Source organism: Pseudomonas izuensis (assembly GCF_009861505.1).
Lineage (GTDB): Bacteria > Pseudomonadota > Gammaproteobacteria > Pseudomonadales > Pseudomonadaceae > Aquipseudomonas > Aquipseudomonas izuensis.
On the sequence record NZ_WTFT01000004.1, the window covers coordinates 1 to 57,671 of the forward strand.

General features: G+C 59.5%; 50 protein-coding genes and 2 tRNA genes (1 of these 52 running past the window's edge). 20 read left to right on the forward strand and 32 right to left on the reverse strand.

Annotated elements, in window-relative coordinates:
- The 3 genes from GPL81_RS03090 to GPL81_RS03100 form a co-directional block, all read right to left on the reverse strand.
- The coding region (locus GPL81_RS03090; protein WP_160105159.1) for an esterase/lipase family protein at positions 1 to 827 on the reverse strand (827 nt) is incomplete at its 3' end.
- A 108-nt stretch (positions 828 to 935) separates the two neighbouring features.
- On the reverse strand, positions 936 to 1,241 hold the full coding sequence (locus GPL81_RS03095) for a DMT family transporter (RefSeq protein ID WP_160105160.1): 306 nt from the start codon (positions 1,239 to 1,241) through the stop codon (positions 936 to 938).
- Entirely contained in the window at positions 1,242 to 1,880 is a 639-nt protein-coding gene (locus tag GPL81_RS03100) for an FMN-dependent NADH-azoreductase (protein ID WP_160105161.1), read from the reverse strand.
- 109 nt (positions 1,881 to 1,989) lie between these two features.
- Here GPL81_RS03100 and GPL81_RS03105 point away from each other — a divergent pair, with 109 nt between their 5' ends.
- The 3 genes from GPL81_RS03105 to GPL81_RS03115 all read left to right on the forward strand — a co-directional run bounded on the left by GPL81_RS03105 (position 1,990) and on the right by GPL81_RS03115 (position 4,637).
- Complete coding sequence (locus GPL81_RS03105) at positions 1,990 to 2,913, forward strand: LysR substrate-binding domain-containing protein (RefSeq protein WP_178122561.1); 924 nt, start codon at positions 1,990 to 1,992, stop codon at positions 2,911 to 2,913.
- 168 nt (positions 2,914 to 3,081) lie between these two features.
- A complete protein-coding gene (locus GPL81_RS03110; protein WP_160105163.1) occupies positions 3,082 to 3,849 on the forward strand; it encodes a hypothetical protein in 768 nt (255 codons plus the stop codon).
- 77 nt (positions 3,850 to 3,926) lie between these two features.
- Positions 3,927 to 4,637 carry a hypothetical protein gene (locus GPL81_RS03115; protein ID WP_160105164.1) on the forward strand — a complete coding sequence of 237 codons (711 nt, stop codon included), beginning with the start codon at positions 3,927 to 3,929 and terminating at the stop codon, positions 4,635 to 4,637.
- A 74-nt stretch (positions 4,638 to 4,711) separates the two neighbouring features.
- On the opposite strand, the gene GPL81_RS03120 is transcribed toward GPL81_RS03115, so the two are convergent.
- Entirely contained in the window at positions 4,712 to 6,781 is a 2,070-nt protein-coding gene (locus GPL81_RS03120) for an AsmA family protein (RefSeq protein ID WP_160105165.1), read from the reverse strand.
- A 376-nt stretch (positions 6,782 to 7,157) separates the two neighbouring features.
- On the opposite strand from GPL81_RS03120, the gene GPL81_RS03125 reads away from it, so the two are divergent.
- The 7 genes from GPL81_RS03125 to GPL81_RS03155 all read left to right on the forward strand — a co-directional run bounded on the left by GPL81_RS03125 (position 7,158) and on the right by GPL81_RS03155 (position 12,302).
- A complete protein-coding gene (locus tag GPL81_RS03125; RefSeq protein ID WP_160105166.1) occupies positions 7,158 to 7,586 on the forward strand; it encodes a hypothetical protein in 429 nt (142 codons plus the stop codon).
- Positions 7,587 to 7,758: 172 nt separating this feature from the next.
- Entirely contained in the window at positions 7,759 to 8,391 is a 633-nt protein-coding gene (locus tag GPL81_RS03130; RefSeq protein ID WP_096513666.1) for a TetR family transcriptional regulator, read from the forward strand.
- A 179-nt stretch (positions 8,392 to 8,570) separates the two neighbouring features.
- On the forward strand, positions 8,571 to 9,071 hold the full coding sequence (gene ureE, locus GPL81_RS03135; RefSeq protein ID WP_160105167.1) for an urease accessory protein UreE: 501 nt from the start codon (positions 8,571 to 8,573) through the stop codon (positions 9,069 to 9,071).
- Positions 9,068 to 9,742: an urease accessory protein UreF gene (locus GPL81_RS03140; RefSeq protein ID WP_160105168.1), complete on the forward strand. Its 675-nt coding sequence runs from the start codon at positions 9,068 to 9,070 to the stop codon at positions 9,740 to 9,742. The genes ureE and GPL81_RS03140 overlap by 4 nt, the downstream gene beginning before the upstream one ends.
- A 17-nt stretch (positions 9,743 to 9,759) precedes the next feature.
- The gene (gene ureG / locus GPL81_RS03145; protein WP_160105169.1) at positions 9,760 to 10,374 is read left to right on the forward strand and encodes an urease accessory protein UreG; all 615 of its coding nucleotides are present in this window, start codon (positions 9,760 to 9,762) and stop codon (positions 10,372 to 10,374) included.
- Between the two features lie 29 nt (positions 10,375 to 10,403).
- Positions 10,404 to 10,976: a HupE/UreJ family protein gene (locus GPL81_RS03150; RefSeq protein WP_160105170.1), complete on the forward strand. Its 573-nt coding sequence runs from the start codon at positions 10,404 to 10,406 to the stop codon at positions 10,974 to 10,976.
- A gap of 192 nt (positions 10,977 to 11,168) precedes the next feature.
- Entirely contained in the window at positions 11,169 to 12,302 is a 1,134-nt protein-coding gene (locus GPL81_RS03155; protein WP_160105171.1) for an AGE family epimerase/isomerase, read from the forward strand.
- 113 nt (positions 12,303 to 12,415) lie between these two features.
- Here GPL81_RS03155 and GPL81_RS03160 read toward each other — a convergent pair whose 3' ends face one another.
- The 9 genes from GPL81_RS03160 to amaB all read right to left on the reverse strand — a co-directional run bounded on the left by GPL81_RS03160 (position 12,416) and on the right by amaB (position 23,453).
- On the reverse strand, positions 12,416 to 13,321 hold the full coding sequence (locus GPL81_RS03160; RefSeq protein ID WP_160105172.1) for a cation diffusion facilitator family transporter: 906 nt from the start codon (positions 13,319 to 13,321) through the stop codon (positions 12,416 to 12,418).
- A gap of 172 nt (positions 13,322 to 13,493) precedes the next feature.
- A complete protein-coding gene (locus GPL81_RS03165; RefSeq protein WP_096513672.1) occupies positions 13,494 to 14,264 on the reverse strand; it encodes an SDR family oxidoreductase in 771 nt (256 codons plus the stop codon).
- Between the two features lie 841 nt (positions 14,265 to 15,105).
- Positions 15,106 to 15,822 (reverse strand): ABC transporter ATP-binding protein, encoded by a 717-nt coding sequence (locus GPL81_RS03170; protein ID WP_096513673.1) that lies wholly within the window; start codon positions 15,820 to 15,822, stop codon positions 15,106 to 15,108.
- Positions 15,819 to 16,691, reverse strand: a complete 873-nt coding sequence (locus GPL81_RS03175; RefSeq protein WP_160105173.1) for an ABC transporter ATP-binding protein — start codon at positions 16,689 to 16,691, stop codon at positions 15,819 to 15,821. Before GPL81_RS03175 ends, GPL81_RS03170 begins: the two co-directional genes overlap by 4 nt.
- Positions 16,688 to 17,971 (reverse strand): high-affinity branched-chain amino acid ABC transporter permease LivM, encoded by a 1,284-nt coding sequence (livM, locus tag GPL81_RS03180; protein WP_160105174.1) that lies wholly within the window; start codon positions 17,969 to 17,971, stop codon positions 16,688 to 16,690. Before livM ends, GPL81_RS03175 begins: the two co-directional genes overlap by 4 nt.
- Before the next feature lie 3 nt (positions 17,972 to 17,974).
- A complete protein-coding gene (locus tag GPL81_RS03185; RefSeq protein WP_160105175.1) occupies positions 17,975 to 18,889 on the reverse strand; it encodes an ABC transporter permease subunit in 915 nt (304 codons plus the stop codon).
- A gap of 171 nt (positions 18,890 to 19,060) precedes the next feature.
- The gene (locus GPL81_RS03190; RefSeq protein WP_160105176.1) at positions 19,061 to 20,194 is read right to left on the reverse strand and encodes a branched-chain amino acid ABC transporter substrate-binding protein; all 1,134 of its coding nucleotides are present in this window, start codon (positions 20,192 to 20,194) and stop codon (positions 19,061 to 19,063) included.
- 364 nt (positions 20,195 to 20,558) lie between these two features.
- The gene (gene amaA / locus GPL81_RS03195; RefSeq protein ID WP_160105177.1) at positions 20,559 to 21,842 is read right to left on the reverse strand and encodes an L-pipecolate oxidase; all 1,284 of its coding nucleotides are present in this window, start codon (positions 21,840 to 21,842) and stop codon (positions 20,559 to 20,561) included.
- A gap of 120 nt (positions 21,843 to 21,962) precedes the next feature.
- Positions 21,963 to 23,453, reverse strand: a complete 1,491-nt coding sequence (amaB, locus tag GPL81_RS03200; protein WP_160105178.1) for an L-piperidine-6-carboxylate dehydrogenase — start codon at positions 23,451 to 23,453, stop codon at positions 21,963 to 21,965.
- A 175-nt stretch (positions 23,454 to 23,628) separates the two neighbouring features.
- Between amaB and GPL81_RS03205 the strand changes: the two genes are divergently transcribed.
- From GPL81_RS03205 to nadE, 3 genes are all read left to right on the forward strand, one after another.
- Positions 23,629 to 24,534: a LysR family transcriptional regulator gene (locus GPL81_RS03205; protein WP_160105179.1), complete on the forward strand. Its 906-nt coding sequence runs from the start codon at positions 23,629 to 23,631 to the stop codon at positions 24,532 to 24,534.
- A 204-nt stretch (positions 24,535 to 24,738) separates the two neighbouring features.
- Entirely contained in the window at positions 24,739 to 25,962 is a 1,224-nt protein-coding gene (gene pncB / locus GPL81_RS03210; RefSeq protein ID WP_160105180.1) for a nicotinate phosphoribosyltransferase, read from the forward strand.
- Between the two features lie 4 nt (positions 25,963 to 25,966).
- Positions 25,967 to 26,794, forward strand: a complete 828-nt coding sequence (gene nadE / locus GPL81_RS03215; RefSeq protein ID WP_160105181.1) for an ammonia-dependent NAD(+) synthetase — start codon at positions 25,967 to 25,969, stop codon at positions 26,792 to 26,794.
- A 173-nt stretch (positions 26,795 to 26,967) separates the two neighbouring features.
- On the opposite strand, the gene azu is transcribed toward nadE, so the two are convergent.
- Positions 26,968 to 27,414 (reverse strand): azurin, encoded by a 447-nt coding sequence (gene azu / locus GPL81_RS03220; protein WP_160105182.1) that lies wholly within the window; start codon positions 27,412 to 27,414, stop codon positions 26,968 to 26,970.
- A gap of 344 nt (positions 27,415 to 27,758) precedes the next feature.
- On the opposite strand from azu, the gene GPL81_RS03225 reads away from it, so the two are divergent.
- Together GPL81_RS03225 and GPL81_RS03230 are read left to right on the forward strand one after the other, a co-directional pair.
- Positions 27,759 to 28,346, forward strand: a complete 588-nt coding sequence (locus GPL81_RS03225; protein WP_160105183.1) for a cytokinin riboside 5'-monophosphate phosphoribohydrolase — start codon at positions 27,759 to 27,761, stop codon at positions 28,344 to 28,346.
- A gap of 68 nt (positions 28,347 to 28,414) precedes the next feature.
- Positions 28,415 to 28,594 carry a hypothetical protein gene (locus tag GPL81_RS03230; protein WP_095192115.1) on the forward strand — a complete coding sequence of 60 codons (180 nt, stop codon included), beginning with the start codon at positions 28,415 to 28,417 and terminating at the stop codon, positions 28,592 to 28,594.
- Between the two features lie 235 nt (positions 28,595 to 28,829).
- Here the strand turns inward: GPL81_RS03230 and GPL81_RS03235 are convergent, their stop codons facing one another.
- The 11 genes from GPL81_RS03235 to rnr form a co-directional block, all read right to left on the reverse strand.
- Entirely contained in the window at positions 28,830 to 29,720 is an 891-nt protein-coding gene (locus GPL81_RS03235) for a transglutaminase family protein (RefSeq protein ID WP_160105184.1), read from the reverse strand.
- Positions 29,720 to 32,206, reverse strand: a complete 2,487-nt coding sequence (locus GPL81_RS03240) for a circularly permuted type 2 ATP-grasp protein (RefSeq protein WP_160105185.1) — start codon at positions 32,204 to 32,206, stop codon at positions 29,720 to 29,722. The genes GPL81_RS03235 and GPL81_RS03240 overlap by 1 nt, the downstream gene beginning before the upstream one ends.
- An 88-nt stretch (positions 32,207 to 32,294) precedes the next feature.
- A complete protein-coding gene (locus GPL81_RS03245) occupies positions 32,295 to 35,570 on the reverse strand; it encodes a transglutaminase family protein (RefSeq protein WP_160105186.1) in 3,276 nt (1,091 codons plus the stop codon).
- A gap of 322 nt (positions 35,571 to 35,892) precedes the next feature.
- A complete protein-coding gene (locus GPL81_RS03250; protein ID WP_160105187.1) occupies positions 35,893 to 38,196 on the reverse strand; it encodes a YgiQ family radical SAM protein in 2,304 nt (767 codons plus the stop codon).
- Between the two features lie 213 nt (positions 38,197 to 38,409).
- The gene (gene dnaB / locus GPL81_RS03255; protein WP_007982038.1) at positions 38,410 to 39,807 is read right to left on the reverse strand and encodes a replicative DNA helicase; all 1,398 of its coding nucleotides are present in this window, start codon (positions 39,805 to 39,807) and stop codon (positions 38,410 to 38,412) included.
- Positions 39,808 to 39,941: 134 nt separating this feature from the next.
- Positions 39,942 to 40,388, reverse strand: a complete 447-nt coding sequence (gene rplI / locus GPL81_RS03260) for a 50S ribosomal protein L9 (RefSeq protein ID WP_008058981.1) — start codon at positions 40,386 to 40,388, stop codon at positions 39,942 to 39,944.
- A gap of 19 nt (positions 40,389 to 40,407) precedes the next feature.
- Positions 40,408 to 41,301 (reverse strand): YybS family protein, encoded by an 894-nt coding sequence (locus GPL81_RS03265; protein WP_160105188.1) that lies wholly within the window; start codon positions 41,299 to 41,301, stop codon positions 40,408 to 40,410.
- A gap of 36 nt (positions 41,302 to 41,337) precedes the next feature.
- Complete coding sequence (gene rpsR, locus GPL81_RS03270) at positions 41,338 to 41,568, reverse strand: 30S ribosomal protein S18 (RefSeq protein ID WP_002551829.1); 231 nt, start codon at positions 41,566 to 41,568, stop codon at positions 41,338 to 41,340.
- 28 nt (positions 41,569 to 41,596) lie between these two features.
- Positions 41,597 to 42,019 (reverse strand): 30S ribosomal protein S6, encoded by a 423-nt coding sequence (gene rpsF / locus GPL81_RS03275; RefSeq protein WP_007939579.1) that lies wholly within the window; start codon positions 42,017 to 42,019, stop codon positions 41,597 to 41,599.
- 270 nt (positions 42,020 to 42,289) lie between these two features.
- A complete protein-coding gene (gene rlmB, locus GPL81_RS03280; protein WP_160105189.1) occupies positions 42,290 to 43,051 on the reverse strand; it encodes a 23S rRNA (guanosine(2251)-2'-O)-methyltransferase RlmB in 762 nt (253 codons plus the stop codon).
- Positions 43,048 to 45,675: a ribonuclease R gene (gene rnr, locus GPL81_RS03285; protein WP_160105190.1), complete on the reverse strand. Its 2,628-nt coding sequence runs from the start codon at positions 45,673 to 45,675 to the stop codon at positions 43,048 to 43,050. The genes rlmB and rnr overlap by 4 nt, the downstream gene beginning before the upstream one ends.
- A 225-nt stretch (positions 45,676 to 45,900) precedes the next feature.
- Between rnr and GPL81_RS03290 the strand changes: the two genes are divergently transcribed.
- From GPL81_RS03290 to GPL81_RS03305, 4 genes are all read left to right on the forward strand, one after another.
- Positions 45,901 to 45,987 (forward strand) — tRNA-Leu (locus tag GPL81_RS03290).
- A gap of 167 nt (positions 45,988 to 46,154) precedes the next feature.
- A tRNA-Leu gene (locus GPL81_RS03295) sits at positions 46,155 to 46,241 on the forward strand.
- Between the two features lie 281 nt (positions 46,242 to 46,522).
- Positions 46,523 to 47,533, forward strand: coding sequence for an extracellular solute-binding protein (locus GPL81_RS03300; protein WP_160105191.1), 1,011 nt, complete (start codon positions 46,523 to 46,525; stop codon positions 47,531 to 47,533).
- Complete coding sequence (locus GPL81_RS03305) at positions 47,533 to 49,095, forward strand: ABC transporter permease (protein WP_160105192.1); 1,563 nt, start codon at positions 47,533 to 47,535, stop codon at positions 49,093 to 49,095. The genes GPL81_RS03300 and GPL81_RS03305 overlap by 1 nt, the downstream gene beginning before the upstream one ends.
- A gap of 118 nt (positions 49,096 to 49,213) precedes the next feature.
- On the opposite strand, the gene GPL81_RS03310 is transcribed toward GPL81_RS03305, so the two are convergent.
- The 3 genes from GPL81_RS03310 to GPL81_RS03320 form a co-directional block, all read right to left on the reverse strand.
- The gene (locus tag GPL81_RS03310; protein ID WP_160105193.1) at positions 49,214 to 51,148 is read right to left on the reverse strand and encodes a methyl-accepting chemotaxis protein; all 1,935 of its coding nucleotides are present in this window, start codon (positions 51,146 to 51,148) and stop codon (positions 49,214 to 49,216) included.
- A 150-nt stretch (positions 51,149 to 51,298) separates the two neighbouring features.
- Positions 51,299 to 52,591, reverse strand: coding sequence for an adenylosuccinate synthase (locus GPL81_RS03315; RefSeq protein ID WP_160105194.1), 1,293 nt, complete (start codon positions 52,589 to 52,591; stop codon positions 51,299 to 51,301).
- Between the two features lie 54 nt (positions 52,592 to 52,645).
- Positions 52,646 to 53,833 carry an ATP phosphoribosyltransferase regulatory subunit gene (locus tag GPL81_RS03320; protein ID WP_160105195.1) on the reverse strand — a complete coding sequence of 396 codons (1,188 nt, stop codon included), beginning with the start codon at positions 53,831 to 53,833 and terminating at the stop codon, positions 52,646 to 52,648.
- 49 nt (positions 53,834 to 53,882) lie between these two features.
- Between GPL81_RS03320 and GPL81_RS03325 the strand changes: the two genes are divergently transcribed.
- The gene (locus tag GPL81_RS03325; RefSeq protein ID WP_147432576.1) at positions 53,883 to 54,128 is read left to right on the forward strand and encodes a hypothetical protein; all 246 of its coding nucleotides are present in this window, start codon (positions 53,883 to 53,885) and stop codon (positions 54,126 to 54,128) included.
- 17 nt (positions 54,129 to 54,145) lie between these two features.
- Here the strand turns inward: GPL81_RS03325 and hflC are convergent, their stop codons facing one another.
- The 4 genes from hflC to hfq all read right to left on the reverse strand — a co-directional run.
- Positions 54,146 to 55,015, reverse strand: coding sequence for a protease modulator HflC (gene hflC, locus GPL81_RS03330; RefSeq protein WP_096513695.1), 870 nt, complete (start codon positions 55,013 to 55,015; stop codon positions 54,146 to 54,148).
- Entirely contained in the window at positions 55,015 to 56,190 is a 1,176-nt protein-coding gene (hflK, locus tag GPL81_RS03335; protein WP_096513696.1) for an FtsH protease activity modulator HflK, read from the reverse strand. Before hflK ends, hflC begins: the two co-directional genes overlap by 1 nt.
- A 96-nt stretch (positions 56,191 to 56,286) precedes the next feature.
- The gene (gene hflX / locus GPL81_RS03340; protein ID WP_096513697.1) at positions 56,287 to 57,588 is read right to left on the reverse strand and encodes a ribosome rescue GTPase HflX; all 1,302 of its coding nucleotides are present in this window, start codon (positions 57,586 to 57,588) and stop codon (positions 56,287 to 56,289) included.
- Positions 57,589 to 57,600: 12 nt separating this feature from the next.
- On the reverse strand, positions 57,601 to 57,671 hold the 3' portion of the coding sequence (gene hfq, locus GPL81_RS03345; protein WP_007902656.1) for an RNA chaperone Hfq. Its footprint extends 190 nt past the window's final position; 71 of the gene's 261 nt are visible here — the last part of the coding sequence; its start codon lies off the right edge, out of view; the stop codon is at positions 57,601 to 57,603.

The following is a 57,671-nucleotide window of genomic DNA, read 5'->3' on the forward strand; positions in this document are numbered from 1 at the left end:
TTGCCCACCCACCCCAGCGACTGATTGACGATGTCGAAGTGGTCCAGTGGATATTCATCGCCAATCACCGTCCCCAGGTGTGAGCTGTAGCGCCCGACCATCCCGTCGCAATGGTCGGCCTCGCGCACGAAGCTTCTGGCAAACAATCGACAAGTGCGGTTGGTGCCATCGAGCAGGTTGCGTCCGCGATCGGTCTTGCCTGGTTGCAAGGTGCCGGACCAGGAGTAATAACGCACGCCGTTCACCTCTTCCGCGCCCTGTCCGCCCCAGGTTTCGGGCACCCCCTGTGGATAACGCTGATTGAACAGCGCCACGCCTTCAGTGGTGAGCGAGTGATGGGATCCATGGATATCCACCGGAAGCTTCGGCCCGCGATAACCGGTTTCCAACAGGCTCATCAACGCCCCGACCAGGTGCAGCAAAAAGCTCAGCAGCCGGCCGCGAACACTGTCATGGGGATAGTGTCGATGCAGATAATCCGCCAGCTCCGAGCCATGATTCGGCCCCGCCACCGACGTCACCGACGCCACCCGATCCGGTCGCTTGGCGGCAGCGTACCGAGCGGTCAGCGCGCCCTGGCTATGGCCGATCAGGTTGACCTTTTCAGCACCGGTTTCGCGAAGAATCTCTTCGATCCGCGCGAGCAATTGTTCGCCCCGCACTTCGTTGGAGTTGATCGGTGACACTTGCACCGCAAACACCACGGCACCGCCCTGGTGCAACGCCGAAACGATCCCGTACCAGTACGGATAGAGCAGCAACCGCACGAACCCGAGCATTCCCGGGACCAGCACCAGGGGGTAGCGCGGGGCAAAACCTTGCGACATGGGCAGACGTCCTGGTGATCGGGGGGGTAATGCAAGACGGGAGGCAATTCACCCGCCAAGCATCGCCAGCGAATATGACAACTCGACGACCAGTCTATGACATCCGCCCTACTTCAACCCCACTACACCCGCCACGATCAGCCCGACCGACAGCAACTTCACCGCAGTCAGGCTTTCACCCAGCAATGCAAAACCGAGAAACACCGTGCCCAGCGAACCGATGGCGGTCCAGATCGGGTAGGCGATACTCACCGGCAACTCACGCATCGCCAGGGTCAGGAAATACACCCCGCCCACTGCCGCCAATACGGTGATCAGCGACGGCCACAACCGGGTGAAGCCCTCGGCGTACTTCATGCCCATGGCGAAGGTGACTTCGAACCCGGCGGCGATCAGCAAAAACCACCAGGCCATCTAGAACTCCCTGGCCAGCGCGAGCAAGCGCTGCTCGGCCTCGGCCGCGGAGACTTCGAAGGTACGGGCCTCAGACTCTTCACCTTCGGCGGCAACCACTGTGACATCGGTGATGCCGATAAAACCCAATACCGTACGCAGCAAGGGATCGGCATGGTTCATGGCTTCCAGCTCGCCGCCCGGACCAAAACCGAATCCGCCGCGACTGGTGACAATCAGCGCCTTTTTGCCTGGCACCAACGGCTCGTATTGAGCCACGCCGTTGTCCAGCGTGTGATTGAAGGTCAGCCCGAGCCGCACGATCTGATCGATCCAGGCTTTCAAGCCGCTGGGTACGCTGAAGTTGTGCATCGGCGTGGAAATCACCAGCAAGTCATGACCCAGCAACTCGCCAACCAGTTCATCGCTGAACGCCAGGTCGGCCTGCATCGTCAGCGGTCGGGCGTCGGGTTCGGGGTAAAACGCCGCGGCCACGAAAGCCTCGTTGACCGGCGCAATCAACGCCCGGCCGACTTCGCGTCGGGTCAGTTGCGCATGGGGGTTGCGCGCCTGCCAGGCTGACAAGAACACTTCGGCCAAACGCCGGGAATGCGAACGCTCACCACGCGGACTGGCATGTATCGCAAGAATTGTGCTCATCTGAATCTCCTTGGGGCTAAACTCGAACAACCTGTGGCATGCAGCTTCAAGCTTGCAGCTGCCCCTGTTCAACTGAGCAAAAATCAGTCTGGATGAATCTGTTTCATCCATGGAGCACTCAATGTTCGCTTCCTTGCCGCTGACCGCCCTGCGCGCCTTCGAATCCGCTTCGCGCCTGCTCAGTTTCAAGGCCGCCGCCGAAGAACTTTCTGTGACCCCGACGGCGGTGTCCCATCAGATCCGTTCGCTGGAAACCTGGCTCGGCGTGCCGCTGTTCGAGCGCCTGCCGCGCCAGGTGCGCCTGACCGACTGCGGCGAACGGCTGTTCCACAGCTTGCACGGCGCTTTTCTGGAAGTGGCGCAAAGCGTCGATACCCTGCGCCCGCAACGCAGCGGCACGAGCCTGACGATCTCCACCACCGCCGCCTTCGCCGCCCTATGGCTGGTGCCGCGCCTGGGTCGCTTCTACGCCCGCCATCCGAATATCAGCCTGCGCCTCGACACCCATTGCGAGGTCATCGATCTGCATCAGGACGCCAGTGTCGACCTGGTGCTGCGCTACAGCCTCGGTGACTATCCGAACCTGCATGGCTTGTGCCTGTTCGACGAAACCTTCGGTGTCTATGGCTCACCGGAACAAGTCGCCCTGGCGACGGCTCGTACACCGACGCTGATCAGCGTGCGCTGGCACAACTCCAAACTCTATGCACACGGCTGGGAGGCCTGGTGCGCCCGGTCCGGCGAGTCCTGGCTGACGGGCCACCCCGCCGTGCGCGAATACGATGAAGAGCATTACGCCCTGCAAGCGGCGATTGCCGGGCAAGGGATGGTGCTGGCGAGCAATATTCTGGTGTCCGAAAGCGTGGCCAGCGGCTTGCTGTTGCCTTACCGGGGCGAGGTGCAGGTCGAGGGCGCCGGGTATAGCGCTTTGTGCGTGCCGGGAAGGGAGCGACATCCGCCGGTACGAGCGTTTTTTGCGTGGCTGCGTGAAGAAGCGTTAATGTCCGGAAAGTTGCTGCAAACAGGCAACTAATTTTCACCGCTAATCACCACCTTAAAATCCAAACACACATTAACCACCACCCAACTGTAAACAGAACTTGAAGTTACAAACACCGCATAGACTTTTTTCAGGATGAAATTATTCTAACAACCACAACCAAACGGTTGTTCCCACAGAATAAAGTAAAGGAATACAGCCATGCATCTTGAGCAACGACTCGAATTTATCGACTCCCTGCCATCGTTACCACCCATCATAATGCCGCGGGCATTCGCTGACCCATCTGAAGCCCAACCACCTCACGACATTAACAAGCCAACTGCGAGTGTAATGCCAGACACAATAAACGCATTTCTCCCAGGCGTATCAGAGCAAATCATTGACGACGTGAACCTGTGCAAACTGATCATGCAGAATGCCGCAACTAAAAAATACCCCGATGAGAAACAACTATTTGAATGGTATAAAGAATATGTCACGGGCTTGTCAAACATTGGCTGGGCATTCCAGGCAAAGAATTTGCAAGAGACCACCATCAAAAGGGTTGGCCTGACGATGGACCAGGTCGCCCTTGAAGTTGTCGCCGGCCTGCTTTCCCCAAGTGCCGCTACCACACTGTCAAAGGTCTCGAAGCTCGCAGTAGATGCCGTACAAAAAAACCCCAAGGCAATCGGGATTTTCAATCGCGAGTCTAAACTCGGCACCCAGGCCAAGTTTGATATTGCACCGGTCTGGACCGACAACCACGGTCAAGCGAACATGGTCCTTAACTGCATCTCCCTTGATGCGCGGGAAAGTACCCGTGGCATCCTGTTCTGGAAATCCACGAAACAATCCACCACCATTAAAACCGGCGCAGTGCACATGTATCTTAGCAGTAGAACTTTCTCTGGAATACGCGACAAACTGATAAGCAAATACGCCGACGCCGCAAATAAATACATTGATAACCTTCCTGACTTTTAAAATCAGCGAATATTTAAATCGACAAACAACATGCCATTTTAAACAAATTTCACTCACAGGCCTCGAGCAACTAAATTATGGACCCCTCAACTTATGACATTTATCTAGCCAACGGTAATATCACCGTTTTTTTGGGCGACCAGGGAAAGGAATTCAAAAAAGACATTTTGAACTCCAGCCTGCTGGGTGAGCTCGTATCAACTTCGAAAACCCCCAACAGCCGGGAGCAACTATTCTCCGACTATGTAACTACTGTGAGCAAATTGGGCTGGGTTGAAAAAAGCCGAGCGTTCAGGCACTCCGACTTCTCCAACATAAGCCTTTTGGAAACCGTCGAAGCAGGCATAGGAACGTCCCTGACTAAAGAAGCAAAACAAGCTCTACTCAACGCCTTTTTGCAGTTAAAAAAAACACCCACACAGTCACCGGTACTCCAACACATTTTAGATAAACTTCAGGTCAATGCGTTTACCCCAAGCATCGACACCGGTGACGTTCCTTCGACGAAAAAGCCGGTTGCCACTTCAATCCGGCTTACCATTGTCTGCAAAAATGCGAGCATCATCACCCTGCAGGTTGCCTTCAAGACCAAGGCCGGGATTAGTATCGACATCCTCGATCAACCCGTCCTCAACTCCATCAAGGATGGAAAATCCAACATGTGGTTGTTGGTCAGTACACTGGATGCACGCGAGTACGACAAGGTCAGAGCGACTGTCCTGAAAAAAATAGGCAATCGCATCCACACCGACTTGTTGCATGTTCCAGTACCAACCCGTCTGGGTTAATGCCCGCCAGACATCATGTTTGATCGCTCCTGGACGTTTGATCCGGCAGCGATCAAACATTGCTTTAACACACCTCAGTTTTTCACCGTTTTGGGTGCCTTGCCCGCCTTCATCTGCTCCAGCAACGGCGCGCACTGATTCGTTTCGCCGCCGCTCGGCGCCACCAATGCCAGCAACCCCGCCGCCGGTGCGGCAATCACGCCCAGTGCCACCATCCCCGCCCCGCGCAACATCAGGGGTACTGCTTTCACCCCGGCTTCGGGCTTGATGAACTTACCCCGCACGTACAGAGGCGAACGCAATGAAATCAAGCGCCAGCCCTTGGATTCCGGGGTAATGGTCAGGTCCAGTTGCTCGGTCGCCATGTTCGCCGTGCCATCGATATAGACAATCGCGTTCTCGGTATCGAAAACGAACAGCCGTGTAGTGGCCAGGCCTGTCTTGATGTCGAAGTCGGCGGCCGCGCAGTTGATCTTCACTTCCTTGTCGCCAAAGATCCTGCCCACCACGTAGTTGCCGACGTTCAACCCGGCCAGCTCCATCAACTCGCGACTGATTGCGCCGTCGTTGATCAGCATTTTCAGATTGCCGTTGGCACTGCCCAACAACCTGGCCACCGAGTTGCCGCGGCCGGTGATATCGGCATCGCCATTGAGCTCACCGAAACTGGTTTTCATCGGTTCGAAGGTCGGAAACAACTGCTTGAGTTTGAAACCGCGCGCGGTGAGTTTTGCGTTGCCCTCCAAGGGTTCAGTGCGACCGTTCAGGCGGATTTGCGCGTCCAGCTTGCCGCCCGCCACGCTGAACCGCAGCGGTTCGAGGCTGAGCACGCCATCGGTGAGCACCAGATGGGTGTAGAGGTCGTTGAACGGCAGTTTTTCGCTGTGGACGATGCGCTTGCCAGAGAACTCGACATCAGCGTCCATATCGCGCCAGCGCTCGGTCTTGAACTCTTCGACCGGCAGCACCTTGTCCGCCGGCTGTTTGCTCTCGCCGCCACGGGCCTTTTGCTGGGCATTGGAGTCAGCGCCGATCAGCGGGGCCAGATCGGCAAACAGCAGTTGATTGGACAGCAATGACCCGCTGAGTTTCGGCCGCGGCTGACTGGCGACGTAACTCAAGTTGCCATGGATATCGCTGGTGCCGATCTTGCCGTTGAACTCTTCATAGCGAAACACCGCGCCCCCTGGCTCATGCAGCCTGGCTATCAGGTGACCGTCGGTGGTATAGGGCGGTGTATCCGGCAGGGTCACACCGGTCAGAGGATAGAGATTGCCCAGGCTGGTACCGGCCAGCTTCAAGCGCAGATCCAGGGCGCCGAGGTTCATCGGGTCGGTCAGGGTGCCGGCCAGTTCGACGCTGGTGTCGGCGATTTTCACCTGAGCCTGCAACGGAAACGGTCGGGCCGCATCCTGTAAGGCCAGCAGGCCGCCGACTTTGCCCTCGCCCGCGAGTTTCTGGCCGTGGTACTGGCCTTTGACCTTCAGGGCAAACGCATAGTCTTGCGGGGCCGCCCCCTTCTCCTGTGCGGCTTTCGCGCTTTTTTCGCCAACGATGTCGCTGAATGGAACCGGCTTGCCCAGTGGATCGATCAATAGATCGAGCTGCGTCTTCAGGTTCTGATCGTCAAGGGTGACGTGACCTTTGTCGAAGCCGATCGCACCAATATCCACCACCCAGTTCGAGGGTTTGGCATTCGGGTCTTTCGGATCGAACTTGAAGGTCCAGTTGGCACGTCCGTCCGCCAGGCGTTGCAGCTCGGCATTGGGTTCGGTCAGGTCGATGCGCGGGATCACCACCCGTTGCGCCAGCAAGGCCAGGGGCGAAATGCGCAGTTCCACGCGCTTGAGGCTGGCCATCTGTGGCGTTTTCGACCAGTCCGGGTTGCCCAGGGTCAAATCTTCGGCCACCACATGCGGCCACGGCACCCACGCGCGCCAGCCCCCCTCATCAAGCTCGCGCCGCCAGATCACCGCCAGGTTGCCGTTGATCGCGAACGGGCGGTGCAACTCTTCGGAAACCTTGGCATTGAGGGGTGGTTTGATCCGGTTCCAATCGAAGAACACGATGACCAGTACCTGCACCGCCAGCAGTACAACCAGGCTGGTGAAGGTCCAGGCGAGAATTTTACGAGTGCGCGTCATTGCACAAAGCTCCTGATACGACTGAGCGCCGGACTGCGACGCCCATGAGAAACGCAGCACCAGAACCGGCCCGCTATGGAATCTACGACTGGCAAACGGTGCGCAGGTTTAATCGAAAAAGCGATTTTGCCGCAATCGACCACTCGATTGCTGCTCTTGCTTCCCATTTCGCGTTACCACACCCGCACTTTTGTGGGGTGAAAGTGAGTCGAAAATACCCACCTTGGCACACCGCAAAGGCCCGATTTATAAGGGCTGCAGCGAACAATCAATTCCGTTGATTATTAACATTGCGTTTATGAACTTTTATATCGACTTATCGAGAGTAGCATTGCCCTTGTACCCAATTTATCGCCGCCCCACGGAGCACCCAATCATGAAACGCCAACTACTGCTTAGCCTTTCCCTCTCTATGTTGGCCAGCACTGCTTTCGCACTGCCGGCCGCTGACCAGGCTACTCCGCAAGTCAAAGACAGCCACTCGGTATTCAGCCAAACCCTGGCGGAAGGCGGTAACGATCGCCTGAAAGAAAAAGGCCTGATTACTCAGGACGGCTACGACAAGACTCCACAAGGTCAAACCGTTGCTGCTGACGGCTACGACAAAACCCCACAAGGTCAAACCATTGCCGCTGACGGCTACGACAAAACCCCACAAGGTCAAACCGTTGCCGCTGATGGCTATGACAAGACTCCACAAGGTCAAACCGTTGCCGCTGACGGCTATGACAAGACTCCACAAGGTCAAACCGTTGCCGCTGATGGTGGTGACCGTGTCATCGAACGCAACAGCGCTATGAGCTAAGCCCATGGCGGCCCTGAAAAGAAGCCCAATCACCGGATTGGGCTTTTGACTTTCTGGCCACTCACCTTACAACGCCGTACCTTCTGCGCTGGATCTCCCTTTCGTCGTTCGACGCCGGCAAAGCCGATTTGCTAGAGTGCGCCGCTCCCCTTCTCCAGAAAACGCCCTTGCGATGTTGCCCCGCGCCGAACAGAAACAACAAACCCGCAACGCCCTGATGGACGCTGCCCGCCACCTGATGGAAGGCGGCCGAGGATTCGGCAGCCTGAGCCTGCGCGAAGTGGCGAAAACCGCCGGTATCGTCCCGACCGGTTTCTACCGGCATTTCGCCGATATGGATGAACTGGGCCTGGTGCTGGTCAGCGAAGTCGGCCAGACCTTCCGCGAAACCATCCGGTTGGTGCGACATAACGAATTCGTCATGGGCGGAATCATCGATGCGTCAGTGCGGATTTTTCTCGATGTGGTTTCGGCCAACCGTTCGCAATTTCTGTTTCTTGCCCGCGAGCAATACGGCGGTTCACTCCCGGTGCGCCTGGCCATTGGCCGTTTGCGCGAAGATATCAGCTCGGACCTGGCTGCCGATCTGTCATTGATGCCAAAGCTGCAACACCTGGACATTGCCGGTCTGAGCGTGATGGCGGACCTGATCGTCAAGAGTGTATTCGCCACCTTGCCCGACATCATCGACCCGCCGGCCGAGGCATTGCCCGAGCATCTGACGCCCCAGGCAAAGATCACCCAGCAGTTGCGGTTCATCTTTATCGGATTGAAGCACTGGCAAGGCCTCGGCAGCACCGAATAACCCGGCCCTGCACACAACACCGCCCCCGCCATCATTTGGTGCGCCCTTCACCGTCGCGCACCAAATTGCCGCAACAACTGAAGCAACAACCAAGCTCTGACAGGCATTTCCTACGCACTCCCCCGATTGGCAAGCCCCTTGCTCTAGCCTGAGCATTGTCCATTGCTGGAAGCTTTCCGATGCTGGTGATTCATCGCAGAATCGACCCTCAACCCGTCTGGGCCGCCGAGTTGCACCTGACTTTCGAAGCGCGGAGCAAAAGCCGTTTGCGCTGTTTCAGTGCCGAGGGCGAAGACGTCGGGTTGTTTTTGGAGCGCGGTCAATCGCCCCTGTATGACGGCGAGTGCCTGCAAGCCGAAGACGGGCGCATCGTCCGTGTTTGTGCCCGTCCGGAACAGCTGCTGCACGTCACCTGCGCCAATGCATTCGAATTGACCCGTGCCGCCTATCACTTGGGCAATCGCCACGTCGCCTTGCAGATTGGCGACGGCTGGTTACGCCTGCTCGACGATTACGTGCTCAAGGCCATGCTCGAACAATTGGGCGCCACCCCCTCGCACATCGAAGCGCCGTTCCAGCCGGAACACGGTGCGTACGGCGGCGGTCACCACCATTCGCGTCACGGCGACGAAGACTTCAACTACCCGCCCAAACTGCACCAGTTCGGCGTACGCCCATGAACGCCGCCTGGGCGCTGTTGCGTCTGGCCAGTCCGCAATTGCCGATTGGCGGCTACAGCTACTCCCAAGGCCTGGAAATGGCGGTGGAGAACGGCCGCGTGAACGATCCCGACAGCGCACGACGCTGGATCAGCGATCAATTGCTGCTCAATCTCGCCCGTTTCGAAGCCCCGCTGCTGCTCGCTCATTGCGTGGCCGCCTTCGAGGAAAACTGGGGCGAACTGCTGCAACGCTGCGAAGAACACCGCGCCAGCCGGGAAACCCGCGAGCTGCATCAAGAGAGCCGGCAGATGGGTTACTCCTTGCAACAATTGCTCAACGGCTTGCCGGAGCTGGATACAACAGCCTGCGCTTTCCTCGAACAGCACCCCGAACCGCACTTGGCCCTGGGTTGGGCGCTGGCCGCACGTGCCTGGCGGATCAGTCCCCAGGATGCATTGGCTGCATGGCTCTGGAGCTGGCTGGAAAACCAATTGGCGGTGCTGATGAAAACCCTGCCGCTGGGCCAACAGGCCGCACAGCGCCTGACCAGCGAATTGCTGCCGCTGTTACAGCAAGCCCAGCACAACGCCACCGGCATCACCCCCGAACACTACGGCAGTGCCACTTTTGGCCTGTCCCTGGCGTGTATGGCCCACGAGCGCCAATACAGCCGCCTGTTTCGTTCCTAGTCCCCCTGGAGAACCACATGAACACACAACCCCTGCGCGTCGGCATCGGCGGCCCGGTCGGCTCCGGCAAGACCGCCCTGACCCTGGCCCTATGCCTGGCCCTGCGCGACCGCTACAACCTGGCTGTCGTGACCAACGACATCTACACCCGTGAAGACGCCGACTTTCTGGTGCGCAACCAGGCCTTGGCGCCGGAGCGCATCATCGGCGTGGAAACCGGTGGCTGCCCGCATACGGCGATCCGCGAAGACGCCTCGATCAACCTCGAAGCCGTGGATCAACTCAACCGCCGCTTTGCGGGTCTGGACCTGATTCTGGTGGAATCCGGTGGCGACAACCTCTCGGCAACCTTCAGCCCGGAACTGTCAGACCTGACCATTTACGTGATCGACGTCTCGGCCGGCGACAAACTGCCTCGCAAGGGAGGCCCGGGGATCTGCAAATCCGATCTGCTGGTGATCAATAAAATCGATCTTGCACCGCTGGTGGGGGCATCACTGACCCTGATGGACAGCGACACCACGCGCATGCGCAACGGCAAGCCGTTCGTCTTCAGCAACCAGAAAACCGGTCAGGGCCTGGAAGAAATCATCGCCTTCATTGAACGACAGGGCCTGCTGACCGCGGCCTGACCTCCACTGATCAACAAGGAAGCTTACCCATGACACTCAAACGCATCCTGGGCGCCCTGGCCCTGCTGCTGTCCCCGGCCCTCGCCTTTGCCCACCCGGGGCATGGCGACAACGGCTTGATCGCCGGCATCAGCCATCCGATCGGCGGCCTCGACCACTTGCTGGCGATGCTCGCAGTCGGTCTGTGGGCAGCGCAACAAAAAGGTGCTGCGCGCTGGGCTCTGCCATGCACCTTTGTCGGCATCCTGTTGCTCGGCGGGTTGCTGGGTTTCGAAGGGCTGAATCTACCAGCGCTGGAAAGCGGGATTGCCGCGTCCGTGCTGGCGCTGGGCCTGGCGGTGGCTCTGGCGGCGCGTCCTCCGTTGAGCCTGGCGGTGGCCGCGACGGCATTGTTTGCCTTGTTTCATGGCGTGGCTCATGGGCTGGAATTGCCTGACATGTCGAGTCCGTGGACCTATGCAGTCGGATTTGTGGTGGCGACGGCGGTGTTGCATGCAGCCGGTTATGCCGTGGTGCGATTGTTACCTCAGGCAGCTGCGCCAGTTGTTCGACTGGCGGGGGGGGCTTCGGCGGCGACTGGGATCTGGTTGCTGGCAGGCTGATTCTTTATTGCCTGTGATGGCCTCATCGCGGGCAAGCCTTGCTCCCACAGGTTATGTGTTGCCCACAACATTGCAGTCCGGCACAAATCCTGTGGGAGCGAGGCTTGCCCGCGATGAGGGCCTGACAGACAACACACCTCTCAGGCCTGCTAACATGTCGCGCAATCAACCCTGCCGTGACGACGCCAGCCAATGCCGCCTGTTTCCCGCTCCGCCTCCCAGCCCGATCTGACCGCTCTGTTCACTTCGGTGCAACAGCACTTCCTGAACGTGATCGTGCCGCTCTGGCAAGGCCCCGGCTGGAATGCCGACATGGCGTTGCCTTATGAAGCGCTGGATGCCGGGCACCAGCCGCTGCCCCCACAGCGCTACCGGGCGATGGCCTGCGCACGACAGCTGTATCTGTTTGCCAGTCTGATCGGCCAGGTGCCAAAGGCCGAAGAGCGCGCCGCGGCACTGTTCCGCTCCTTGCAGCGGCATTTTCACGATGCCGAGCACGGCGGCTGGTTCTACAGCATCGACCCGCACGGAGCGCCGCTGGATCAGCGCAAAGACCTCTACACCCACGCCTTCATCCTGTTTGCCTGCGCCCATTACTGGGACAAAGTCCGCGAGCCGCTGGTGGAGTCGGTGCTCAACGCTGCCCTGGAAGTCATCGCACGACGATTCGCGACCGGCGATGGCCTCTACGAAGCGTGCCTGGATCGCGACTGGGCAACCCTTGAAACCGGCCCTCTGCAAAACCCATTGATGCATCTGGCGGAAGCCTTCCTCGCCACGTTGTCAGTGCGCGAAGACCTGGCTGTGCAACGAGCGCTCGTCGAGTTATGCACAGCCATGCAGAAGCGCTTCATCGATCCGCAACAGAATGTGCTAATGGAAAAACCGCTGGGCGCTGTGGATAACTGGTTTGAACCGGGGCATCAGTTCGAATGGTATTTCCTGCTGGAGTCCTCCGACCTGCTACGCGGTTCGAAATTGCACGCTTCGCTGGAGCGCGCGTTTGCGTTCACAGAGCAATTGGGCGTCGACCAACAGACGGGGGCCGTGCGGGCCATGCTCGATCTTGGGCCGGATGGAGGCTTGCGGGACGCCACCCAGCGAATCTGGGCTCAAGCCGAGTACCTGCGTGCACTGACGCTACGCCCCAACAGCGAGGTCCTGGTGCTGCGCCAATTGCAGGCGCTGCAACAACGATCGCTGCACGCGGGTGGTTGGTATGAATGCCGTGACGAGCACGGTGAAGTGAGCCGCCTGGACATGCCATCAACCACGCCTTATCACCTGGCGACCTGCTATGCCGGGTTGGCTGAATATCTGCGTTAATGCTCAGATCGCTTTCGCGAGCAGGCTCGCTCCTACAGTTGATCTCATTCCTCTGTGGGAGCGAGCCGGCCGGGCGGCGATCCGACGACTGACCTCGAAGAGGTCAACGGCCTTCACTCAATCCACTTGCGATCCCCGGTAAAACTGATCGTCAGCCATCGCGCGGCGTCCGGCGCGCCAAGTTTTGTGGAAATTTCCTCTCGCAGACTGTCCAGCTGCCCCACACCGTCCAGCCAATAATCCTTCGGCAACACGACGTGAATCTCGATAAAACACGCACGACCGTGCTTCTGCACGTAGGAAATGTAGTCGTCGAAACCGTGCTCGATCTTGGCCTCTTCCATCACCTGGCGCACCTTGTCGTCCAGTTGATCCGGGGCAATTCCCAGCACATCGCGCAACGCCGGACCGAGGATTTGGAATGCCGGAGGGAGCATACCCAAGGCCAGCAGAATCAGAATCATCGGGTCGACATACAACGCCCATTTGTCGTAGCCCTGAGTCTTGAGCAGCAGCGCGATGAGGAAACTCACCAGCAGGCCGGCCGTGAGCATCGCGTCCACCAGCCAACTGATGTTGTCGAACTTGATCAGCGATGATTTGAGCGTGCGATTGCGATGGCGGACGTAGAAAAAATAGATGAGCTCGACGATGGTGAACACCGACGCGTAAAGGATCACCAGGCCGAGCTCGACCTCGCGGCCACCGCTGATGATGCCGAACACGCCGTTGAGAAAGGCATAAATGGCCACCAGCAACAGAAAACTGCCTTCGATCACCAGCACCATGGGTTCCAGGTGCCAGGAGCCGAACTGGAAGCGCTGATTGCTTTCCTTGGCGATCAGCTTGGCGGTGATCAGCATCAGGACCTTGATGAAGGCTGCTACCAGCGAGAAGAAGCCATCGAACAGGATGGATTGGGAGCCCGAGACAAACCCGGTGATGATCCCGGCGAATGTCACCACCAGCATCAGGAAGGTCGATTGCTTGAGCAGCGCCTGCTCGCCTCGATTGCTCACTCGCTCTCCTCTAATACCTCTTAACCGCCGGGTGTGGCGGGTTACTTGAGGGAGGAGTCTAGCTGATGTCCTGCGGCGTCTGTTCCGCCCCCTTCGCGGGCTAGCTCTCCCCCACAGGCTCAGCGCAATCCTTGTGGGAGCGAGCCTGCTCGCGAATGGCCGTTACGCGGTCTTAAGCCTTGCCACCACTGCGATCAATCGCAAACCCGGCCCAGGTCTGGCTCACCGGCATCAGCTCCAGGGTGTTGATATTGATGTGCGCCGGGGCATTGAGGACCCAGAAAATGGTCTCGGCAATGTCCTGCGGCTGGATCGGGTCGGCACCGGCATAAGTGGCGTTGTAACGCTCCTGATCACCGGCGAAGCGCACCAGCGAAAACTCGCTCTCGCACAGGCCCGGTTCGATGTTGCTGACCCGCACGCCAGTCCCTTGCAGATCGCAGCGCAGGCTCAGGGAGAACTGTTGGACGAAGGCTTTGGTCCCGCCATACACATGGCTGCCCGGATACGGGTAACTGCCGGCGACGGAACCGAGGTTGACGATACCGGCGCCACGACCGTGGGCGATCAGGCGAGGCAGCAGCAGGCGGGTGCTGTACATCAGGCCCTTGATGTTGGTATCGACCATGGTGTCCCAGTCGTCCAGGCTGCACTTGGGCGCCGGATCAGCGCCAAGGGCCAGCCCCGCATTGTTGATAAGCCCGCGCAGCTTGGCGAACGAAGGCGGCAAGTTGGCGATGGCTTCTTCCATGGCCTTGCGATCGCGCACATCCAGTACCAGGCCATGCACCTCGGTCTGCTTCGACAGTTCGGCGCACAGGGCGTTGAGGCGTTCTTCACGACGGCCGGTCAGCACCAGTTTCCAGCCGGCTTCGGCAAAACGACGGGCACAGGCTTCACCAAAACCGGAGGTCGCGCCGGTAATAAACAGGGTGTTGGACATCGTGTTCTCCTTGCTTCGGCCGATGGTCAGCCATTGGAATAGAAAATCAGCTGGCAGCATGCCCGGCCTTGCACGCACCGGCAACCACCGCACAAGCTGTACAGAAATCGATCAACCTGGGCAATGCCTTATGCACCGTGACCTGCAGCCATGTGCACGCACCTTATCCACAGCCCCATCCACACTTTCCGGGGGCAAGTCGAAATGCTGCAAGCCGCTCACCACAAGGCTTTGCGAGGGATTTGAAAATTTTTTCGCTTGACCCTCACAAGCCCGCCGTGTAGCCCATGGCCAATTTCTCGACCAGGCAGTCAACTCGACGATGGCCGCAAGCCAGTAACTACGGCCTTCAGCCGAGTCTTTCCAGAGTTTAATCACAGACTTATCCACAGGCTTATCCACCCCGATTCAAGGCACTTTTGTCATCAAGAAAAAAGTTGACAAAGCCACCCAGAGGCCTGGCAAAAACGCCTGAGCAAAAAACAACCACAGCGCTGGAAGCCACGAATTCAAAGGCTCTCAGCCAGCTACACCCACGTTATTCACAGCCAGCTCCACAGTAAACGGGGACAAGTCAAAACCGTGACAAAACAACTATTTGCAGCGGCTTTATGTCGCGGTTACGGAGCTTGAGAATATTGTTTTCCACAATTTCCGTTTACCTCCCACCATTGCCCCTTGTAGGAGCCGGCTTGCTGGCGAAAGCGGTGGATCAGTGCCGATGATGTCGAATGTGACGCCGTCTTCGCCGGCAAGCCGGCTCCTACAGGGGCAGTGGGTATGGGAGATGTAAAAAAGCCCCGGAGCTTTCGCGCCGGGGCTTGTGCATAACAACGAAAACTCAGTGCCCGCCGAGATAGGCGTTACGCACATCCTCGTTGACCAGCAACTCCTTGCCTGTGCCGCTCATGCGGATCTCGCCGTTAACCATCACGTACGCCCGGTCCGACAGCCTCAGGGCGTGATTGGCGTTCTGCTCCACCAGGAAGATGGTCATGCCGGTCTTGGCCAGTTCCCGCAGGGTGGCGAAGATCTGCTTCACCACGATCGGGGCCAGGCCCAGGCTCGGCTCGTCGAGCAACAGCAGCTTCGGCCGGCTCATCAACGCCCGGGCGATGGCGAGCATTTGCTGCTCGCCACCGGACATGGTCATGGCCCGCTGGTTGCGCCGTTCTTCGAGCCGCGGGAACAGCTCGAACATGCGCTGCATGTCTTCCTTGGCGTATTTGTCGCCGATCGGAATGGTGCCCATCAGCAGGTTTTCCTCGACGGTCATGTCAGGGAACACCCGCCGGCCTTCCGGCGACTGCGCGATGCCGTTGGACGCGATGTAGTGCGACGATTTGTGGGTGATGTCCACACCCTGGTAAAGAATCTGCCCGTCCGCCGCCCGGGGCTGACCGAAGATCGACATCAACAGGGTCGACTTGCCGGCGCCGTTGGAGCCGATGAGGCTGACGGTTTCACCTTCGTTGATGTGCAGCGAGACTTTCTTCAGGGCCTGGATCGGCCCGTAGAACACGTCCAGCGCCTTGAGTTCGAGTATGGATTTACTCATACCACCTCCTCTTCGTCGGCGCCCAGGTACGCGGCAATCACTTTCGGGTCGTGGCGGATGTCATCGGGACCGCCCTCGGCGATAACGATGCCGTGGTCCAGCACCACGATGTGGTCGGAAATACTCATTACCATGCCCATGTCGTGTTCGATCAGCACCACGGTCAGATCGTGCTCGTCGCGCAGCAGCCGGATCATCGCGCTCAGCGCTTCGGTTTCCTGAGGGTTGAGGCCGGCGGCCGGTTCGTCGAGGCAGATGATCTGCGGACGCGTGCACATGGCCCGGGCAATCTCCAGGCGGCGTTGCTGGCCGTAGGACAGTTCACCGGCCAGACGGTTGGCACAATCCACCAGGTCCACCACTTCCAGCCAGTAGAATGCATGGTCCAGGGCATCGCTTTCAGCCTTGCGATAACCCTTGGTGTTGAGAATGCCGGCCAGCATGCTGCGGTTGACCCACATATGCTGGGCCACCAGCAGGTTTTCCAGCACCGACATTTCCTTGAACAGGCGAATGTTCTGGAATGTCCGCGCCAACCCGGCACGGTTCACCAGATGGGTGCCGCCGAATGCCTTGTAGAACAGCCGGCTGGCAAAGGCTTTCGGCGAGACGAAATCGGTCGGCTTGAACGATTCGCCGAGCAACTTGATGACATTGGTTTGCTGGCCGCGCACGTCGAGTTCGATCTTGCCGCCAGAGGCCTTGTAGAAGCCGGTCAGGCAGTTGAACACGGTGGTCTTGCCGGCACCGTTGGGGCCGATCAGGGCGAAGATCGAGTTGCGTTTGACCTTCAGGCTGACATCGTTCAACGCCTTGATGCCGCCGAAGTGCATCATCAGTTTTTCGACACTGAGTACGACTTCGCTCATGGCGCTACTCCTTTACGCGGGGTCACACCGGTACGGCTGATCCGAATCAGGCCGCGCGGTCGCCAAATCATCATCAACACCATCAGGATGCCGAACAGCAGGACGCGGTATTCGGCAAAGCCACGCAGCAATTCCGGAGCCACTGTCAGTACGAAGGCCGCGATCACCACGCCGATGGTCGAGCCCATGCCGCCAAGTACCACGATGGCAAGGATCAAGGCCGATTCAAAGAAGGTGAACGAGGTCGGGTTGACGAAACCCTGGTAGGTGGCGAAGAACACACCGGCCAGACCCGCTGTCGAAGCACCGATGGTGAACGCCGAGAGCTTGACCAGCACGTGGTTCAGACCCATCGAGCGGCAAGCGATTTCATCTTCACGCAAGGCCTCCCAGGCACGACCGACCGGCATGCGGGTCAAGCGATGTTTGATGTACAGCACGGCCAGAACCACCAGGAACAACACCGTGTAAATGAAGTAGTACTTCACGTCGGGGTTGTACGCAATGCCGAAGAACTCATGGAACGGCACACCGCCATCTTTCGCACGCTTGCCGAACTCGAGGCCGAAGAAGGTCGGCAACGGCGCCGGCATGCCGTTCGGGCCGCCGGTCAGGGACAGCCAGTTATTGAGGATCAGACGGATGATTTCACCGAAGCCCAGGGTCACGATCGCCAGGTAGTCGCCGTGCAGGCGCAGCACCGGGAAACCAAGGATGCACCCTGCCAGGCCCGCGGTGATCGCCGCCAGCGGCAACACCGTCCAGAACCCCAGTCCCAGGTACTGATAACCGAGCGCCAGACCGTAGGCACCAATGGCATAGAACGCCACGTAGCCAAGGTCGAGCAGACCCGCCAGGCCGACCACGATGTTCAGGCCAAGCCCCAGCAGCACGTAGATCAGCCCGAGGATGACCACGCCCAGCAGATAGGAGTTGGAGAAGAACGGAAACACCACGGCGAGGACGATCATCAACGGGATGATCCAGCGCAAACGTGATTTGTAATCGGGCGCCAGTACATGCACTCCGGAGCCGGTGGTTTCAAATCCTTCGAGGATTCTCAAGCCCTTTGGGGTTTGCAGGAATGTGCTCAAGGCAAAGCGGCCGGCCATGACGATGGCAACAATCCATGCCACCCGCTTGGTTTCCAGGTTGAAGCCGTAGCCATCGAGCACGATGCCGACAATCGGCCCGAACACGATCAGGGCGATGAGGCCGGCAAGAATCGCATCAACCAGACTTTTTTTGAGATCAATGGTTTTTTTAGTGGTTGAAGACATCGCTTACACCTTCGACACAAGAGGACGGCCGAGCAGGCCTTGAGGCCGAAAGACCAGAACGAGAACCAGCAGCGAGAAGCTGAAGACGTCTTTGTAGTCCGAGTTCACCAGGCCGGAGAACAGCGACTCGGAAATCCCGAGGATAATCCCGCCGAGCATGGCACCAGGTAAAGAGCCGATCCCGCCAAGTACCGCGGCAGTGAAGGCCTTGATGCCGATGACGAAGCCTGCGTAGAAGTCGAACGTGCCGTAGTTCATGGTGATCAGCACGCCGGCCAACGCCGCCATGGCTGCACCGATGATGAACACGTAGGAGATCACGCGGTCGGTGTTGATCCCGAGGATCGAGGCCATCTTGCGGTCTTGCTGGGTCGCACGGCACATGCGGCCGAGCTTGGTGTACTTGATGACGTAGGTCAGCAGGCCCATCCCGACGAACGCTGCGACCAGAATGAAGATCTTGGTGTAGGTGAGCTGAACGAAGCCACTACCTACGTCGAGGCGCCATGCACCGGTCAGCAGTGTCGGAACACCCTGTTGGCGGGCACCCTGGGCGATCTGAGCGTAGTTTTGCAGGATCAGCGAAATACCGATGGCGCTGATCAGCGGTGCCAGTCGGGTGGAGTTACGCAGGGGTTTGTAGGCGACACGTTCGATGACCCAGCCATACACCGCCGTGACGACGATGGTGAAGATCAGGGTGCCGAGCATCAACAGCGGGAAGGATTCAATACCGAAGTAAGCCAGCAGTGCCAGACTGATTGCCGCGAGGTAAGCGGAAATCATGTAAACCTCGCCGTGGGCGAAGTTGATCATGCCAATGATGCCATAGACCATTGTGTAGCCGATGGCGATCAAGCCATAGACCGACCCGAGGGTCAGGCCGTTGACCAGTTGCTGCAGGAAAATACCATCCATAACGCAATCTCACGCATTTGAGAGACTGCACAGAAGCCGCTGGTGTCGGACCGGGGTTCAGCCGCCGGCACCATGCGGTTGTGTGCAGCTCTACGAGAAAAGACAGGTACTGCACGGACATGTTTCAGGATTGCCCGGCGCGCGGGGCACCGGGCAAATCAACCGCTCATATCACTTCTGTTTTTCCAGTTGGTGGTATTTGCCGTCCTTGTCCCACTGGTAAACCACGTAGTCGGAGACTTTCAGGTCACCCTTGCTGTCCCAGGTCTTCTCGCCCATAACGGTTTTGACCGGGTTCGCTTTCAGCCACTTAGCTGCGTCTTCGCCCTTGTTGGATTTGGCACCATTGAAGGCGGCAGCGAGGGCCTGGACAGACGCGTAGGCGTACAGGGTGTAGCCTTCAGGCTCGTAGCCAGTCTTGCGGAACGTGTCCACCACGGCCTTGCTGTCCGGCAGCAGACGCGGGTCGGCGCCGAAGGTCATCAGCACGCCGTCGACGTATTGCGGGCCGCCAGCAGTGGTCACCAATTCGTCGGTCACGATGCCGTCGTCGGACATGAATTTCACGTCTTTGAGGCCTTCGGTACGCAGTTGTTTAACCAGTGGACCGGCTTCCGGATGCAGGCCGCCGAAGTAGACCACGTCGGCACCGGCCGCACGGATCTTGGTGACAACGGCGCTGAAATCTTTCTCGCCGCGGGTCAGGCCTTCGTACAGCACCGGCGTGACGCCGCGCTTGATCAGTTGTGCCTTGGTGGCATCCGCCAGGCCCTGGCCGTAGGTGTCCTTGTCGTGCAGGACAGCCACTTTCTTGCCCTTGAGCACGTCGACAATGTAGTCGCCGGCCACGATGCCCTGCTGGTCGTCACGTCCGCACATACGGAACATGGCACTCAGGCCACGCTCGGTGACCTGCGGGTTGGTGGAACCTGGAGTGATCGCGATGATCCCGGCTTCGTCGTAGATTTCCGACGCGGGAATGGTGTTGGAAGAGCAGAAGTGACCGACCACGCCAGCGACTTTCTGGTTGGTCAGGTCCTTGGCGACCGTCACAGCCTGTTTCGGTTCGCAGGCGTCGTCGCCCTTGACCAGTACGATTTTTTCCCCGTTCACGCCGCCCGATGCGTTGACCGCATCGGCCGCTGCCTGTGCACCCTTCATGTACTGTTCGCCAAATGCTGCGTTGGCGCCCGTCATTGGTCCCGCTACGCCGATCTTGATGTCAGCCTGAGCAAACGCAGAAACACCCAACGCAGCTGCCACTGCGAGGGCCAGAAAGCCTTTCTTGTAAAACGTCTGGGACATGAGGTGGTGCTCCATGGTTTTTTTAATTGGCACTGCGACTTCACTGAATGCTCAGAGCAAGGGCCGTGCCATCGGTTTTTTATTCTTAAAAAAGTCGCTGCTTTATTGTTATTTCGACTGTTTCGGGCCCATTTTTATTGGGCGTGCAACCGTCTAAACCGCGGAAGGTGATACCTTATTTTCTTCGAGGCGCAACCTGCCTGCGCCATCATTGCAACCGCGGCACCAAACGGCGTGCAACCAGCCTGTAACAACGTGCGTCACCGAACTGCACACTGCTGGTGCGCAAACTGCTACAACACGCACCACTACAGGCTAGTCGCAACGCCGAAAAGCGCTGCGCTCCAGTAACAAATTTCAACATTCAGATCACGATCCGCAGGCACTGGCCTGCGTGATACAGCGAGAACCCCGCCTCATACAGGCAACTGCGAAGGCCCACACCGGCCAATGGCTGCATGGGGGCGAACGGAATGGGTAGCGCTTGAGGATTTCCGTTACACAGGTAATCGGCAAAGGCCTTGCCGACCACCGTCCCCGTGGTCACGCCTCGACCGTTGTAACCGGTGACTGCCACTATTCCGGGCGCCGGTTCGAACAGGCGCATCAAATGGTCGGGCGTAAACGCGATGCGCCCGGTCCAGGTGCACTCCCACTCCACCGGTTTAAGGTTGGGGAAGTAATGCTGCTGCACCCGATCAGCCCAGGCCTTGAGGAACCAGGTGGGTTTCTGGTTGCCGTTACCAAGGCTGCCCAACAACAGACGACCGTCTTTGTCGCGCCGAATGCTGCTCAACACTTGCCGGGTATCCCACGAGCCCTGCCCACCCGGCAGGATTTCCTGAGCGGCGTCTTCGGTCAACGGCACCGACGCCACCTGGTAGTAGTAACCGGGGAAGAAATTACGCTTTAGCTCGGTCCAGTCGCCTTCGGTGTAGGCATTGGAGGCAATCACCACTTGCGAGGCCAGTACTGAGCCCTGCGCTGTCTGTACCGACCAGAGTTGGCCCTGACGTTCGAGTCGGGTTACCGGGGAATGATCGAATAATTGACCGCCCAGGCGCTTGGCCGCGTTGGCCAGACCGGTGGTATAGCCCATCGGGTTGAGGGTACCGGCACGTCGATCGAGTAGCGCAGCGGCGATCTTTTTGGTGCCTGTCGCTTGCTCGCAAGCTTGCCCGGTCAGCAGCTCCACTGGCGCGCCGCGACGCTTCCATTGTTCTTCACGACTGCGCAGATCGGCTTCGCCACGGGCATTGTGGGCCATGTGCAACGTGCCTTCTCGGCGCAGCTGGCAATCGATGTTGTATTTGTCGACCAGGCTGAACACCAGCGCTGGCGCCGCACCCAGCATGCGGTTGAGCTGACTGCCGACCGCCTCGCCAAAACCGGCCTCGATTTCGTCGGGCGGAATCCACATACCGGCGTTGACCAGCCCGACGTTGCGTCCGGAACCGCCATGACCGGCGCGATGGGCTTCCAGCACACACACTGTCTTGCCCTGCTCCAGCAGATGCACCGCCGCCGACAGCCCGGTAAAACCGGCGCCAATCACGCAGACATCCGCCTTCACCTCACCGTTGAGCGCCGAATGGTCGGGCCTTTGCGGTGTCAGTTTTTCCCATAGACATTCTTCGCGTAACGGCATTGCCAGACTCCAATCAGAAACCTAACAAACAGATAAAGCTTCGCTGGCAAGCCAGCTCCTACAGGGTCTGTGTCGAGGCACATAACTTTGTAGGAGCTGGCTTGCCAGCGAAAGGGCCCATCAGTCAAACGTAATACCCTGGGCCAATGGCAATTCCAGCGAGTAGTTCACGGTATTGGTCTGACGGCGCATGTAACCGCGCCATGCGTCGGAGCCGGACTCGCGACCGCCGCCGGTTTCCTTTTCGCCACCGAACGCGCCACCGATTTCGGCACCGCTTGGGCCGATATTGACGTTGGCGATGCCGCAATCGCTACCCACAGCCGACATGAACTGCTCGGCCTCACGCACATCGGTGGTGAAGATGCAGGACGACAAGCCTTGTGGCACAGCGTTGTTCAAGCGCAGCGCTTCGTTGAAATCGCTGTAACCCACCACGTAGAGGATCGGCGCAAAGGTCTCGTGGCAGACCACATCGCTCTGCTCCGGCATTTCGACGATGGCAGGCGAGACGTAATAGGCATTCGGAAATTTATCTTCCAGCTGACGCTCACCGCCAAACACCCGGCCGCCTTCGCTCAACGCCTGCTCCAGCGCATCCTGCATGTTGTCGAAGCTTTGTTTGTCGATCAGCGGGCCGACCAGGTTGCCTTCCAGCGGATGGCCGATGCGCACCTTGGAGTAAGCAGCTTTCAGGCGGGTGACGATCTCTTCCTTGACCGATTCGTGGGCAATCAGGCGACGCAATGTGGTGCAACGTTGACCGGCGGTGCCGACGGCGCTGAACAGGATGGCGCGAACAGCCATGTCCAGGTCGGCGCTTGGGCCGAGGATCATCGCGTTGTTACCGCCCAGTTCCAGGATGCTGCGGGCGAAGCGTGCAGCGATTTTCGGCGCCACTTCGCGGCCCATGCGGGTGCTGCCGGTGGCGCTGACCAGTGCGACACGCGGGTCATCGACCAACGCTTCGCCAGCGTCGCGGCCGCCGATGATCACCTGGCTGAGGTGCGCAGGCGCATCGCTGAAATTTTTCAGCACGCGGTCGAACAGTGCCTGGCAGGCCAGTGCGGTCAGCGGGGTTTTTTCCGACGGCTTCCAGATCACCGGGTTGCCGCAGACCAGCGCCAGCGTGGCGTTCCAGGCCCAGACCGCCACAGGGAAGTTGAAAGCGCTGATCACGCCGACGACGCCCAGCGGGTGCCAGGTTTCACGCATGTGGTGGCCAGGACGCTCAGAGGCGATGGTCAAACCGTACAACTGACGGGACAGGCCGACGGCGAAGTCGCAGATGTCGATCATTTCCTGAACTTCACCCAGGCCTTCCTGGGTGATCTTGCCGGCTTCCCAAGACACCAACTCGCCGAGATCGGCCTTGTATTCACGCAAGATGTCGCCCAGTTGACGCACCAGTTCGCCACGGCGTGGTGCCGGAACCTTGCGCCACAGTTCGAACGCATGATCTGCGCGACTGATGTGCTGCTCGACTTCAGCGGCACCTTCCCAGTTCACGGCGGCGATGCGACTGCCGTCGATGGGCGAATGCACCGGCACTTTGCCGTTCTGGTACAGGGCCGGGTTCACACCAAGACGATCAAGCAATGCGGCAACCATGGGTCACTCCTCAAGCAAAAAACGGTACGTGTGCAGCCGCGCGATCACGGCTGATCAGACCTGTAGTTTTAGCGCCCCGGAGGTTACTCAACAAACGACCTTTAAGAGAGATATCATTCCGTTTATTCATGCTGTGCATTGCTGGCAATAAAGAGACAAGAACAAAGGACCGCCCATGCTGAACAAACGCTATTTGCCATCGATCGCTGCCTTGCAGTGTTTCGAAGCCGTGACCCGGCATCTGAGCTTCACCCGGGCCGCCGAAGAGTTGAACCTGACCCAGAGTGCTGTCAGCAAACAGGTCGCGCAACTCGAAGAGCTGTTACAGCATCTGTTGTTTCGCCGGGTACGCCGACGCCTGCAAATGACACCCGCGGGCGATTTATACCTGGTCGAGGTACGAAAAATCCTCACGCAGGTCGAGATGTCGACCCATTACCTGCGCTCCTACGGCGGTGAAACAGAAGTCCTGCGCGTCTCCACACCCCCGACTTTCGGTGCGCGCTGGCTGGTACCACGCCTGAAAGGCTGGCGGCTGCGCCATCCGTCGATTCATCTGGACCTGTGCAGCGAGCAGGAAGCCGATGATCTGCTGCAAGGTCGCAGCGACCTGGCGTTCTATTTCGGCCAGGGCTCACGTCCCGGCACGGAATGCCTGAAGCTGTTCGGTGAGGAGCTGGTACCGGTGTGCGCCCCCGGCAGCCTGCCCGCCGAGCCCTTCACCGACCCAACGCAACTCACCGACCTGGTCCTGTTGCAAAACGCCTCCCGTCCCCAGGCTTGGCATGACTGGTTCGACAACCAGGGCTATCACACTGAGCACAGCTACCACGGACCGCGCTTCGAAACCTTCTATATGTGCATCCGCGCCGCGCAAGTCGGCTGCGGCGTGGCGTTACTGCCACGGTTTCTGGTGGAAGAGGAATTGGCGGACGGCAAGCTGATCATTCCCTGGCAGCATGCAATGCCCAGCACCGATGCGTATTACCTGGCGTACCCGGAGCATTCGGCGGAAGTGCCAAAAGTGCGGGACTTTGTGAAGTGGATGCTGGAGCAGGTCGACAGCCCTGCAGCGACCTGATGGGTACCTTCGCTCCGTAGGAGCTGGCTTGCCAGCGAATAGGCCAGCACATTCAACATCCAGGTTGACTGGCCTGACGCTTTCGCTGGCAAGCCAGCTCCTACAGAGGCCCGATGTCGTCTAAAAAATGCTGGTAATCCCTGTCCCTGATATGCGCCACTAGCGCCATTGATAGATACCGCGCAATGCCTGGAGATTCCCGTTATGAGCGAGAGTGTGTTTGCCGATCGCATCGTGCAGAACCTGCTCGACACCGACTTCTACAAACTGACGATGATGCAGGCGGTGCTGCACAACTACCCGAACGTGGAAGTCGAATGGGAGTTTCGTTGCCGCAACAGCGAGGATCTGCGTCCGTACTTGGCGGAGATCCGTTTCCAGATCGAGCGCCTGGCGGAGTTGAGCCTGAGCGCGGACCAGTTGAGTTTTCTGGAGCGCATCAGCTTCCTGAAGCCGGACTTCCTGCGTTTTCTCGGGTTGTTCCGCTTCAACCTGCGCTACATCCACACCGGCATCGAAAACGGTGAATTGTTTATCCGCCTGCGGGGCCCCTGGTTGCACGTGATCCTGTTCGAAGTGCCGATACTGGCGATCGTCAGCGAAGTGCGTAACCGCTATCGCTACCGGGAAATCGTCCTGGAACAGGCCCGCGAACAGCTGTATCGCAAGTTTGACTGGCTGACGGCCAACGCCTCGGCCGACGAACTGTCAGAGTTGCAAGTCGCCGATTTTGGTACCCGCCGTCGTTTCTCGTACCGCGTGCAGGAAGAAGTGGTGAACGTGCTCAAGCACGATTTCCCTGGGCGTTTCGTCGGCACCAGCAACGTGCACCTGTCCCGGGAACTGGACATGAAACCGCTGGGCACCATGGCCCACGAATGGATCATGGCTCATCAGCAGCTCGGCCCACGGCTGATCGACAGCCAGATCGCCGCCCTCGACTGCTGGGTCCGCGAATATCGCGGCTTGCTGGGGATCGCCCTGACCGATTGCATCACAATGGATGCCTTCCTCGGCGATTTCGATCTGTTTTTCGCCAAGCTTTTTGACGGATTGCGCCACGACTCGGGCGATCCGGTGGTCTGGGCGGAAAAAGCCATCGCGCACTATCACCAGCTCGGCATCGACCCGATGAGCAAGACGCTGACCTTCTCCGACAGCCTGACCCTGCCCAAATCCCTGGAAATATTCCGGGCGCTGCGTGGTCGGATCAATGTGAGTTTCGGTATCGGCACCAACCTGACCTGTGACATTCCGGGTGTCGAACCGATGAGCATCGTGCTTAAAATGACCGCCTGCAACGGCGCGCCGGTGGCGAAGATCTCCGACGAGCCTGGCAAGACTCACTGCAAAGACCCGAATTTCGTCGCCTATTTGCGACACGTTTTCCAAGTACCTGCCCCATCAAGCCAACCTGGCAAGGAGTGAATTCATGCAAGCCGTACAGCGTGAGATTGCTGAGCAGCTCAAGGTCCAACCGCCGTTCGCCGACGAGGCCGCCCTTGAGGCAGAAGTCGCCCGGCGGATTACCTTCATCCAGGACTGCCTGGTCAATTCCGGGCTCAAGACCCTGGTGCTGGGCATCAGCGGTGGTGTCGATTCCCTGACCGCCGGCCTGCTGGCCCAGCGCGCCATGCGTGAACTGCGTGAGCGCACGGGTGACGGCAACTACAAATTCATCGCCGTGCGCCTGCCGTACGAGACCCAGTTCGATGAACACGATGCCCAGGCGTCGGTGGACTTCATCAAGCCGGACGAACGTCACACGGTGAATATCGGTCCGGCGGTCAAGTCGCTGGCCAACGAAGTGGCGGCGTTCGAAGGCAAGCACGCAGTCTCGGTGGATTTTGTGCTCGGCAACACCAAGGCGCGGATGCGCATGGTCGCCCAGTACACCATCGCCGGTGCAGCGCACGGACTGGTGATTGGCACCGACCACGCAGCGGAAGCCGTCATGGGTTTCTTCACCAAGTTCGGTGATGGCGCTTGCGACCTGGCACCGCTCAGCGGCCTGGTGAAAAACCAGGTCCGCGCCATTGCCCGCAGTTTCGGCGCGCCGGAATCGCTGGTGGAAAAAGTCCCGACCGCCGACCTTGAAGACCTGTCTCCCGGCAAACCGGACGAAGCGTCCCACGGTGTCACCTACGCCGAGATCGACGCCTTCCTGCACGGCAACCCGGTGCGAGAGGAAGCGTTCAAGATCATTTGCAACACGTACAACAAGACCCATCACAAGCGTGTGATGCCGTTTACGCCTTGAGGCGTGAGCGAATGAAAAAGCCCGCTGAGGAGTGATTCTCAGCGGGCTTTTCTTTGACCATTGCATTCATTGATGCTGATGGCCCCTTCGCGAGCAGGCTCGCTCCCACATTGACGGCGCTAAACCTGTGGGAGCGAGCCTGCTCGCGAAGAACGATAACGCGGTGAGCCTGCTTACTTCAGGGTCACAGTGCCTTTCATCATCGAGATGTGGCCCGGGAACGAGCAGAAGAAACCGTATTTTTCATTGGCATCGAGCTTCGACACGTCGAAGGTCACCGAGTCGGTTTCATTGGCGCCGATGACCTTGGTGTGCGCGATGATGCGGGCATCGCCTTCTTTCAGGTAGTTCTTGTCGATACCGGCACTCAGGCCGTCGGTGGCGATTGGCTGCATGTCGGCTTCTTTGCTCAGCACCCAATTATGGCCCATGACGTTTTTCGGCAGGCTGCCTGAGTGGGTCAGTTCGACGGTGAACGTCTTGCAGCTCTTGTCGATTTCAATGGCCTTGGTGTTGAAGGACATTTGGTCTGTGGAGTCAACGGTGACTTTGCACTCCGCAGCCATCAATTGGCTGCTGGCCAGCGTCAACAGGGATACCGCAACAAGTTTGGCAAACATGGTGAATCTCCAAGGCAGGGTTAGTGAAAAATGCGAATGAACAGAAGACTGCCTGAAAACTTCGCAAGTTCATATGACTTGAATCAAAAATTGTATACAACTTTTGGGCTATGACACTGATCGAAACAATCTACCAGCCAAGCGTCTGGCCCGGGCCTATGATCGATCCATCATTACTCAATGGAGCGTCTGACATGTCCCTCAATAGCCTGTTGTGCAGCTTGCTTGCCGCCTATGCCTGCGGCGCCAGTGGTACGTACGAAACGTCCAAGCGGGAAGTTTAGCCCTTGGAGCGCTGCGCGCCTGCCTTTACTCTGTGGTCCTGATCGACCATGGAGGAAGGCATGTCTTTAGCATCCGTATGTGTATTTTGTGGTGCCAGCACCGGCACCCACCCGGCTTATCGTGAAGCAGCCGTGGCCCTCGGCCGGGCATTGGCCGAGCGCAAGCTGACGCTGGTCTATGGCGGCGGTGCCGTGGGCCTGATGGGCATCGTGGCCGACGCCGCCCTGGCGGCCGGCGGTGAAGTGATCGGCATCATCCCGCAAAGCCTCAAGGACAAGGAAATCGGCCACAGCGGCCTGACTCGCCTGGAAGTGGTCGACGGCATGCATGCACGCAAGGCGCGGATGGCCGAACTCAGCGATGCCTTCATCGCCCTGCCCGGCGGCTTGGGCACGCTGGAAGAACTGTTCGAAGTCTGGACCTGGGGCCAATTGGGCTACCACGGCAAGCCGCTGGGATTGCTGGAAGTGAACGGTTTCTACAGCAAACTCACCGGTTTTCTCGATCACATCGTCGGCGAAGGCTTCGTTCGCGGGGCACACCGTGACATGCTGCAATTGAGCGAATCGCCACAGACGCTGCTCGACGCCCTCGATAGCTGGCAACCGACCGTACCGCCAAAGTGGGTCGAGCAAAAACCCGACTAACGACTCGGCACCGATACAGGGCAGAATACGCGCCGCTCAACCTCACCTTCGACCCCAGAGGATCGCCCATGGCTAAACCCAATTATTCCTTCGCCAAACGTCAGCGTGACTTGGCCAAGGAGCAGAAGAAAGAGGAAAAGCTTCAGCGCAAGAAAGCGATGGCTGAAGACGCGACGCTGAACCCGGACGGTGACGTCGCGACAGAAGATGATGTTGAAGCACCGAAAGACCAGGCGCCCGACGCCTGAGACCCTCCGGGCCGGATGATTCAATTTCAGGCCCACCGGATCTGTGTCCAGGGTTGGCAGCCTTGCTGCCGGCCCTCACAGGTCGATCTGAAATACCCCATTCCAATACATTGCACATCTCCCCTGTAGGAGCGAGCCTGCTCGCGATGAACCGGAGAGCGCCACGGGGTGCCAGGCTACCAGCGTAATCGTTGACGACCATCGCGAGCAGGCTCGCTCCTACAGGGGATCGGTGTTAATCCAGTGGCATGACGGTGACGCGAACTTCCGGGTCATGATTGCCACCCCCCAGAATCACCCCGCGCAGCGGCGACACATCAGAAAAATCCCGCCCCCAGGCCAAGGTAATGTGCTCCAGTGCCGGCTGCACATTGTTGGTCGGATCGAAATCTACCCAACCCAGCACCGGGCAATACACCGACACCCAGGCATGGGAAGCATCGGCGCCAATCAGGCGTGACTGACCGGGTGGTGGCTGGGTCAGCAAATAGCCGCTGATGTAGCGGGCGGCCAGGCCCCGGGATCGCACGCAAGCAAGCATCAAGTGGGCGAAGTCCTGACAGACCCCGCGCCGACGCTCCAGCACTTCCACCAACGGCGTTGCCACCTGGGTCGCTTCGGCGTCGAAGGTGAATTCGCTGAAGATTTTCTCCATCAGCGCCTGCACACCCCGCAGCAGCGGACGGCCTGCCGGAAAGCAGCTGTCTGAAAATTCGACGAAATTGCGCTTCAAGTGCACGTAGGGCGATTGAAACCGATAACGGCAAGCTTCGAGCAACTCAGGCGAAAGTGGCTGGCTGCTGTAAGTCAGCGCGTTGCGGGTTTCTTCCCAGGCTGGCGACAGATTGAAATCCAGCGCAGGCCGGGGCAGCACTTCGATCGTGAGGCTGGCGTTGACCAGCAATTCATCATGAGGGCGCTCGAACGCCAACCGGGTCTGCGGGTTACCGAAGACATCCAGTTCATCACGGCGCGACGTCGGGTCCGGACTGATCTGCAACTGCTGCTCGGTACAACGTTGCCAACCGCAGACCCGTGGCCACAGGTGCGCCAGCTGCTGGGCCAGGGATACAGGGCTGTCGTAGTGATAATGGGTGTCGTGGAAAATCTGGTATCGGGCATTCATCAGACGGACACCGTGCGCTGGCTGACATCATCGACATGGGCAAAATGACGTAAGGCCAGGCGATCGGACACGTGCCCGCTGGCATCGGCGATTTCTTGCAATAGGTCGGCCAGCCCTTCGAGCGCCGCGCGTACGCTGGCCTCGCCGAACAGCGGGTTCTCCAGACAACCCAGATCGAAACGCGCCAGTCGCTCCACCCATTGCGCCAGCCCCGCTTCTCGCGGGGCAGCAAAGTCGTCGTTCAGGCGCTTGAGGGTACGGTGCACCAGTTTCAACTGAAACAACACGGCGTGAGGGTTCTGCTCGTCGAGCAGCAACAGGTCGAGCACCGGGATCAACTGTGCCACTGCCAGATAACGCGAACGGTAGGTGATGCTGCTGTTGCCCAGCTCCAGCAGCCATTCGAGACCAGCCTGATCGAACGCTCCGGCGCCACGCAGAAACGCCGCCAGGCTGCCACTGAGAAATTGCAGGCGCTCGATCCGCCGACCAATCATCAGGAAGCGCCAGCCTTCGTCCCGGGTCATGTCGTCGAGGGCAAAACCGGACAACGCCGCCAGGGACATCACCAGCCGGTTGAGAAAATCCAGCAGCTCGCCGAAGTCCGGTTCATCGGTTTCCAGCTCCATGGCTTCGCGCTGCAACTCCACCAGCGCCTGCCAGTTTTCCCGCGAGAGCTTGCCGCGCACCTGCGAAGCCGCCCACTGCAACCGCTGCAGGTTGGAACGCAGGCTGAACGGCCAATCATCGCCGAGTATCGCCGCCAGCAAACGCTCCGGCAGCTCACCTTCATCGGGCAACAGCATCAGCCGTTCGCCAAGATCGACGGCTGCCTGCAGGGCCTGCGGGTCATCGCCGTCCACGTATCGCGCCAGCATGATGCGCAACAATCGCGCACTGTCATCGCAACGCTCGCAGTAACGACCGAACCAGAACAGGTTTTCCACCACCCGCGACGGTAGATAGGGATCGCGTCGCACCAGATCATGCACGCCGATATTGCGCTGGGTTTTCCATTGTTCGCCGCTGGGCGGGCGATCGCCCAGTACCCAGGTGTCCTTGCTCGCACCGCCACGCTGCATCGACACCACTTCGGCATCGGCCTCGGCGGCCACCCGGGTCAATCCGCCGGGCAATATCCGATAACCATCGCGGCTGGCCACCGCATACATGCGCAGGCCAATGGCCCGGGGTTGTAACTGACCACCATCGGCCTGCCAGACTGGCGCCTGGGATAACTGCGCCAATTCTTGCGCAACATAGGCGTAAGGCCGTGCCTGCATGCGCTCGACAAGCTCTTGGCGCTGTTTTTCACTCAAGTCACGGCCAAAGACCGGGGTAAAACTCTGGGACGGGAACGCCGGTTTGATCAGCAACTCCGGCAGTTTCTCCAACGCCTGCGCGAGTACCGGAGCTTCGCCGCACCACCAGGTGGCGATGGACGGCAGAATCAGGTCTTCACCGAACAGGAACTGACTGATCTTCGGCAGGAAACCCAGCAAGCCTGGCGATTCGAGCACGCCACTGCCGAGGGCATTGGCCACCAGGACCCGCCCTTGTCGCACAGCTTCAAGCAAGCCCGGTACGCCCAATGCCGAATCGGTACGCAGTTCCAGTGGGTCACAGAAATCGTCGTCGAGACGGCGCATGATCGCGTGCACCCGGCGCAGGCCACTCAGGGTTTTCAGGTAAACCGTGGCATCGCGCACTGTCAGGTCGCCGCCTTCGACCAGCGGATAACCGAGTTGGCGAGCGAGGTACAGGTGTTCGAAATAACTCTCGTTGAACCGCCCCGGCGTCAACAACACAACCAATGGCACCTCTTCATCGCTGGGTGCCTGGCGGGCCAGGGTTTCCTGAAGCGTGCGGAAGAAACCGGCCAGATGCTGCACTTTCAGATCGCGGTACAACTCGGGGAACGCCCGGGAAACGATGGTGCGGTTTTCCAGCGCATAGCCTGCACCGGACGGCGCTTGAGTCCGGTCCGCCGTGACCCACCAACGGCCATCGGGAGTGCGCGCCAGATCCACGGCATACAGATGTAGAAAGGCGCCGTCAGGCGGTTTGATGCCCTGGCAGGGCCAGAGGAAGTTGTTGTGGCCGAACACCAGTTCGGCCGGCAGCAAACCTTCGGCAATCAGGCGTTGCGGCCCGTACAGGTCGGCCAGAACGGCATTGAGCAATCGGGCGCGCTGGGCGATGCCGGCCGACAACTGTTGCCACTCGTCAGCGGCAATCACATGGGGCAGCAGGTCCAGTTCCCATGGCCGATCGGCGCCCTTGGGATCCGCGTAAACGTTATAGGTGACGCCGTTTTCCTGGATCTGCCGGGTGAGCAGTGCCTGACGCTGCGCCAGTTGCGCTGGTGTGCTGCGCTGCAATTGGTCGAACAATCGGCGCCAGTGCGGACGTACCGCCCCGCTGTCGTCGAGCAGTTCGTGATAGGTGCCCGCTGTCAGCGGGTAGCGGTCTAGCAAGTCAGGCATGGAAAGCTCGGCAGACAGCATGGAACGGTCAGACTAACGCAGGCTCATGACGCCCGGATAGACGAAAAACCCGGGCGTCGCGTACGGTTTAGAAACGTCGTAAATCGAGCGTCATCGGCAGCTCGTCATTGATTTCCAGAGTCGGTATGGGAAGTTTCCCTGGCGTGTGTCCGATGCGGAAGAAACGCGCCATGCGCCGGCTCTCGGCTTCATTGGCATTGACCGGCAAGGTCTCGTAGTTGCGCCCGCCCGGGTGCGCGACGTGATACTGGCAACCGCCCAGCGACCGCCCCATCCAGGTGTCGAGCAGATCGAACACCAGTGGTGCATGCACCGGGATGGTCGGTTGCAGACAGTTCGCCGGTTGCCAGGCGCGGAATCGCACGCCTGCGACGAATTCACCTACACGCCCGGTAGGCTGCAATGGCACCGGGATGCCGTTGCAGGTCAGCACATAACGCTGGGGCGGCAGGCCGGTGAGTTTGACCTGCAGGCGTTCCAGGGATGAATCCACATAACGCACCGTGCCACCGACCGCGCCCTCCTCGCCCAGCACATGCCACGGTTCGAGTGCCTGGCGCAACTCAAGGGCGATGCCACTGACGGCGTAGTCGCCGACCTTGGGAAAGCGGAACTCCAGATGCGCCGCAAACCATTCGGCCCGTAGCGGATAACCGGCTGCATTGAGGTCGACGATGACGTCGGCGAAATCCTGCTCGATAAAGTGAGGTAACAAGAACCGGTCATGCAACTCGGTGCCCCAGCGCGTCAGTTTTGGCGGTGCGTAAGGTTCGCGCCAGAACCGTGCGACTAACGCTCGCAGCAACAATTGCTGGGCCAGGCTCATGCGCGCATGGGGTGGCATTTCAAAAGCACGCAACTCCAGCAAACCGAGTCGCCCCGTCGCGCCGTCTGGTGAATACAGTTTGTCGATGCAGAATTCCGCACGGTGCGTGTTGCCAGTGACATCGATCAGCAGGTTACGCAACAGTCGGTCAACCAACCACGGCGCGCACTCCTCGCCCGGTTCCGGCATCTGCGCAAAGGCGATTTCCAGCTCGTATAAAGCATCGTTGCGCGCCTCATCGACGCGAGGCGCTTGCGATGTCGGGCCGATGAACAATCCGGAAAACAGGTAGGACAGTGACGGGTGGTTATGCCAGTAGCTGATCAGGCTGCGCAGCAAATCCGGGCGGCGCAGAAAAGGTGAGTCAGCCGGTGTCACGCCACCCAGGACGAAATGGTTACCGCCTCCGGTGCCGGTGTGCCGGCCATCGATCATGAATTTCTCAGTGGTGAGGCGAGTCTGTCGTGCTTCTTCGTAGAGAAATTCAGTGCGCTCGACCAATTCATCCCAAGTCGCGGACGGCTGCACGTTAACCTCGATCACGCCAGGATCAGGGGTGATGCGCAAGTTGCTCAAGCGCGGATCGCTCGGCGGTTCATAGCCTTCCAGCAGTACCGGGCAATGCAGCTCCTCGGCGGTGGCTTCAATGGCGGCCACCAGTTCCAGGTAATCCTCGACCCGCTCCAGCGGTGGCATGAACAGGTACAACCGGCCTTCCCGCGCCTCGGCGCAGAACGCCGTACGCGTCAGCCAGTCGGCGGAGTCGTCGATTTTCGGCGTGCGTTCTTGCGCCTCGGCAGGCTCTCCATGGCTGTTCAACCGCACAGTGTCAGGCAATGGCGGGAACGCCTGATTCGGGTCCTGCGAATGAATGAACGGATACTCTGCCGCTTTCACCCAAGGCTGCGAACCGAGGGGCAGGCGATAGCCCAACGGCGAATCCCCCGGCACCAGCCGGCAATGTTCGTCGCGCAGATACCAGCGCCCGCTTTGCCACTGATCGCCCTTGGCGGTGCGCGCCAGCGGCAATACCTGACCGATGATTTTGTCCAGGCCCTGGCTGAAGACTTTGCGCAACCGCGCGCGCTCCAGCGGTTCTTCGAGACGTGAGTCTTCAGCGCTGACGTTCAGCGGTAAAGTGCCTTCGCGCCAGAGGTAATAGAAATTGTCTTCGTAGGCCGGAAATACAAAGCGTGTCGGAATTTTCAGGCGTTCAGCCACACTCGCCAGGAAGCGCCCGGCCAGCTCGCCATCGGCGCCGTAGTCCTGCCGCTCATCGGCGATCAGTGCGCTGTTATGCCAGATCGGCACACCGTCGCGGCGCCAGTAGCAGTTCAGCGACCAGCGCGGCAATTGCTCACCGGGGTACCACTTGCCCTGGCCGAAATGCACCAACCCCTGAGGCGCGTAGCGTTTACGCATGCGCTGGAACAATTCGGCGGACAGCCGACGCTTGTTCGGTCCCAGTGCCGCCGTATTCCACTCGGCGCCGTCCGGGTCATCAATGGAGACGAAGGTCGGCTCACCGCCCATGGTCAAGCGAACGTCACCTTCCAGCAGGTCGGCATCGATCTGCCGCCCCAAGGCCTGAATCGCCAGCCACTGCTCGTCGGTGTAGGGCTTTGTGACCCGTGGCGCCTCCCAAATCCGCTCCACCGACATTTCATGGCTGAATTCGCACTCGCACGGTTCCACCAGGCCGCTGATCGGTGCCGCAGAAGACGGATCTGGACTACAGGCCAGCGGAATATGCCCTTCACCCGCGAACAGCCCGGAGGTCGCATCCAGGCCAATCCAGCCCGCGCCGGGCAAGTACACCTCGCACCAGGCGTGCAGGTCGGTAAAGTCCACTTCAGTGCCCGATGGACCATCGAGGCTTTTCACATCGGCGGTCAACTGGATCAGGTAGCCCGAGACGAAGCGCGCGGCCAGTCCGAGGTTGCGCAGGAGTTGCACCAGCAGCCACGCAGAATCGCGGCACGAGCCAGAGGCCTGTTCGAGCGTGTATTCGGGGGATTGCACACCCGGCTCCATGCGAATCAGGTAGTCGACGTCTTCGCTCAGGCGCTGGTTGAGGGCGACGAGGAAATCCACGGCGGGCAGAGGCGTACGGCCAATGTTGTCCAGATAGGCCTTGAATTTCGGCGTCATGGGCAAGGTTTCCAGATACGGCGCCAACTCCTTGCGCTCGTCCGCAGCGTAGTCGAACGGGATTTTTTCTGCGTAGGGTTCGAGGAAAAAGTCGAAGGGATTGAAGATCGCCATTTCTGCCAGCAGATCGACTTCGATTCGCAACTCATCGGTTTTCTCCGGGAACACCAACCGCGCCAGGTAATTGCCCTGCGGGTCTTGTTGCCAGTTGATGAAATGCTGCTCGGGCGAGACTTTCAACGCATAGGACAGTATCCGCGTGCGGCTGTGGGCGGCCGGGCGCAGGCGAACGATCTGCGGACCGAGTTCGACGGCGCGGTCATAGCGGTAATGCGTGACATGGTGCAATGCGACATGAATCGACACGGCGTGCCTCCTGCGAGCCTTAAGCGTATTCGAAAGCGCGCAAGACTTATGCCATCCAGCGGTGCTGGCGCTTTCTCCGGTTACTGGAGGCAGTACAGCACCAAAATCGGGCGATGCAGGAAAATGGTTTGATTCGATTGCACGTAAATGTGGCGACCGCACGCAAACCGCACGCCCTGTAGGAGCTGGCTTGCCAGCGAAGCTTTTGGCGGCAATGAGGACGCCTTCGCTGGCAAGCCAGCTCCTACAATGAATCTTTCTCCAACTCCTCAACGCAAAACGCCAACCCGAAGGTTGGCGTTCTGTTCAGCTCAAGCGAGGCTTAGCGCGGTACGACCGGCTTGCGCGCGGGCTTGGGGCCCTTGCCCTTGGCCGCATCCTTGCGCTCCTTGGCCGCCTGCTGATTGCGGGCGAACGCCGCAGCCTTGGCCTGTTCACGCTTGTCCCACGGATTACCGCCATCGCTGGCACGCGGCGGCAGGCCAGTGTGCTGGGTCAGGATCTTGGTGGTCTTTTCCCCTGCCACCTTGTGGCTGCCGGCCGGCGTCGAGTTCTTGCGACGGGCACTCTGGTAGCTGTCGGTGGACGGCTGGTGCAGCGGAATCAACTGGTTCTTGCCCGGCCCGATCAGGTCGGCGCGGCCCATGCGGGTCAGTGCCTCACGCAGCATCGGCCAGCCTTTCGGGTCGTGATAGCGCAAGAACGCCTTGTGCAGACGACGCTGCTCTTCGCTCTTGACGATGGTCACCGCGTCACTCTTGTAGGTGACCTTGCGCAGCGGGTTCTTGCCCGAGTGGTACATCGCGGTGGCGGTGGCCATCGGCGACGGGTAGAACGCCTGCACCTGGTCGGCACGGAAACCGTTGCCCTTGAGCCACAGGGCCAGGTTCATCATGTCTTCGTCGGTGGTGCCCGGGTGGGCGGCGATGAAGTACGGAATCAGGTACTGCTCTTTCCCGGCTTCCTTCGAGTACTTCTCGAACATGCGCTTGAACTTGTCATAGCTGCCGATGCCCGGTTTCATCATCTGGTTGAGCGGACCTTCCTCGGTGTGTTCCGGGGCGATCTTCAGGTAGCCACCGACGTGGTGGGTCACCAGTTCCTTGACGTACTCCGGCGACTCGACTGCAAGGTCGTAGCGCAGGCCGGAAGCGATCAGGATCTTCTTCACACCCGGCAAAGCACGGGCGCTGCGATACAACTGGATCAACGACGAGTGGTCGGTGTTCAGGTTCGGACAGATGCCAGGGAACACGCAGGACGGCTTGCGGCACGCGGATTCGATCTCCGGGCTCTTGCAGGCGATGCGGTACATGTTCGCAGTCGGGCCGCCGAGGTCGGAAATGACGCCGGTAAACCCCGGGACCTTGTCGCGAATCTCTTCGATCTCGCGAATAATCGACTCTTCGGAACGGTTCTGGATGATGCGACCTTCGTGCTCGGTGATCGAGCAGAAGGTGCAGCCACCGAAGCAGCCACGCATGATGTTCACCGAGAAACGGATCATCTCGTAGGCCGGGATTTTCTCCTTGCCGTACGCCGGGTGCGGAATGCGCTGATAAGGCATGCCGAACACGTAGTCCATTTCTTCAGTGGTCATCGGAATCGGTGGCGGGTTGAACCAGACGTCCACTTCACCATGTTTCTGCACCAGCGCACGGGCGTTGCCCGGGTTGGTTTCCAGGTGCAACACGCGGTTGGCGTGGGCATACAGAACGGCGTCACCACGGACTTTTTCAACCGATGGCAGACGGATCACGGTCTTGTCGCGGGTCATCTTCGGACTGGCAAGAATCTGCACGACCTTGGCTTCTTGCGGATCTTCGACCGGACCCTTTTCCTGCTCGATGGCGCAGGCTTGAGTGTCCTGGGTATTCACGTACGGGTTGATGATCTTGTCGATCTTGCCCGGACGGTCGATGCGCGTGGAATCGACTTCGTACCAGTCTTTGGGCGTGTCGCGGCGAATGAACGCGGTGCCGCGCACATCGGTGATGTCTTCGATCTTGTGACCGTAGGACAGGCGCTGGGCGACTTCGACAATCGCACGCTCGGCGTTGCCGTAGAGCAGAATGTCGGCGCTGGCGTCGATCAGGATCGAATTACGAACCCGGTCCTGCCAGTAATCGTAGTGGGCGATGCGGCGCAGGGACGCTTCGATACCGCCAAGTACGATCGGCACGTGCTTGTAGGCTTCCTTGCAGCGCTGGCTGTAGACCAGGCTTGCGCGGTCCGGACGCTTGCCCGCCAGGCCCCCGGGGGTGTAGGCGTCATCGGAACGGATTTTCTTGTCGGCGGTGTAGCGGTTGATCATCGAATCCATGTTGCCAGCCGCGACGCCGAAGAACAGGTTCGGCTCGCCGAGCTTCATGAAATCGTCTTTGGACTGCCAGTTCGGCTGGGCAATGATCCCGACGCGGAAGCCCTGGGACTCCAGCAGCCGGCCGATGATTGCCATGCCGAACGACGGGTGATCGACGTAGGCATCACCGGTGACGATGATGATGTCGCAGGAATCCCAGCCGAGCTGATCCATCTCCTCCCTGCTCATTGGCAGGAATGGCGCTGGCCCGAAACATTCGGCCCAGTACTTGGGATAGTCAAATAACGGCTTGGCTGCTTGCATGTCGATAACCGGTGTTGGCTTTCATTGAATTTCGCGGGCGCGGAATATAGCACAAATTTTGACCAATTCCGACGGCTGTGGTCGGAAATTGGGGAGCATCTGCTATACCGCGTTATCGTTCATCGCGAGCAAGCTTTGCTCCCACAGAGGCTTGCGAGCGACCTGTGGGAGCAAAGCTTGCTCGCGATGAGGCCCTCACAGGCGCTAAACAACTTATTCGTCGTCGTCGAAGTTGTAGCTTCCCGGCGCCAGGTTCTCGAATCGGGTGTATTTACCGATGAAGGCCAACCGGATAAAGCCGATCGGTCCGTTCCGCTGCTTGCCGATGATGATCTCGGCAATGCCTTTGTGCTCGGTTTCCGGGTGATACACCTCGTCGCGGTAGACGAACATGATCACGTCGGCGTCCTGCTCGATCGCTCCGGATTCCCGCAAGTCGGAGTTCACCGGGCGTTTGTTCGGCCGCTGCTCCAGGGAACGGTTGAGCTGGGACAGTGCCACCACCGGGCAGTTGAATTCCTTGGCCAGGGCTTTCAGGGACCGGGAGATCTCGGAAATCTCGTTGGTCCGGTTGTCACCGCTGGAACCCGGAATCTGCATCAGTTGCAGGTAGTCGATCATGATCAGGCCGACGTCGCCATGCTCACGCACCAGACGCCGGGTCCGGGCGCGCATTTCCGACGGGCTGATGCCGGCGGTATCGTCGATGAACAGCTTGCGGTCGTTGAGCAGGTTGACCGCCGAGGTCAGGCGTGGCCAGTCGTCGTCTTCCAGCTGACCGGAACGGACCTTGGTCTGGTCGATGCGCCCCAGGGACGACAACATACGCATGATCAGCGATTCGCCTGGCATCTCGAGGGAGTAAACCAGGACAGCTTTCTCACTGCGCAACACGGCGTTTTCCACCAGGTTCATCGCAAAAGTGGTCTTGCCCATGGACGGACGGCCGGCGACGATGATCAGGTCGGCCGGTTGCAGGCCGCTGGTCTTCTCGTCGAGGTCGGTGTAGCCGGTGGACAGGCCGGTGATGGCGTTGTCGGTATTGAACAGGGTATCGATACGGTCGATGGCTTTGGTCAGCAGGTCATTCACACCCACCGGGCCGCCGGTTTTTGGCCGAGCCTCGGCGATCTGGAAGATCTGGCGTTCGGCTTCATCGAGAATTTCGGCAGCCGTACGACCCTCGGGGTTGAAGGCACTGTCGGCAATCTCGGTGCTGATGCCGATCAACTGGCGCAGGGTCGCCCGCTCGCGAACGATCTGCGCATAGGCCTTGATGTTGGCGACGGACGGCGTGTTTTTCGCCAGCTCGCCGAGATAACCGAGGCCACCGACTTGCGAGGTCTGACCTTCCTTGTCCAGTTGCTCGGACAGGGTCACGACGTCGATCGGCATGTTTTGATCGGCCAGCTTGGCGATCGCACGGAAAATCAGGCGGTGGTCATGTCGATAGAAATCGCCGTCGGATACTTGATCGAGCACGCGTTCCCAGGCGTTGTTGTCCAGCATCAGACCACCGAGCACAGCCTGTTCGGCTTCGATGGAATGCGGCGGCACCTTCAGCGCGGCGGTTTGCAGATCGTATTGCTCGGGAGCGGAGATTTCGTTCATGGCCACTTGGTTTTTTAGTAAAAGCAGGGGTTGAAAAACGGGCGTTACCAGAAAGACAAAGGGCACGACCTGTAAACAGGATCGTGCCCGATGTTACCGGCAAGCACCCGAGGGTGCCAGCCGACAAGTACTGCTTAAGCTGCTACCACGACAACGCGTACGGTGGCTTCAACTTCAGCGTGCAGGTGCACGGCTACGTCGAATTCACCTACGTTGCGGATAGTGCCGTTCGGCAGACGAACTTCGCTTTTTGCCACTTCAACGCCAGAGGCGGTCAGTGCATCAGCGATGTCGTGGGTGCCGATCGAACCGAACAGCTTGCCTTCGTCACCAGCGGTGGCAGTGATGGTCACTTCCAGCTCAGCCAGTTGGGCGGCACGGCTTTCAGCCGACGATTTACGGTCTGCTGCAGCTTTTTCCAGCTCAGCGCGACGCTCTTCGAACGCAGCCAGGTTGGCTGGGGTCGCGGCGGTAGCTTTGCCGTAAGGCAGCAGGTAGTTACGACCGTAACCAGCCTTAACGTTCACTTTGTCACCCAGGTTGCCCAGGTTGGTGACTTTTTCCAGAAGGATCAGTTGCATGTGAAAATCCTCTTAACTTTTAACCTTCACCGTTCGCGTTATCGGCGTCTTTCGACGCCAGACGACCGCGAAAATCAATCAGGCTGTCGACGATGGCCAGGACCACCAGCAACGGATAGATCAGCTGCATGAACAGCAACAGCGTGACGTACAACCCCACCAGCCAGAATTTGGCCAGTCGCTTTTGCGCCACCAGCCCGTGAATCAGGGCCAGCCCGGCGAAAACCAGCGGTACGCTGCACAACGGCACAAGCATGGACATCTGGGCACCGAAATTCGGTGTCACAACCATGCCCGCCAGCAGCAACATCGCGGGACCCAGCGGGATTCGGACGGCGCGAAACTCGCGACCGAAACCACCGGGGTTGTACAACAACGCCTGCCAGTAGCGCCCGACAATCAGGCTCAGCACACTGACGATTTGCAACAAGGCCGCAATCAGGCCGGTCAGGATGGGTGCAATCAGGGACGCGAAGCGCGCTTGCTCGTCTACCGACATCTTCTGGTAGACCTCACCGAGTAGCGACGGCATGACTTTGATCAAGGCCTGCGCCAGCATCTCGATCTGGGGACCAAAAGCCGTCCCCAGCACCACTGAAAACACCACTCCCATCGCTATGCTGACCAGCAGCACGCGGTTCCAGGACTCGCTTGCGCGCAAAACCAACGCAAGGCTCGCAGACCCCAGCAGCACCAGAAGCGCCCGTGGGTCGTCGGAGTAAAGCCACCAGATCAACGCCGGCAGCAGTCCCAGAGCAAGAACGCCCAGGGCGTCCTTCAATCCGCGCCGCAGGAGCACAAGGCATCCGGCGGCAGCACCCAACCAATACAACAACGGCAATGCCGCGCATCCAGCCACTACCAGAGTGGCCTGCATACGGCCCCGCATGATGAACTCAGCTAAGGCACGCATACATTCAATCCTTTGCTACGTGTCGACTGCCCGGTCTCAGCGGCCGTGGCTGTCGGTGTAGGCCAGCAGGGCCAGGAAGCGGGCGCGCTTGATAGCGGTGGCCAGCTGACGCTGATAACGAGCTTTAGTACCGGTGATGCGGCTTGGAACGATTTTGCCGGTCTCGGATACGTAGGCTTTCAGAGTGTTGAGATCTTTGTAATCGATCTCTTTCACGTCTTCAGCGGTGAAGCGGCAGAATTTACGACGACGGAAGAAACGTGCCATTTGATAGGCTCCTTAAAAGGTCCGTGGATTACTCGTCAGCGTTATCGCTGTTGTCGCTGTCATCACTGTCAACGCCTTCAGCGTCGGAGTGCTCAGGACGGTCGCGACGCTCACGGCGCTCACTGCGGTTTTCTTCAGCCTTGAGCATCTCGGATTGGCCGGTAACGGCTTCTTCGCGACGGATGACCAGGTTACGGATCACTGCATCGTTGTAGCGGAAGTTGTCTTCCAGCTCGGCCAGGGCCTTGCCGGTGCACTCAACGTTCAGCATCACGTAGTGAGCCTTGTGAACATTGTTGATTGCGTAGGCCAGTTGACGACGGCCCCAATCTTCCAGACGGTGGATTTTGCCGCCGTCTTCTTCGATCAGCTTGGTGTAACGCTCAACCATGCCGCCGACTTGCTCGCTTTGATCCGGGTGGACCAAAAAGATGATTTCGTAATGACGCATGAATGCTCCTTACGGGTTGTAGCCTGCCGCTCAAAAGCGGTCAGACAAGGAGTGAATGACACTTATGGACTTGCGTGGGTAAGGCACATGCGTGCCTGCCGTCACAGCAAGGGGCGCAATTGTAGAGAAGGGATGTGGGAGGCGCAAGGTAATTGGTGATTATTTGAACAATATCCACCACCACCTGGCCGTAGGAGCCGGCTTGCTGGCGATGGCGCACTTGAGGACGCCTTCGCTGGCAAGCCAGCTCCTACAGAGAGGGTGTTTCGATCAGGACTTTTTGGTGGTGGCTTTTGCGCCACGCTGGCGCAAGGCTTCGAACAGGCATACGCCGGTCGCCACGGAAACGTTCAGACTGCTGACGCTACCGGCCATCGGCAGGCGTACCAGGTAATCGCACAGGTCGCGGGTCAGGCGACGCATGCCGCTGCCCTCTGCACCCATGATCAGGATGGTCGGCCCGGTCAGGTCCTGGTCGTAAAGGCTGACCTCCGCCTCGCCCGCCGTACCGACAACCCACAAACCCCGCTGCTTGAGCTTTTCGAGGGTGCGCGCCAGGTTGGTCACGGCGACCAGCGGAATCACTTCCGCCGCACCGCAGGCAACCTTTCGCACGACCGGCGTCAGGGTCGCGGATTTGTCCTTCGGCACGATCACCGCCAGCGCACCCGCCGCATCGGCAGAACGCAGGCAGGCGCCGAGGTTGTGCGGATCGGTCACGCCGTCGAGCACCAGCAATAGCGGTGCACCCTCGGTGCGATCGAGCAGCTCGTCGAGCATCGCCTCACCCCAGACCTGGCTTGGACTTACGTCCGCGACCACGCCCTGATGCACGCCTTCGACCCAAGCATCCATTTCCCGGCGCTCGGCCTGACCAACCTGGACACGGTTTTCGTTGGCCAACTCGATCAACGTCTGGACGCGAGGATCACCGCGGCCTTCGGCCAGCCAGATCTGCTTGACGCGCTTGGGGTGGTGACGCAGCAATGCCTCAACTGCGTGCACACCGTAGATTTTTTCCAACTGACTCATGGCTTGGCCTTAGGTTTACGCGCCCCGCCACTTTTGGCTGGGGCCGAGCCCGCTTTTGGCGGACCTTTACGATGTTTGCTCGGTTTGGCTGGCTTGCCGCCGACAGCCTTGTCAGGCGCCGACCGTCCGGTCTTTCCCCCAGACGCCGCTTTACCGCCGCTTTTCGCGTCGGCCAGCAAGGCCTTTTTCATTTCACGGCTTTTGCGCACTTCGGCGTTTTTCGCCGCTGCATCGCTTGGACGATAGGCTTCGACAGCCTTTTCCTTTGCAGGACGACGACCGGTTTTCGCCGGAGCCGGTTCTGCCTCGGTTTTAGCCGCAGGTGCTGCTGCATCGGTGCCACGTTTTTTGCGACCAATCGGCGCGCTGATGGTTTTTTCGGCCATCTCAAAGTCAATTTTGCGCTCGTCGAGGTCGACACGCATGACACGCACTTCAACAGTATCGCCAAGACGGAAGCTGCGACCGGTACGCTCACCGGCCAGGCGATGGTGCACAGGATCGAAGTGGTAATAGTCACCCGGCAGCGCGGTGACGTGCACCAGGCCTTCGACATAGATGTCGGTCAGCTCGACGAACAGACCAAAACCGGTGACAGCCGTGATCACGCCCGGGAACGATTCGCCCACGCGGTCTTTCATGAACTCGCACTTGAGCCAGTTCACCACGTCGCGGGTCGCTTCGTCGGCACGACGCTCGCTCATCGAGCACTGCTCGCCGAGCTGCTCCAGGGCCGCTTCGTCGTACGGATAGATGCGCGCCTTCGGAATGGTCATCGCACCGGCACGGCGAACGTGCGGGGTGTCCTGCTTCGAATGGATCACGCTGCGGATCGCCCGGTGCGTAAGCAAGTCCGGATAGCGGCGGATCGGCGAAGTGAAGTGCGTGTACGCCTCGTAATTCAGGCCGAAGTGACCCTGGTTATCGGCGCTGTACACCGCCTGACTCAACGAGCGCAGCATGACGGTCTGGATCAGGTGGAAATCCGGACGATCCTTGATACCGGCCAGCAGTGCCTGGTAGTCCTTCGGCGACGGGCCATCCTTGCCTTTGTGCAGGGACAGGCCGAGCTCGCCGAGGAAGGCGCGCAATTTTTCCAGACGCTCCGGCGGCGGGCCATCGTGAACGCGGTACAGCGCAGGAATCTCGTGCTTTTTCAGGAATTCGGCAGTGGCCACGTTGGCCGCCAACATGCATTCCTCGATCAGCTTGTGCGCATCGTTGCGCACGGTCGGCCGGATTTCGGCGATCTTGCGCTCGGAGCCGAAGATGATCCGGGTTTCCTGGGTTTCGAAATCGATCGCGCCACGCACATGACGGGCGGCCAGCAGCACTTTGTACAGCGCGTACAACTGCTTGAGGTGCGGCACGACGTCGGTGTACTCACCACGCAGCTTGCGAGCTTCGGTGGCTTTCGGCGTTTCGAGCATGGCACTGACCTTGTTGTAGGTCAGACGCGCATGGGAGTGAATCACCGCTTCGTAGAAGCAGTAGTCAGTCATTTCGCCGGATTTTGAGATGGTCATCTCGCAAACCATGGCCAGGCGATCGACTTGTGGGTTCAGCGAGCACAACCCATTGGACAATTGCTCGGGCAGCATCGGGATCACGCGCTCGGGGAAGTACACCGAGTTGCCGCGAACCTGTGCCTCGGCATCCAGTGCCGAACCGAGTTTCACGTAGCTGGAGACGTCGGCAATCGCCACGTACAACTTCCAGCCGCCGGAGAACAGGCGCAGCTTGCCCGGCCGGGCTTCGCAGTAGACTGCGTCATCGAAGTCGCGGGCGTCTTCGCCGTCAATGGTGACGAACGGCAGGTGACGCAGGTCGATGCGCTTCTCTTTGTCTTTCTCTTCGACTTCCGGCTTGAGCTTGCCGGCTTCCTTGAGCACGGCTTCAGGCCAGACGTGAGGAATGTCGTAGGTGCGCAGGGCAACATCGATTTCCATGCCCGGCGCCATGTAGTTACCCACAACCTCAACCACGTCGCCTTGCGGCTGGAAGCGTGGTGTCGGCCAGTGGGTAATCTTCACTTCGACAAACTGGCCGATCTGGGCGTTGGCGTTACGGCCCGGCGTCACCAGCACTTCCTGCTGGATCTTCGGGTTGTCGGCAACGACGAAACCGATACCGCCTTCTTCGAAGTAACGACCGACGATGCTCTCGTGAGCGCGGGATACGACTTCGACAATCATGCCTTCGCGGCGACCGCGACGGTCCAGGCCGGAAACACGGGCCAGGGCACGGTCACCGTCGAACACCAGGCGCATTTGCGCCGGGCTCATGAACAGGTCGTCACTGCCGTCGTCCGGCACCAGGAAGCCGAAACCGTCACGGTGACCGCTGATGCGACCCAGGATCAGGTCGAGCTTGTCCACCGGCGCATACGTGCCACGACGGGTATAAATGAGTTGAGCATCGCGCTCCATGGCGCGCAGGCGGCGACGCAGGGCTTCGATCTGGTCTTCTGTGGTCAGGCCAAACTCTTCGACCAATTGCTCGCGGTTAGCAGGCGAACCTCGATCAGCAAGATGCTGAAGGATCAGTTCGCGGCTAGGAATGGGGTTTTCATATTTTTCCGCTTCACGAGCGGCCTCGGGATCGAGGGACTGCCAATCGGCCATTAGAGAGTTTTCACCTTGTCTATATGCGGGTTAGTTTGGCATAGGCGTAATGAAACGGGAAATTTCAGGCTAAGACGCCCCTTCTAAAGCCCTGTATCGACACTTCAAAGCTGATTTGCAGACCGCTGGTGAAATTTTTCAGGTTTTTTTGATACCGGGGGTTTACAGTTAAAAAGACGCTCCGTATAGTGCGCGCCATCGACGACGGACAACGTTGCCGATACTGCCCAGATGGTGAAATTGGTAGACACGCCAGCTTCAGGTGCTGGTGACCTTACGGTCGTGGAAGTTCGAGTCTTCTTCTGGGCACCAATTTCGAGCTTGAGATTAGAACAATTTCAAGGCTCACACAAAAACCCGCGAAAGCGGGTTTTTTGCTTTCTGGATGTCTGATTTATTAAATTTAAATCAGGGGTTTACAGATAAAAATACTCTCCGTATAGTGCGCCACATCAACAGCGGCAACGCTGAAGATGAATGCCCAGATGGTGAAATTGGTAGACACGCCAGCTTCAGGTGCTGGTGGCCTTACGGCCGTGGAAGTTCGAGTCTTCTTCTGGGCACCAATTCAAATTCACGGTTACGACCTTGAATTTCACAGAAACCCGCGAAAGCGGGTTTTTGCGTTTCTGGGGTTTGAAAACACACCCTTCCCTGTAGGAGCGAGCTCTGATCGCGATGGATGTACTGGCAACGCATTTCTCCAGACACCCCTCGTTTTCGTTCACGCCCATCGCGAGCAGACCTCGCTCCTACAGAAGAAGCAACCTCGAAAGACGCATTTGAGAAACAATATCGTTTATCATTGTTGCAAGTTTTTGCAATGCGACAGTGAGGAACCCTGCGAATGATGTTTCGAAATACTCTGCGCCGCGGCCTGACCTTTACCCTGCTAGGCCTGGCACTCGCCACTCCCCTCACCCAAGCTGCCGACCCGGTTTCCCTGACCCTCTACAACGGCCAACACAAAGAAGTCGGTGACGCTGTCGCCAAAGCTTTCGAAGCCAAGACCGGCATTCACGTCAAGGTACGCAAAGGCAGCAGCAACCAGCTCGCCAGCCAGATCGTCGAAGAAGGCGATCGCTCCCCTGCCGACGTGATTTACACCGAAGAATCGCCACCTCTGAACAAGCTTGGAGAACAGGGACTTCTGGCCAAGGCTGATGATGCAACGCTGGCGGTGCTACCCAGGGAATATGTCGCCGGCAATGGCACCTGGATCGGCGTGACCGCCCGGGTGCGCGTCGTAGCGTTCAACCCCAAGCTGATCAATGAAAAAGACCTGCCGAAATCGGTGATGGATTTCTCCGACCCCAAATGGCAAGGCAAGGTCGGCTTCGTGCCCACCAGCGGCGCCTTCCAGGAGCAGGCCGTGGCAATCATCAAGGTCCACGGGATGGACGCTGCCGAAGAATGGCTGACCGGTTTGCGCGCATTCGGCAAGACCTACAGCAACAACATGGTTGCGCTCAAAGCCGTTGAAAATGGTGAAGTCGCCACCGTCCTGGTGAACAACTACTACTGGTTCGCCCTGCAGCGGGAAAAAGGTCAGCTCGATTCGAAACTGCATTACTTCACCGGTGGCGACGTCGGCGGGCTTATCACGGTTTCCAGTGCGGCCGTATTGAAATCCACTAAACATCCTAAAGAAGCCCAACAATTGCTCGCCTATATGGCGAGCGAAGAGGGTCAGCGCGTGATCACCCAGACCACCGCCGAATACCCACTGCACAAAGGCATGGAATCGGATCGCGGCCTCAAGCCGTTCAGTGAACTGGAAGCGCCGAAAGTCACTCCAGCCGACCTCGGCAACGCCGAACAAGCCCTGGACCTGGAACGCGATGTTGGCCTGAACTAATGAGCACATCACTCCCCGCCTCCGCTCACGGCAACTACGTGCCACGGCGCAGGCAGCCATCGATCTGGCTGTTAATGCCGGTTTTAGTGCTGGTTGTACTCAGCCTGTTGCCGCTGGCCTATGTCGGACTCAAGACCTGGCAAGCTGGCTGGGCCGAAGCACTGCACCTGCTGTGGCGGCCCTATGTGCTTGGCTTGCTGCGCAACACCCTGTCGCTGATGATCGGCGTCACGGTGGCTTGCGGCGTGATCGGCCTGTCACTGGCGTGGTTGCTGGAACGCAGCAATCTGCGCGGGCGGCGGTTGTGGGGCGTGATTCTTTGTTTGCCATTCGCCGTACCGGCGTTTGTCAGCAGCTTCACCTGGGTTTCGCTCAGCGCACACTTCGAAGGACTGGGCGGGGCGATTCTGGTGATGACCCTGTCCAAATACCCGCTGATTTTCCTGCCGGTGGCGGCGACCCTGCGCAATCTTGACCCATCGTTGGAAGAGTCCGCGCGTACGCTGGGACAGAGTCGCTGGGGCGTGTTCTTCAAGGTCACCCTGCCCCTGCTTTGGCCCTCACTGCTCGCAGGTTCACTTCTGATTGCCCTGCACATGCTGGTGGAATTCGGCGCGCTATCGATCATCGGCCTGCAAACCTTCACCACCGCGATCTATCAACAGTTCGAGCTGGAGTTCAGCAACGCCAATGCGGCGATGCTTTCGGCTGTGCTGCTGGTGATGTGCCTGATACTGCTGTGGCTGGAACTGCGCGTTCGCGGCAAGGGCCGGCATGTGCGCACCGGCCAGGGCGCGGCGCGACGGGCGGAGCAGGTGCGATTGGGGCCATGGGCGGTTGCCGGGCAACTGTTCTGCCTGTTGCTGGCGATCATTGGCAGCGGCATTCCACTGGGGATGCTGGCTTATTGGCTCGCTGCAGGTTCGTCGGCCGCCTTTCCGGTTGCCGCCATCAGCGAGGCATTGCTGTCATCCCTGGCACTGTCGCTGGGCGGCGCGGCGTTGTGCCTGGTGCTCGCAGTACCGGTAGGACTGCTGGTGGTGCGTTACAAGGGCCGACTGGCAATCTGGGCCGAACGCCTGCCGTATCTGCTGCATGCACTGCCAGGCCTGGTGATCGCCCTGACCCTGGTGTATTTCGCCCTTCACTATGTGCCGATGCTGTACCAGACGTCGGCGCTGCTGCTGATCGCTTATGCGTTGCTGTTTCTACCCCTGGCCCAGGCACCGATCCGCACGGCGCTGAACAAGGCTGCACCGCAACTGGAAGAAGCAGCGCGCACACTGGGGGCATCATCGCTCAGCGCGTTCTGCCGGGTGACATTGCCGATCATCTTCCCGGCGCTGGGGGCGGCGTTTGCGCTGGTGTTTCTGGATGCGATGAAGGAACTGACGGCGACACTACTGTTGAGCCCGACCGGATTGAATACCTTGGCGACGGAGGTTTGGGCGCATACCGCGAATGTGGAGTTTGCGGCGGCAGCGCCATATGCGGCGCTGTTGATTCTGGTGTCGGGGTTGCCGGTCTACCTGCTTACGACGCGGATGTATCTGAGTCGCTGAAATCGCCATCGCGGGCAAGCCCGCTCCCACAGGGATTTTCTGTGAACACAATTATTTGTGAACAACAGAGACACTGTGGGAGCGGGCTTGCCCGCGATGGCGCCAGAACTAACAACCATCAGGCCCTGAACTGCCCCAGGCTTGCCTTCAACTGCGCCGCCAACCCATCCAGCACCTTGCCACTGGCCGTGGTTTCCACCACCGCCTGAGCCGCTTTCTCGGCCTGTGCATGAATCGTTTCTACGCGCCCCCGCACTGCCTGAGCCCCCTGCGCCTGGTGCGCTGCTGCTTGGGTCGCCAGACCGATCGCCGTATGTACCTGCTCAACCGATGCCTGCATCGATTGCTGCAACCGCGCACTGTCGCGTAACACCAGCAAACCTTCGCTGGCCTGACGCCCTGCCTGCCCGATCGCCGCCACCGCTTCACGCGCGCCTTGCTGCAACGCCACGATGTGCGCCTGGATATCGCCAGTGGAGCTTTGGGTCTTGCTCGCCAGCGCCCGCACTTCATCAGCCACCACTGCGAATCCGCGCCCGGTCTCACCGGCTCGCGCTGCCTCGATGGCGGCATTCAATGCCAACAAGTTGGTCTGTTCGGCAATCCCGTGAATCACCGTCAACACCACTTCAATCTGTTCACTTTGCTGCGCCAGCCGCTCGATAACTTGCGCACCGGTCTCGACCTGACCGGCCAGAGCCTCGATCAGGCTGCCGACTTTCGCCGAGGTCCGGGTGTTTTCATCGGTGGCCTGACGAATATCCACCACCTGCTTCAACGCCGCCTGCATGGCCTGGCTCTCGGACTGGGCCTCATCCGCCATTTGCGACAAGGCTCGCAGGCTCTCCGCCACTTCATCGCGCTGCATACCCGCAGCCGCATCGGCTCCGGCATTGCGCAAGGTCATTGCGCCAATTTCCACGCCGGTGCGCTGGGCAACATCACCCGCCTCGCGCACGATCGGTTGCAACTTGTCCACAAAGCGATTGACCGCCGAGGCCATGTCGCCGATTTCGTCCTTGCTGTTGATCTGTACACGCTTGGTCAAATCGCCTTCACCGGCCGCCAGGTCATCCATGGCAGCAATCAGCATTTTCAAACGATTGACCACTCGACGCCCCAGCACCACCGCGAGCAACAGCAGAACACCTGCGCCGACTACCGCCAGGCCCATGCCGATGCGCCAGCGCAAAGTCGCCGCCGCTTCCTGCACCGTGCTGGTGGTGTTGGCTTTCATTTCAGACGCCGTGGATTGTGCCGACTGCAGCCGTGTACGCATGGCTGTGGCGCTATCAGCTGCCGCTCCCTTGAGACTGTCGCCTACCAGTTGGTCACTGTTGGCGATCAGGGCCGAGAAGCGCTTGTCGAGGGCTGCCAGGTCGGTTTCCACCGAAGCTGTCGAGATGCCCATCAAGACCTTGCCGATTTCCACACCATTGGGGTTGATCGAGGCCTCGAGGTAATAGACCGACGGATCGCTCTTCGCCGCGTCCAGCACCTTGTCCAGCGCCCGCTCGCCCTGGCCCTTTTCCAGCAGCGCCTTGTTGATCGGATTTTCCCGGTTGAGGTAGCGCGTCAAGTGTTGGCCCGTTGCGTCGTCGTAGACCACGAACAGCACATTAGGATTACGCTGCGCCCGGCGGGCGAATTCGGAGAGAGTTGGGACGTCGCTGTCCCACATGGCGCGAGGGGCGACCGAAGCGAGAAGCTGCGCCATATCATTGGCGGAGTCCTTCAGGTCCTTTTCCAGTGTCGCGCGCAGTTGCGCCTGCTCCTCTTCCAATCGCGAGGACAACCCGGCGGTAAGACGCTGACGCGTGCTGGTGGAGAGGCTGTCGAGGCTCGACGTGACTTCACGCCCCGCCTGCTCGAGCTCGCCGGAAAGCTTTTGACTGTCCGCTCCCAGCCGCACACCCAAATCGGCTTCCAGCGCGGTCACTGTGCTCCTGGTCAGAGCAACAGCTACCACCACCTGCACCAAAAGGGCGATACCGAGAGTAACGAACACAGGCCGCAAGAGACGGCTTTGTAACAGTGAGAGAACGGCTGACACTGGAGATCCCCCTGCTTTGGCGCCATTAAATTGATAGCACGCCAGAAGCTATGCTTTTTTTAATGTTCGGTGCAAGGGTCATGCCGTCCAACAGACATAAACGACAAAGGCCCCGATTAAGGAGCCTTTGTTTTTTACATCAACGACTTATCAAGCGAACGGATGACGCAGAACGATGGTTTCGTTGCGATCCGGGCCCGTCGAAATAATGTCGATCGGCGCACCGACCAGCTCTTCAACGCGCTTGATGTAGTTGCGTGCAGCCTGCGGCAGCTCTTCCAGAGTCTTGGCACCGAGGGTGGACTCTTTCCAGCCTGGCATCTCTTCGTACACAGGCTCCAGGCCGATGTAGCTGTCGGCATCGGTCGGTGCATCGATCACTGCACCGTCAGCGTTTTTGTAACCAACGCAGATATTGATGGTTTCCAGGCCGTCCAGTACGTCCAGCTTGGTCAGGCACAGGCCCGAGATGCTGTTGACGTCGATAGCGCGACGCAGAATGACGGCATCGAACCAGCCGCAACGACGAGCACGACCGGTGGTTGCACCGAACTCGTGGCCACGCTTGGCCAGGAACGCGCCGACGTCGTCGAACAGCTCAGTCGGGAACGGGCCCGAACCGACGCGAGTGGTGTAGGCCTTGGTGATGCCGAGGATGTAGTCCAGGAACATCGGGCCAACACCCGAACCGGTAGCGATGCCGCCCGCGGTGGTGTTGGAGCTGGTGACGTACGGGTACGTACCGTGGTCGATGTCCAGCAGGGAGCCCTGGGCGCCTTCGAACATGATGTCCTTGCCAGCGCGACGCAGCTGGTGCAGCTCGGCGGTGACATCGAGCATCATCGGCTTCAGCAGCTCGGCGTATTCCATGCATTCGTCCAGGGTTTTCTGGAAGTCGATCGCAGGCTCTTTGTAGTAATTGACCAGTACGAAGTTGTGGTAGTCCAGCAACTCGCCCAGCTTGGCGGCGAAACGCTCGCGGTGGAACAGGTCACCGATGCGCAGGCCGCGACGTGCGACCTTGTCTTCGTAGGCCGGGCCGATGCCGCGACCGGTGGTGCCGATCTTCAGCTCGCCACGGGCCTTTTCACGCGCCTGGTCCAGCGCTACGTGGTAGGACAGGATCAGCGGGCAGGACGGGCTGATGCGCAGGCGCTCGCGCACTGGCACACCTTTCTCTTCCAGCTTGTTGATTTCCCGCAGCAGGGCGTCAGGTGCAACCACCACGCCGTTGCCGATCAGGCACTGCACGCCTTCGCGCAGCACGCCCGACGGGATCAGGTGCAAGACGGTTTTTTCACCGTCGATCACCAGGGTGTGGCCAGCGTTGTGGCCACCCTGGTAGCGCACTACGGCGGCAGCATGTTCGGTCAGCAGATCAACGATCTTGCCTTTGCCCTCATCACCCCATTGGGTGCCCAGGACTACGACATTCTTACCCATAACACTTGTCCTCATTCGCGCAAACTTGGTGCCGGCGGTAGCCGGCAGGAAAACTCAAGAAGCCAGTGGCGATACTTGCCAAAGCCCGTTCTGCTGAATCAATTGCCGGTCGCAGTCCGCTTCACGGGCGGCGGCCAAAGGTTGTCCAGGCAAGGCCTGAACGACACGCTGACCCTCACTGCGCAACTGGCAAACCTGCTGCCAGAGTGCCGCATCCGTACTGTCAGGCATCCAGATACCGCCAGACGGTAGCTCGATCTCAGCACGCCCCAGGGTCACCAGGGTTTTCAAATCGGTAGAGAAACCGGTTGCCGGACGGGCACGACCGAAGTCGGCGCCGATATCGTCATAACGACCGCCCTGGGCAATGGACTGGCCAACACCCGGTACAAACACGGCAAACACTACACCGGTGTGGTAGTGATAACCGCGCAACTCGCCCAGGTCGAAATACAGCGGCAGTTCCGGGAACCGGGTGGACAAACGCTCGGCAATCGCCAGCAGGTCGTCCAGTGCCGCCGTCACCTGCGCCGGAGCCTTGGCCAGACGTTCGCGGGCAGCCACCAGCACTTCACGACCGCCACACAGATCGACCAACGCCCGCAGCATGCCTGACAGATCCGCCGGCAAGCCTTCGGTCAAGGTAATGACCTCGTCGATGGCTTTACGTTGCAATGCGTCAAACAACTGCTGCTCGACTTCACCGGACAAACCGGCGGCGCGGGCCAGCCCGCGGTAGATGCCCACATGCCCCAGGTCCATGTGCACGTCCGGCACATCGGCCAGTTGCAGCATGGCCAGCATCAGGCTGATGACTTCAACGTCACTGCTCGGGCTGGCATCGCCGTACAACTCGGCGCCCAACTGGATCGGGCTGCGCGAGGACGACAAGGCACGTGGCTGGGCATGCAGCACGCTGCCGGCATAGCACAGACGGTTCGGGCCTTCGCGACGCAGGGTATGCGCATCGATGCGCGCCACCTGCGGTGTGATGTCGGCCCGGAAACCCATCTGCCGGCCCGACTGCGGGTCGATGACCTTGAAGGTCCGCAGATCCAGGTCCTGGCCCGCGCCGGTCAGCAGGGATTCCAGGTACTCGATATGGGGAGTCACGACAAACTCGTAACCCCAGCTCTGGAACAGATCCAACACCTGACGACGCGCGACTTCTATGCGCGCCGCTTCCGGTGGCAGTACTTCTTCGATGCCATCTGGCAGCAGCCAGCGGTCTACCGTTGCCATTACGCCATTCCCCTATGATCCGGGCGACAAGCCTTTGGGCGAGCCTTGAGTGAAGCAGAAAATGATTGGCTCAGCACAAACCACGCGCATGAGCGACGAAGCGAAAAGCCTGAAATGGGCTTCGCCAAGCACTTTCCTCGTAAAACCTGTCGAGCTTTTCAGCTCTCGCACCTGCACAAAAACAGCAATCAAACGTGCAGACGCAAAAAAGCCGGGAATTTCCCGGCTGCCGCATCATACACACGTTTTCCCAAAGGATCACCCCGCCAGAGGTTTTAGCCGCCCGGCGGGATGATTCGGGTCAACGTCGTATCAAGGCTTGGCTTTTTCCAGGTAGTGGAAGAAGTCACTGCTTGGGTCGAGGACCATGACGTCGGATTTGTTCGCGAAGCTTTCACGGTAGGCACGCAGGCTACGGTAGAACGCGTAGAACTCCTGATCCTGACCGTAGGCCTTGGAGTAGATCGAAGCGGCCTGGGCGTCGCCGTCACCGCGAATCTCTTCGGATTCACGATAGGCTTCAGCCAGCAGCACGCGACGTTGACGATCGGCGTCGGCACGGATGCCTTCTGCCAACTCGTTACCCTTGGCGCGGTGCTCGCGAGCTTCACGCTCACGCTCGGTGCTCATGCGCTCGAACACGCTGCGGTTCACTTCCTTCGGCAGGTCGATGGTCTTGACGCGGACATCGACAACTTCGATGCCCAACTCTTTTTCAGCCATCTTGTTCAGAGAAGACGTGATATCCGCCATCAGCGCGTCACGTTCACCCGACACCACTTCGTGCAGGGTGCGCTTACCGAACTGGTCACGCAGACCCGATTCCAGACGACGGGACAGACGCTCGTCGGCAATCTGCTTGAGGCCGGAAGTCGCGGTGTAGAAACGCTCGGCGTCCTTCACGCGCCACTTGGCGAAGGCATCGACCATCACGGCTTTCTTTTCCAGCGTCAGGAAGCGTTGTGTCGGTGCATCCAGCGTCATCAGGCGTGCGTCGAATTTGCGCACCTGGTTAACGTAAGGCACTTTCACATGCAGGCCTGGCTGAACATCGGCCTGGACCACGCGACCGAACTGCAGCAACACCGCACGCTCGGTCTGAGCCACGATGTAGAAGCAGTTCCAGGCAGCGATCGCCACGACGACGCCGACAATAAGGGCGATCAGCGATTTATTGCTCATCAGCGACTCTCCCTGGTACGTGCCGGCTGTTGCTGCAGATCAGCTGCGGCACGTGCATTCGCTTCATTGCTGGTGGCTGCCGCACTGCTCATCGGCGTGCTGGTGCTGCGGCCACTGCTGTCGATCATCTTGTCCAGCGGCAGGTACAGCAGGTTGCTCTGGCCATTCTTGTTGCCGGTCACGAGAACCTTGCTGGTATTGCTGAAGACTTCCTGCATGGTGTCCAGGTACAGACGCTGACGAGTGACTTCAGGCGCCTTGCGGTACTCGGCGACCAGCTTGGTGAAGCGATCAGCCTCACCCTTGGCACGCGAGACGGTCTCGTCACGGTAGCCATTGGCATCTTCGAGAATGCGCTGGGCCTGACCACGGGCTTCCGGCACAACGCCGTTGGCATAGGTTTCAGCCTGGTTGCGCGAACGCTGCTCGTCTTCACGGGCTCGGATCACGTCATCGAAGGCTTCCTGCACTTCACGCGGTGCCGCTGCGCTTTGTACGTTGACCTGGGTAACGGTGATACCGGTGCGATAGGTATCCATGAAGCGTTGCAGACGCTCCTTGATTTCGCTGGCCATCAATTCACGGCCTTCGGTCAGTACCTGGTCCATGGCGGTGGAACCCACCACATGGCGCAAGGCGCTGTCGGTCGCGTGTTGCAGGCTGATTTCCGGTTGATCGACGCTCAACACGAAGTCCTGCAGGTTGCTGATCTTGTACTGCACGGTCAGCGGCACCTCGACGATGTTTTCGTCTTCAGTCAGCATCTGGCCTTGCTTGGTGTACGCACGCTCACGCGTGACGTTTTCCATGTACTTCTTGTCGATCGGCGGGAAATAGATGTTCAGACCCGGGCCGACGGTTTCGTAGTACTTGCCGAAGCGCAGCACCACGGCTTGCTCCTGCTCATCGACTACATAGACCGCGCTGTACAGCCACACGGCCGCCAACACGACCAGGCCAATGCCGAGCAGGCCGCCGAAGCCGCCACTCCTGCCCGGACCACCGCCGTCATCACCCCGTTTCTTACCACCACCGAACAACCCGTTCAGGCTTTCCTGCAGCTTTCGGAAGGCCTCGTCGAGATCTGGCGGCCCCTTGCGATCGCCGTTATTACGGCGCTTGCCACCCCAAGGATCCTGATTATTCGAGTTGCCACCCGGCTCATTCCAAGCCATAGCGCTCTCCATCTGATAAAGCAAAGACGCGCCCACGGCGCGCCGACCAATGCTACAGAATGCCTGTCACCACGACACAACCGCTTTCTCAGGCTTTTATTGCAAAGTGTGTTGCTCGATGAAGTCCAGCGGCTGCAAACCTTCGCGGCTTACCAGTCGATTCAATTCGACTCGCGGCAAACGAACGGCCAGCAAGCTGATGCCTTCTTCGTCGTGTTCTTCTTTCTGTACCGCACCGACTTCGAAAAACTGCGCACGCAGTCGAGCAAAACGTTGCGGCAAGCGCAAGGTACCCACAAACAAATCATCGCCGAGCAGTTCAGCAACGGCCTGCTTGAGAAGGTCAAGACCCGTACCGTCCTTGGCCGATAACCAGACCCGCTGCGGCTTGCCATCGGCATCACGCTGGATCTGCGGCTCGACACCCTCGAGCAAATCGAGTTTGTTGTATACCTCCAGGATCGGCAAGTCCTGCGCCCCGATCTCCCCGAGCACCACCATGACCTGCTCAATCTGGGCCATGCGCTCGGGCTCGTGGGAGTCGATGACATGCAGCAGCAGGTCGGAGTTGCTCGACTCTTCGAGCGTAGCCCGAAATGCCTCGACCAGTTTGTGCGGCAAGTGGCGAATGAAACCCACAGTGTCGGCCAGCACAATCGGCCCGAGGTCGTCGAGTTCAAGTCGGCGCAAGGTCGGATCGAGGGTCGCGAACAGCTGGTCAGCGGCAAAGACGTCGGATTCGGTCACCGAGTTGAACAGCGTCGACTTGCCGGCGTTGGTGTAGCCCACCAGTGAAACCGTCGGGATGTCAGCACGCTTGCGGCCGCGACGCGACTGCTCGCGCTGGCTGCGGACCTTTTCCAAGCGTCCCTTGATCTGCCGCAGGCGAACCCGCAACAGACGCCGGTCGGTTTCCAGCTGGGTTTCACCCGGACCGCGCAGACCGATACCACCCTTCTGCCGTTCAAGGTGAGTCCAGCCACGAACCAGCCGCGTGCTCATGTGCTCAAGCTGAGCCAGTTCGACCTGGAGCTTGCCTTCATGGGTGCGGGCGCGTTGGGCGAAGATATCGAGAATCAGGCCCGTGCGGTCGATCACGCGACACTCGAAAATTCGTTCGAGGTTACGTTCCTGACTGGGCGTGAGGATGTGATTGAAAATCACCAGATCTACCTGCTCGGCTTTGACCAGGTCGCGTAACTCCTCGACCTTGCCGCTGCCAATCAGGTATTTGGCGGTTGGCCGATTACGCGGCACGTTGAAAAACGCGACGGTCTCGGCACCAGCCGACATTGCCAACTCCTGAAACTCCTGCGGATCTTCGCGCGCCTCAGGGTCCTGACCATCCAAGTGAACGAGAATGGCTCGCTCACCACCACCGTGGCGCTCAAAGAACAAAGGAGACTCCTATCAGGCGTTACCTGGCTCAGCATCACCTGCTTCGGATTCGGTTGCGCTAGGCAGACGAATTGGACGAACCG

Excerpts from the sequence above, each read along its gene's own strand:
- GPL81_RS03175 (WP_160105173.1), bottom strand. The coding sequence starts at position 16,691 with ATGAGCGAAGTCGTACTCAGTGTCGAAAAACTGATGATGCACTTCGGC.
- GPL81_RS03305 (WP_160105192.1), top strand. The coding sequence starts at position 47,533 with ATGAGCACATCACTCCCCGCCTCCGCTCACGGCAACTACGTGCCACGG.
- ureG (WP_160105169.1), top strand. The coding sequence starts at position 9,760 with ATGAACACACAACCCCTGCGCGTCGGCATCGGCGGCCCGGTCGGCTCC.
- GPL81_RS03265 (WP_160105188.1), bottom strand. The coding sequence starts at position 41,301 with ATGCGTGCCTTAGCTGAGTTCATCATGCGGGGCCGTATGCAGGCCACT.
- GPL81_RS03095 (WP_160105160.1), bottom strand. The coding sequence starts at position 1,241 with ATGGCCTGGTGGTTTTTGCTGATCGCCGCCGGGTTCGAAGTCACCTTC.
- dnaB (WP_007982038.1), bottom strand. The coding sequence starts at position 39,807 with ATGAACGAAATCTCCGCTCCCGAGCAATACGATCTGCAAACCGCCGCG.
- GPL81_RS03115 (WP_160105164.1), top strand. The coding sequence starts at position 3,927 with ATGGACCCCTCAACTTATGACATTTATCTAGCCAACGGTAATATCACC.
- rplI (WP_008058981.1), bottom strand. The coding sequence starts at position 40,388 with ATGCAACTGATCCTTCTGGAAAAAGTCACCAACCTGGGCAACCTGGGT.
- GPL81_RS03240 (WP_160105185.1), bottom strand. The coding sequence starts at position 32,206 with ATGCCTGACTTGCTAGACCGCTACCCGCTGACAGCGGGCACCTATCAC.
- GPL81_RS03110 (WP_160105163.1), top strand. The coding sequence starts at position 3,082 with ATGCATCTTGAGCAACGACTCGAATTTATCGACTCCCTGCCATCGTTA.
- GPL81_RS03300 (WP_160105191.1), top strand. The coding sequence starts at position 46,523 with ATGATGTTTCGAAATACTCTGCGCCGCGGCCTGACCTTTACCCTGCTA.
- amaB (WP_160105178.1), bottom strand. The coding sequence starts at position 23,453 with ATGGTTGCCGCATTGCTTGATCGTCTTGGTGTGAACCCGGCCCTGTAC.
- rnr (WP_160105190.1), bottom strand. The coding sequence starts at position 45,675 with ATGGCCGATTGGCAGTCCCTCGATCCCGAGGCCGCTCGTGAAGCGGAA.
- ureE (WP_160105167.1), top strand. The coding sequence starts at position 8,571 with ATGCTGGTGATTCATCGCAGAATCGACCCTCAACCCGTCTGGGCCGCC.
- rpsR (WP_002551829.1), bottom strand. The coding sequence starts at position 41,568 with ATGGCACGTTTCTTCCGTCGTCGTAAATTCTGCCGCTTCACCGCTGAA.
- rpsF (WP_007939579.1), bottom strand. The coding sequence starts at position 42,019 with ATGCGTCATTACGAAATCATCTTTTTGGTCCACCCGGATCAAAGCGAG.
- nadE (WP_160105181.1), top strand. The coding sequence starts at position 25,967 with ATGCAAGCCGTACAGCGTGAGATTGCTGAGCAGCTCAAGGTCCAACCG.
- livM (WP_160105174.1), bottom strand. The coding sequence starts at position 17,971 with ATGTCTTCAACCACTAAAAAAACCATTGATCTCAAAAAAAGTCTGGTT.
- GPL81_RS03315 (WP_160105194.1), bottom strand. The coding sequence starts at position 52,591 with ATGGGTAAGAATGTCGTAGTCCTGGGCACCCAATGGGGTGATGAGGGC.
- GPL81_RS03120 (WP_160105165.1), bottom strand. The coding sequence starts at position 6,781 with ATGACGCGCACTCGTAAAATTCTCGCCTGGACCTTCACCAGCCTGGTT.
- GPL81_RS03125 (WP_160105166.1), top strand. The coding sequence starts at position 7,158 with ATGAAACGCCAACTACTGCTTAGCCTTTCCCTCTCTATGTTGGCCAGC.
- GPL81_RS03250 (WP_160105187.1), bottom strand. The coding sequence starts at position 38,196 with ATGCAAGCAGCCAAGCCGTTATTTGACTATCCCAAGTACTGGGCCGAA.
- GPL81_RS03230 (WP_095192115.1), top strand. The coding sequence starts at position 28,415 with ATGGCTAAACCCAATTATTCCTTCGCCAAACGTCAGCGTGACTTGGCC.
- GPL81_RS03320 (WP_160105195.1), bottom strand. The coding sequence starts at position 53,833 with ATGGCAACGGTAGACCGCTGGCTGCTGCCAGATGGCATCGAAGAAGTA.
- rlmB (WP_160105189.1), bottom strand. The coding sequence starts at position 43,051 with ATGAGTCAGTTGGAAAAAATCTACGGTGTGCACGCAGTTGAGGCATTG.
- GPL81_RS03105 (WP_178122561.1), top strand. The coding sequence starts at position 1,990 with ATGGAGCACTCAATGTTCGCTTCCTTGCCGCTGACCGCCCTGCGCGCC.
- GPL81_RS03165 (WP_096513672.1), bottom strand. The coding sequence starts at position 14,264 with ATGTCCAACACCCTGTTTATTACCGGCGCGACCTCCGGTTTTGGTGAA.
- GPL81_RS03155 (WP_160105171.1), top strand. The coding sequence starts at position 11,169 with ATGCCGCCTGTTTCCCGCTCCGCCTCCCAGCCCGATCTGACCGCTCTG.
- GPL81_RS03140 (WP_160105168.1), top strand. The coding sequence starts at position 9,068 with ATGAACGCCGCCTGGGCGCTGTTGCGTCTGGCCAGTCCGCAATTGCCG.
- hflK (WP_096513696.1), bottom strand. The coding sequence starts at position 56,190 with ATGGCTTGGAATGAGCCGGGTGGCAACTCGAATAATCAGGATCCTTGG.
- GPL81_RS03190 (WP_160105176.1), bottom strand. The coding sequence starts at position 20,194 with ATGTCCCAGACGTTTTACAAGAAAGGCTTTCTGGCCCTCGCAGTGGCA.
- GPL81_RS03225 (WP_160105183.1), top strand. The coding sequence starts at position 27,759 with ATGTCTTTAGCATCCGTATGTGTATTTTGTGGTGCCAGCACCGGCACC.
- azu (WP_160105182.1), bottom strand. The coding sequence starts at position 27,414 with ATGTTTGCCAAACTTGTTGCGGTATCCCTGTTGACGCTGGCCAGCAGC.
- GPL81_RS03150 (WP_160105170.1), top strand. The coding sequence starts at position 10,404 with ATGACACTCAAACGCATCCTGGGCGCCCTGGCCCTGCTGCTGTCCCCG.
- GPL81_RS03100 (WP_160105161.1), bottom strand. The coding sequence starts at position 1,880 with ATGAGCACAATTCTTGCGATACATGCCAGTCCGCGTGGTGAGCGTTCG.
- GPL81_RS03235 (WP_160105184.1), bottom strand. The coding sequence starts at position 29,720 with ATGAATGCCCGATACCAGATTTTCCACGACACCCATTATCACTACGAC.
- GPL81_RS03205 (WP_160105179.1), top strand. The coding sequence starts at position 23,629 with ATGCTGAACAAACGCTATTTGCCATCGATCGCTGCCTTGCAGTGTTTC.
- amaA (WP_160105177.1), bottom strand. The coding sequence starts at position 21,842 with ATGCCGTTACGCGAAGAATGTCTATGGGAAAAACTGACACCGCAAAGG.
- pncB (WP_160105180.1), top strand. The coding sequence starts at position 24,739 with ATGAGCGAGAGTGTGTTTGCCGATCGCATCGTGCAGAACCTGCTCGAC.
- GPL81_RS03130 (WP_096513666.1), top strand. The coding sequence starts at position 7,759 with ATGTTGCCCCGCGCCGAACAGAAACAACAAACCCGCAACGCCCTGATG.
- GPL81_RS03170 (WP_096513673.1), bottom strand. The coding sequence starts at position 15,822 with ATGAGTAAATCCATACTCGAACTCAAGGCGCTGGACGTGTTCTACGGG.
- GPL81_RS03185 (WP_160105175.1), bottom strand. The coding sequence starts at position 18,889 with ATGGATGGTATTTTCCTGCAGCAACTGGTCAACGGCCTGACCCTCGGG.
- hflC (WP_096513695.1), bottom strand. The coding sequence starts at position 55,015 with ATGAGCAATAAATCGCTGATCGCCCTTATTGTCGGCGTCGTCGTGGCG.